This window comes from Streptomyces rubellomurinus, assembly GCF_000961885.1.
In the GTDB taxonomy this organism is placed as follows: Bacteria; Actinomycetota; Actinomycetes; order Streptomycetales; family Streptomycetaceae; genus Kitasatospora; species Kitasatospora rubellomurina.
The window spans coordinates 1-57671 of sequence record NZ_JZKH01000021.1 but is presented as its reverse complement, the minus strand read 5'-3'; the positions used below and the strand labels follow the sequence as shown (position 1 = coordinate 57671).

Genomic DNA, 57671 nt, shown 5'->3' with positions numbered 1-57671 from the left:
GGCCCGCCAAGGGGGAGTCGGCCACCTGTCCCCGACCGTAGCACACCGCCCCGAAATGAATTCACACAGCGCAATACGGAATTCACAGAGGGTCATTGACCCCGTTCCGGCGGTGCGCCATTCTTAATGCACTGGCCGTGTGCCCGAGTGGTTGAGGGGACCGCCTGCAAAGCGGTGCACGCGGGTTCGATTCCCGCCATGGCCTCGCAAAAGGAATTCGCCGGTCGGCTTCCCAGCCGACCGGCGAATTCCGTTTTCCCGCTCTTCCCGCTCTTCCCGTCAGGCCGTGACGGCGTCCTCCGGCCGGATCGGCAGCCGGCCGACCGGCAGCCCGGTGGCGGCCCGGACGGCGGCGGCGACGGCCGCCGGCGCGACCACCGCGGGCACCGCGCTGACCGCCTTGGCGCCGAAGGTGGCCACCACGTCCCGCTCCTCCAGCAGCGCGGCGATCCGCACCTCCGGGGTGTCCAGCGCGGTCGGCAGCCGGTACCCCGTCAGCGAGGGGTTCAGCAGCACGCCGCCCGCCGTCCGCAGGTCCTCCAGCAGCGCCAGGCCCACGCCCTGCGCCACGCCCGCCTCGATCCGGTCCTCGATCTGCCGGGGGTTCAGCGCCCGGCCGACGTCCTGGGCCACGGCCATCTCGACCACCCGGACGGCGCCCAGCTCGATGTCCACGTCCACCACCGCGCGCATCGCGCAGAACGAGATGGACACGAAGGCGTCGCCCTGCCCGGCGTCGTCCAGCGGCTCGGTCGGGTGCGGGCGGCACTGCGCGGTGGCCCACAGCTCCTTGCCCTCCAGCGCCTCGGCGACCGGCATGCCGAGCACCCCGTCGTAGGAGGTGATCTTGCCGTCGGCGATCTGCAGCAGCTCCACCGACATCCCGAAGTTGGCCGCGATCGGCTGCAGCAGCTGGTGGCGGACCATCAGCGCGGCCCGCTCGATCGCCCCGCCGGAGACCCAGGTGTGCCGGCCCCGGCCGGACGGGCCGGCGACCGACTGGTCGCTGTCGGCCGGTGCGATGTAGACCTCGCTGACGCCCAGCACGGTCTGCACGATCTGCCGGGCCAGCGTGGCGAAGCCCTGCCCCGCGTCGACCGCCGCGCAGATCACCGTGGCGTGGTCGCCGCTGACCCGCACCGTGGCGGTGGACACCTCGTCCTCGCCCTCGGCGCCGAGCATGTGCACCATGCCGACCGCGTAGCCGATGCCGCGCCGCACCGCCGCCGGGTCTCCGGCACCGCCGGGCCCGCCCGGCAGCAGCCACTCGGCGTCCGGATCGTCCACCGGCAGGGCCGGCAGCGGCTCGGCCGCCACCGCGTCCAGCAGCGCCTTCACCGGCGCCGGGCAGGTGACGGCCTGCCCGGTGGGCAGCGGGTCGCCGGTGGCCATCGCGTTGCGCCGGCGGATCTCCACCGGGTCCACGCCGACCCTGGCCGCCAGCTGGTCCAGCTGCGCCTCGTACGCGAAGCAGGCCTGCAGCGCGCCCTCGCCGCGCATCCGTCCGGCCGGCGGGTTGTTGGTGCGCACCGCCCAGGCGTCCACGAAGACGTTCGGGCAGTTGTACGGGCCGACCGAGAAGGCCGTCGCGGAGGCCAGCGCCTCGGCGGAGACGTCCGCGTAGGCGCCGCCGTCCAGCAGGATCTGCGCCTCGACCTTCACCAGCACGCCCTCGGCGTCGGCGTGGTGGCGGTAGCGCAGCAGCGCGGGGTGGCGCGAGGTGTGGGTGTGGAAGGACTCCTCGCGGGTGAGGGTCATCTTCACCGGGCGGCCGGTGCGCAGCGCCAGCAGCGCCAGGGTGACCTGGAAGGACAGGTCCTCGCGGTCGGTGGTGGCACCGGGCACGCCGGTGGCCACCAGCCGGACCCGGTCCGGCTCCAGGCCGAGGCAGGCGGCGGTGCGGTCGCGGTCGCCGTGCGGGTCGGTGGAGGACAGGTGCAGCTCGACGCCGCCGTCCGGGCGGGGCACGGCCAGCCCGGCCTCGGCGCCGAGCGGCGCCGGGTCCTGCCGGCCGACCTGGTACAGGCCCTCGACGACGACCTCGCCGACCGCGTCCGGGTCCCCGGTGCGCAGCGGCAGGTGGCGGAACAGGTTGCCGTCCGGGTGCAGCGCCGGGGCGGTGAAGGCCTGCTCCGGGTCGGTGACGGCCTCCAGCGGCTCGTAGTCGACCGTGATCAGGCCGACCGCCAGCCGGGCGGTGTCCGGGTGGTCGGCGGCCACCGCCGCGACCGGCTCGCCGTGGTGGCGCACCACGCCGACCGCCAGCACCGGCCGGTCGGCGACGATCGGGCCGGACGGCGCGCCGTCCGGGGTGCCGTCCGGGCCGGGCGGCAGGTCGGCGGCGGTGACCACGGCGTGCACGCCGGGCAGCGCCAGCGCGGCCGAGGTGTCGATGCCGCGGATCCGGGCGTGCGGGTGCGGCGAGCGCAGCACGGCGCCCCACAGCAGCCCCTCGGCCCACAGGTCGGCCGCGTACGGGTAGATGCCGAGCGCCTTGGGCAGCGCGTCGCTGCGCAGCGGGGAGCTGCCCAGGCCGACGGGCTCCGGCGTGCCGCCCGCGCCGCCGTCCTGCTGGAGTGCTGCGCCGATGTCGGTAGGCGACGTCATGATGCGTGGTCGTCCTCGGGGAGCCGGATGCCGTGGGCGGGGGTGGCGCCGTACGGGAGGCCGTCCGCGGTGGCGCCGGCGGCCGGGATGCCGTGCGGGTGCGGGTCCGGGTACGGGGTGCCGTGCGGGGGCGTGCCGTCGAAGGCGGCGTTCGGCAGCGGGGTGCCGTGCGCGGGGGTGGGCTCGTAGACCGGGGCGTCGTACCCGGCGTCGTAGCCGCCGGGCTGCGGGTAGCCGTCCGGGTAGCCGGCCGGCACGTAGGTGCCGTGGGCGGGGGTGGTCTGGTAGTGCTGCCCGGGGTAGCCCTGCGGCTGGTGGTAGACCTGGTCGTCGGCGGCCTGGGCGGGGATGCCGGGCTGGGCGCCCGTCAGGACGGAGGTGTCGTAGACGCCGGTGTCGTAGCCGCCCGAGGGGTCGGCGTACCCGGCGCCGGCGCCGTGCTCGACCGGCGGCTGTTCGACGGCCGGGTGGGGGACGTGTTCGATCCAGGCCTCGGCGTCGGCGTAGACCGGCGGCTCGACGGCGGCGGCCTCGGCGGCCGGCTCCGGTTCGACGGCCTGCGGTTCGACGGCCTGTCGTTCGACGGGCTGCGCACCGGAGGCGGCAGCGGCGGCGGCCTCCTCCTCGGCGAGGGCGGCGGCCTCCGCCTCCTCCGCCTCCAGGGCGCGGGCGTCCGCGACGGTCTGGACGGCGGCCAGCACGCCGCGGTAGCCGGTGCAGCGGCAGAGGTTGCCGCACAGCGCCTGCCGGGCCTCGACCTCGGTGGGCCGGTGGTTGCGCTGCAGCAGGTCGTGCACGGCCATCGCCATGCCGGGCGCGCAGTAGCCGCACTGGACGGCGCCGGAGGCGGCCAGCGCCTGCTGGACGTCGCTCGCGCTGCCGCCGGCCGACAGGCCCTCGACGGTGTTGATCTCGCAGTCGGCGGCGAGCGCGGCGGGCACCAGGCACCCGGCCACCAGCTGGCCGTCCACCTGCACCGAGCAGGCGCCGCACTCGCCCTGCTCGCAGCCGTCCTTGGCGCCGGCCAGGCCGAGCCGCTCGCGCAGCACGTAGAGCAGGCTCTCGCCGATCCAGGCGTCGGTGACGGGCCGTTCGAAGCCGTTGACCCGGAGCGTGTACGAGGTGCACGGGCGCAGCTCGCGGCTGACCTGCGGGGCGGCGAGGCCGAGCGGGTCGGCGTCGAGGCTCTCGATGGGGTCTGTGCTCACTTCAGCGCCCTTCCCAGTGCCCGGCGGGCCAGCACCGCTACGGTACGCCGCAGTCGAACGGCCGCCGCGGTCGGCCCCTCGGTGACGGCCTCCCAGGCACCCTCGGCGCCGTAGTCCTCGGGGACGCAGGCGGCGGCCACGTACTCGCCGAACGCGGCGGTGGCGGCCGGGTCGATCTCCCGGCTGCCGTCCCAGTCGATGCAGCCGGCCACCCAGGCCTCGGCCTCCAGCGGGCGCAGCGGCACCGGGGCGACGGCGCCGACCGCGCAGCGCACGGCGCGCCGGGCCGGGTCGAGGACCAGCGCGACGGAGGCGGCGGCGCGGGCCGGGCCGCTGCGGCCGGTGGCCTTGAGGAAGACCTGCGGCGCGTGGAGCAGCGGGACTCGCACCCAGGTGAGCAGTTCGCCGGGGCGCACCGGGTCGAGGCCGGTGAGCAGGTGGCCGACCGGCACCTCGCGGGTGGCGCCGGCCCGGGCGAGGGTGACGGTGGCCTCCAGCGCGGAGAGCACCGGGAGGGTGTCGCCGGAAGGGGCGGCGGTGACGATGTTGCCGCCGAGGGTGCCGACGTTGCGGACCTGCGGCGGTCCGGCGGTGCGGGCGGCGTCGGCGAGCGCGGGGATGAGCGCGGCGAAGTCGGGGCGGTCCATCCGGGCGTGGGTGAGTCCGGCGCCGAGGACGGCGGTGCCGCCGTCCTCGTAGCGCCAGCCGCGCAGTTCGGTGATCCGGCCGAGGCCGAGCAGGGCGGCGGGGCGCAGCCGTCCGGCGTTGACGGCCTCCATCAGGTCGGTGGCTCCGGCCACCGGTACCGCGGCCGGGGCGGCGGCCAGCGCGTCGACGGCCTCGTCGAGGGAGGCCGGCAGCATGATCGTCCGGTTCACCTGGGTCCCACCGTGCTCCACTTGCTCATCGATCGCCTGCCGCCCGCGGCCGGGGCCGCACTGTCCGCGTCAGCAGCCCGGCCTGGCCCGTAGGGTACGGGCGATCGGGCCGGGTTGGGCAACTCTGGCACACAATGCTCGATGATCATTTCGGGGCGGGTGAACGGGACTGCCCGATTGGGACGGATACCGGGCGGTATCTGCCCCGACCCGGACCGGGCCAGGGCAGATGTTCATCTGTTCTTGACGTCAGATGATCGCTCATTAGTTCCCGAACCGTGTGATCACCGCTGCGGCGGCAGCCCCTCGATCGGCCGGCCGGCCACTCCCGGCCACCGCTGCCAGGGGTGCGGGCCGTCCGCCGGGCGGTACTCGACGCCGAGCGCGTCCAGCACCTCCAGGTGCCCCCGCAGCCGCCGCTCGAAATCGGCGAAGTCGCGCTCGGCCGGCTCGGCGGGCAGGGCGGACCAGGCGACCTCGGCGAAGGCGACCAGCCGGGGGAAGGCCCGGTAGTCGACGTCCCGGGCGCTGTCCATGAACTCGCTCCACAGGTTCGCCTGGGTGCCGATGACGTGCCGGGCGGCGGCCTCGTCCAGCTCCCGCGGCACCGGCTCGAAGCGGTAGACGTCCTCCAGCGTGCGCACGAAGCCGACCGGGATCGGCTCGTCCGGCCCGTCCGCCTGCCGGTGGTCGAGGTAGACGTGCTGCTCGGGGCACATCACCACGTCGTGCCCGGCCCTCGCGGCCGCGATCCCGCCGCCGAACCCGCGCCAGGACGACACCGCCGCGCCGGGGGCCAGGCCGCCTTCCAGGATCTCGTCCCAGCCGATCAGCCGGCGGCCGCGCGCGGCCAGCCAGCGGTCGAAGTGCCGGATCAGGTAGCTCTGCAGCTCGTCCTCGTTGGCCAGACCGAGCTCGCGGATGCGCGCCTGGGCGGCGGGGCTGTCCTTCCACTGCTCCTTGGGGCACTCGTCGCCGCCCAGGTGGATGAACTCGGACGGGAACAGCTCCAGCACCTCCTCCAGCACCCCCTCGAAGAAGCGCAGGGTCTCCTCGGAGGCGTTGAGGACGTGGTGGCTCACCCCCCAGTCCGTCCAGACGCCGAGCGCCGCGGTGTCCACCACGTCGGTGTTGCCCAGCTCGGGGTAGGCGGCGACGGCGGCCTGGGTGTGGCCGGGCAGGTCGATCTCCGGGACGACGGTGATCCCGCGCGCGGCCGCGTAGGCGACGATCTCGCGCAGGTCGTCCTGGGTGTAGTAGCCGCCGTGCGGGCGGTCGTCGCGGCGCCCGCCGGCCCGGTAGCCGACCATCGAGCGCTCCCGCCAGGCGCCGCGCCCGGTCAGCCTCGGGTAGCGCTTGATCTCCACCCGCCAGCCCTGGTCGTCGGTCAGGTGCAGGTGCAGCACGTTGAGCTTGTGCGCGGCCAGCAGGTCGACGAAGCGCAGCACGTCGGACGTGGGCAGGAAGTGCCGGGCGACGTCGAGCAGCACGCCGCGCCAGCCGAACCGGGGGGCGTCCGCGAGGTCGACGCCGGGCAGCACCCAGCCCTCGCGGCGCAGCGGGGAGCGCCGGTGGGCGTCCGGGCCGAGCAGCCGCCGCAGGGTCTGCGCGCCCCACAGCGCGCCGGCCGGGCCGCCCGCGGCGAGCAGCGCGTGGCCGGGGCGCACCGTGATCCGGTACGCCTCGGCGGCCAGCGCGTCGTCCTCGACCAGCTCGATGCCCGTGCCCGGCCGGCCCGGGCCGAGCGGCAGCCCGGTGGCGGCGCCGAGCGTGCCGCGCAGCCACCGCTCGGCGTCGGCCAGCCCGGGCGGCGCGGTCAGCGTGGTGGCGGCGTCCAGCGGGAAGTCCTCGCCCGGACGGCGGACGGCACTCGACGGTGCGGGGATGAGGTCCATCCCGTCATCCTGCCCACGCCCGGCGCGAGTGGCATAGACCACCGCGGAAACGCGGTGCTATGCAAAACGCCGTTCCGGCGCGCGCGGACTACTTGCCGCCGCCCTCGCCGTCGCCGCCCTGCGGCTTGCCGATGCCGTCGTAGATCTCCTTGCACATCGGGCAGACCGGGTACTTCTTCGGGTCGCGCCCGGGCACCCACACCTTGCCGCAGAGCGCCACCACGGGCGATCCGGAGAGCGCGCTCTCCATGATCTTGTCCTTCTGGACGTAGTGCGCGAAGCGCTCGTGGTCGCCGTCCCCGTGGGACACCTGCGGGACGGGCTCGACCAGGGTGCCGGTGCCGAGGCCGCGCTCGGGCTCAAGAGTGCTCATAGGTGCCAAGTCTATGGGCGCCCCCGGAAACCCGGCCAGTGTCGCGCGACCGCGCCCCGCCCACTCGCCTCCGGGGCGTGGGTTCAGTTCAGCGTCGGGTCGTCCGGGTAGGTCGCGAACAGCGCCAGCGGGCCGCGCTGGCGGCGCAGCACCGCGCGCCACAGCCGCTCCGGCTCGGGGCTGGAGATGTCCCCGGGCTCGCAGTCCACCAGGTACCAGGCGCCGCTCTCCAGCTCCGCCTCCAGCTGGCCGGGCGACCAGCCGGCGTACCCGGCGAAGATCCGCAGCGCCCCCAGCTCCCCGGCCAGCACCTCGGGCGGCGCCTCCAGGTCGACCAGGCCGATCGCCCCGTGCACCCGCCGCCAGCCGAGCGGCTCGCCGGTGCCCGGCTCCCCCGGCGCCACCGCGAGGCCGAGGGCCGAGTCCAGCGCCACCGGCCCGCCCTGGAACACCACGGCGGGCCGGCCGACGAGTCTGCCCCAGCCGTCCAGCACACTGCCGACCTCGACCGGTGTCGGCCGGTTGAGGACCACACCGAGCGCCCCCTCGACGTCGTGGTCGAGGAGCAGCACCACCGACCGCGCGAAGTTCGGATCGGTGAGCACGGGCGTCGCGACGAGCAGACGGCCGGTGTGTGACCGGCCTGCGTGCGAATGGGCCGCCGTCATGCCACACATGATCCCGCAGAACGGCGCCGGTCGGACACCGAAACGGTCGAAACCGCGCCACGCCGAACGAACACCCGTACGGCCGTACCGGCGGGCGGGAGGAGCCCCGGAGAGAGCACCATCACGGGAGAGGCTCACGGGAACCGTCCAGACGCCTACTACCATCTACGGATGGTGGACGCCCTTCTACGGTGCCGACTCGGTTTCGCCGGGGGCCCGAACGCGCCCGTACGGCCGTACCACCGGTCCACCAGCGGCTCTGCTCCAGAGCCCGTCCCACTCCTCTGGCACCCCGGATTGCGAGAACGATGACCGACGACGTCCTGCTGGTCCACGGCGGAAACCCGCTCGAAGGCGAGATCCGCGTCCGCGGTGCGAAGAACCTGGTCCCCAAGGCCATGGTCGCCGCCCTCCTCGGGCAGGGCCCCAGCAGACTGCGCAACGTCCCGGACATCCGCGACGTCAAGGTGGTCCGCGGACTGCTCCAGCTGCACGGCGTGACCGTGCGCACCGGTGACGAGGACGGCGAGCTGATCCTCGACCCCTCGCACGTCGAGAGCGCCAACGTCGCCGACATCGACGCGCACGCCGGCTCCTCGCGGATCCCGATCCTGTTCTGCGGCCCGCTGCTGCACCGCCTCGGCCACGCCTTCATCCCGGGCCTGGGCGGCTGCGACATCGGCGGCCGCCCGGTCGACTTCCACTTCGAGGTGCTGCGCCAGTTCGGCGCCACCATCGAGAAGCACCCGCAGGGCACCTACCTGGTCGCCCCGCAGCGGCTGCGCGGCACCAAGATCGAGCTGCCCTACCCCTCGGTCGGCGCGACCGAGCAGGTGCTGCTCACCGCCGTCCTCGCGGAGGGCGTCACCGAGCTGCGCAACGCGGCCATCGAGCCGGAGATCGTCGACCTGATCTGCGTGCTGCAGAAGATGGGCGCGATCATCACCCTGGGCACCGACCGCACCATCCTGATCACCGGTGTGGACGAGCTGAACGGCTACACCCACCGGGCGCTGCCGGACCGCCTGGAGGCGGCCTCCTGGGCCTGCGCGGCGCTGGCGACCAAGGGCGACATCTACGTCCGCGGCGCCCGCCAGCTGGAGATGATGACCTTCCTCAACACCTTCCGGAAGGTCGGCGGCGCCTTCGAGGTCGACGACGAGGGCATCCGCTTCTGGCACCCGGGCGGCGAGCTCAAGGCGATCGCCCTGGAGACCGACGTGCACCCGGGCTTCCAGACCGACTGGCAGCAGCCGCTGGTGGTCGCGCTGACCCAGGCCACCGGCCTGTCCATCGTCCACGAGACGGTGTACGAGTCGCGGCTCGGCTTCACCGGCGCGCTGAACCAGATGGGCGCGCACATCCAGCTCTACCGCGAGTGCCTGGGCGCGACCCCGTGCCGCTTCGGCGCCCGCAACTTCCTGCACTCGGCGGTCGTCTCCGGCCCGTCCAAGCTGATGGGCGCCGAGCTGGTCATCCCGGACCTGCGCGGCGGCTTCTCGTACCTGATCGCGGCGCTGGCGGCCGAGGGCACCTCGACCGTGCACGGCATCGACCTGATCAACCGCGGCTACGAGAACTTCATGGACAAGCTGCGCGACCTGGGCGCGCACGTCGAGCTGCCCAGCGAGCAGCTGGTCGACGCCTGATCAGCGCCCGGTGACACGGCGAGAGGCCGGGCTCCCCGCGGGGAGCCCGGCCTCTCGGGCGTTCAAGGTGCGGTTCAGGCGCCCTTGGCGGCTTCCTTCAGCTTGGAGCCGGCGCTGACCTTGGCGCTGTAGCCCTCGGGGATCTGGATCGGCTCGCCGGTCTGCGGGTTGCGGGCGGTGCGGGCAGCGCGGTGGGTGCGCTCGAAGGTCAGGAAACCGGGGATGGTGACCTTCTCGTCGCCCTTGGCGACGACCTCGCCGACGATCTCGGCGAAGGCGGCCAGAACGGCGTCGGCGTCCTTGCGGGTCACCTCGGCGCGCTCGGACAGCGCGGCCACCAGCTCACTGCGGTTCATGTGTACTCCTGTGGTCTGTTCGCTTGCGGTGTGCGGGGGCCCATCGGTGCTCCCACCGGGGGGCACCCGGATGGGCCGCAGGTCCGCACACTGTGCTCATGCAGGCAATGCGTGGTCGCAGGCCGGGTCCGTACCCGTACGCCGCGCGCCGGTGCCGTCGAAAGGCCCGCCCGCCTGCCTGGGAACGAATCCTGCCCCGACCGGCCCCGAGAAAGCCAATCGGGCCCCGGCCGAGCCACCCGAACATCGCCCGCCCGTTGGAGGTGTGACGCTCCGTCGGCTCCGGCGGACCGGGAGCGGGCGGCGGTCGGGACGACACGCCGGAAGACCAGGGGGACGTTCCGTACTTGTCGGACACGCCTGCCCCGTGCAGGGCTACCGTACGCCCTAGGACTGACAAGCCCAAACACGCCCCTCGCCCTTGTGTCGCAAGGGTTCGGGGCGGGCTTGGGCGGGTATGGCGCCAATCGGACATTTGACCGATCCGCGACACGTCGCCGGGAGGGCGGGTCAGAGCTTGACGGCGGCCGTCACGGCTCGACGACGGCCCTCACAGCTTGACGACGGGAAAGGCCGACGTGTCGAGGGTGCCGACGATGCCCGGGGTCGGGCGGGAGGGCACCGGCGCCTCCTGGGCGCCGGCCAGGGCGGCCTCGCGGACGGCGGAGGCGACGGTCTTGGCGACGTCCTTGTGGAAGACGCTCGGGATGATGTAGTTCGCGTTCAGCTCGTCGTCGGCGACGGTGGTGGCCAGCGCCCGGGCGGCGGCGATCATCATCTCGGTGTTGACGGTGCGGCTCTGGGCGTCCAGCAGGCCGCGGAAGACACCCGGGAAGACCAGCACGTTGTTGATCTGGTTCGGGAAGTCGCTGCGGCCGGTGGCGACCACGGCGGCGGTCTGCCGGGCGACGGCCGGGTCGACCTCCGGGTCCGGGTTGGCCAGCGCGAAGACGATCGCGTTCTCGGCCATGGTGGCCAGGTCGTCGCCGTCCAGCACGTTCGGGGCGGAGACGCCGATGAAGACGTCGGCGCCCTCCACGGCCTCCTTGAGGCTGCCGGTGCGGCCGGAGCGGTTGGTGTGCTCGGCGATCCAGCGCAGGCTGTCGTTGAGGTCGTCCCGGCCCTGGTGGACCACGCCGCGCACGTCCGCCACGGTGGCGTGCTCGACGCCGGCGGCCAGCAGCAGCTTGAGGATCGCGGTACCGGCGGCGCCGGCGCCCGACATGACCACCCGGATGTCGCCGATCTCCTTGCCGACCACCTTCAGCGCGTTGGTGAGGGCGGCCAGTACCACGATCGCGGTGCCGTGCTGGTCGTCGTGGAAGACCGGGATGTCCAGGGCCTCGCGCAGCCGGGCCTCGATCTCGAAGCAGCGCGGCGCGGAGATGTCCTCCAGGTTGATGCCCGCGAAGCCGGGGGCGATCGCCTTGACGATGGCCACGATCTCGTCGGTGTCCTGGGTGTCCAGGCAGATCGGCCAGGCGTCGATCCCGGCGAAGCGCTTGAACAGGGCCGCCTTGCCCTCCATCACCGGCAGCGCGGCCGCCGGGCCGATGTTGCCCAGGCCCAGCACGGCCGAGCCGTCGGTGACCACGGCGACGCTGTTGCGCTTGATGGTGAGGCGGCGGGCGTCCTCGGGGTTCTCGGCGATCGCCATGCAGACCCGGGCGACGCCCGGGGTGTAGATCATGGACAGGTCGTCGCGGTTGCGGATCGGCAGCTTGGAGGACATCTCGATCTTGCCGCCGAGGTGCATCAGGAAGGTGCGGTCCGAGACCTTCCCGATGGCCACGCCGTCGATCGCGCGGAGCTTCTCGACGATCTCCTCGCCGTGCGCGACGGAGGAGGCCGCCACCGTGACGTCGATCCGCAGGGCCTCCAGGCCGGAGGCGGTGACGTCGAGGCCGGTCACCGAACCGCCGGAGGACTCCACGGCCGTGGTGATCGCACTGACGGCGTTGCCCCGGGCCGGGACCTCCAGCCGTACCGTGATCGAGTTCGAGACACTGGGCACCGTCGCCATCGACGCTTCCTTCTTCCGTCCGTCCCGCAGGCTCAACATCGTCGAGATTCAACATTTTGTTGAAGGCATCGCCTGCGCGCATGCTAGACCTCGATCGTCGCACCTTCCAAGGGGTAGCCAGAAATAACGTTCATTGAGTGTGCGGATCCCACAACGCACCCTCCGGCTCGGGGCGCGTCACGCGCCGGACTCCTTGCCTCTGCGGGCCGATGCGTTACATTGGACAGGCACCGGCTCGATCCAAGCCCCCGGGCCCAACCTTCGTCCCTTCGAGGGACCACTTGCCGCGAGGCGAGCATGGCGGGTCGGTGTTCAAACGTCTGAAGGCCCCTCACCATCGGTGAGGGGCCTTCGTGCTGCCGGGGCTCGTCGGCCCCGGCGCCGGTCAGCCGCGCAGCAGGGCGGGCACGCCGGCCGCGTCCGGCAGGTCGTCCGGGCCGGAGAGCACCGTCAGCCGCTGGGTCGCCCGGGTCAGCGCCACGTACAGCACCCGCAGGCCGGCCTCCGACTCGCCGGCGATGCCGGTCGGGTCGGCGACCACCGTCGCGTCGTACTCCAGGCCCTTGGCCTCCAGGCTGCCGAGCGCCACCACGCGCTCGCCCAGGCCCTCGGCCCACCCGGCCGCCTCCGCCCGGCGGTCCATCGGCACCACGATCGCCACGGTGCCGTCCACCTCGCCCAGCAGCCGCTCCAGCTCCGCCCGGGCGGCCCGGCCGAAGGCCGCCGGCGACGGGTCGGCGACGGCGGCGAAGCGCGGCTCCACGCCGACCTCGCGCACCGCGCTCGGCGACGGGGTGCCCGGCGCGGCCAGCGCCAGCACCTTGGCCGCGACCTCGGCGATCTCGGCCGGGTTGCGGTAGTTCACGGTCAGCGTGAAGCGGCGGCGCGGCTTGCCGGACAGCACCTCGTCCAGCGCGGCCTGGGCCTCCTGCGGGAACGGCCAGGAGGACTGCGCCGGGTCGCCGACGATGGTCCAGGTGGCCATCCGGGAGCGGCGGCCGATCATCCGCCACTGCATCGGGGTGAGGTCCTGGGCCTCGTCCACGATGACGTGCGCGTACTCCTTGCGCTCCACCGGCTGACGCTCGCGCTGGCGGGAGTTGCGGTCGGCGAAGGTGGTGACCTCGTCCAGGCCGGTCAGCAGGTCCATCGCGTCCACCTCGCGGACCTTCGGCCGGGCCGGCTCGCCGAGCAGCACCTGCAGCTCGTCCACCAGGGCGACGTCGTGCGCGGACAGCGCGCCCTCGCCCGCCGGGGACAGGTGCCGCCAGGACGCGGCCAGCCGCTTCGCCTCGTCCGGGGTGACGGCGCGGCGGGCGATCCGGTTGGTGTGGCGGTACTGCTTGAGGGTGCCCAGCACCCGGCGCGGGGTCAGGGCCGGCCACCAGGCGTCCAGGAAGTCCAGGAACGGCGCCTCGTCCGAGACGTACTCGTCGAAGGCCTCCTTCTCCTCCTGGCGCTGCTCGCGGGCGTAGTGGTCGGTGGGCTTGGGCAGGTGCCGGGTGGCCTCCTGCCACAGGGCGTCCAGCAGCAGCCGGCGGGCGCGCGGGCGCAGCAGGTTCAGCGGGGTGCCGCCGGAGCCCACCACGTTGCCCCGCACGGCCTTCAGCCGGGCCGCGTCCAGCTTCAGCACCTCGCCGCGGGCGACCACCTTCAGCTCCTGCGGGGCGCCCTGCTCCAGCGCCGCCCGGGCGGCCCGGCGCAGCAGCTGCACCATCCGGGCCGAGCCCTTGATCCGGGCCGCCTCCGGGCTGTCGTAGGTGCCGGCCTCGATGCCGTCCACCAGCGAGCCGACCGCGCGGATGGCGACCTGGCCCTCCTCGCCGAGCGAGGGCAGCACGCCCTCGGTGTAGGAGACCAGCAGCGGGGTCGGCGAGACCACCAGGATGCCGCCGGCGTAGCGGCGGCGGTCCTGGTAGAGCAGGTAGGCGGCGCGGTGCAGGGCGACGGCGGTCTTGCCGGTGCCGGGGCCGCCGGTGACGAGGGTGGCGCCGGCCGCGGCGGCGCGGATCACCTCGTCCTGTTCCTTCTGGATCGAGGAGACGATGTCGCGCATCGAGTGGCTGCGGGCGCGGCCGAGCGAGGCCATCAGCGCGCCGTCGCCGACCACGGCCAGCTCCTCGCCGTCCAGGGTGGGGGTCAGGTCGGGGCGCAGCAGGTCGTCCTCGACGCCGATCACCCGGCGGCCCTTGGAGCGGATGACCCGGCGGCGGATCACCCGGCCGGGCTCGACCGGGGTGGCGCGGTAGAAGGGCGCGGCGGCGGGGGCCCGCCAGTCGATCACCAGCGGGCCGTACTCGGCGTCCAGCACGCCGAGGCGGCCGATGTGGAGGGTCTCGGCGACGGCCGGGTCGGCCGGGTCGAGCGGGGTGTTCGACGGGATGCCGTGCTCCTCCGGGGCGTCCGCCCGCTGGAGGTCGATCCGGCCGAACAGGAAGTCCTCGAACTCGCTGTTGAGCCGGTGGAGGTGGGCGCCCGCCCGGTAGACCTGGGCGTCGCGCTCGGCGAGGGCGCCGGGGGTGCCGACGTGGACCCGCTTGGCGGCGTCCTCCAGGATGTACTCGGCCTCGGCGAGCTTCTCCTCCAGCCGGTGGTAGACGGTGTCGAGGTGTCGCTGCTCACCGGCGATCTCGCGCTCGCGGACGGTCTCGTGGTCGGGGGCGGAGGTGGTATCCGTGTTGCTCTGCATGGCCCTCGGTGGTCGCGGCTGAATCCGGCTCCGGAAAACGAGCGGACGGATGATCCTACGCCCGGCCGGGCGCGGGCGCCTCACCCGGGATCGTGCCCCGCCCGCTCGCCCGCCCACCTCCGGCCCGGGGCGGAGGAAATGCGAAGGCCGCCCCCCGCTGAGCGGTGGACGGCCTTCACTGTGAACATGGGGTGGTGGAGATGCCGGGAATCGAACCCGGGTCCAGTGGAGTTAATTCAGGGCTTCTCCGAGCGCAGTCCGCTGTGCTTTTCTCGGCCCTGGCGGTCACACGGACAAGCCGCCAACAGGCCCAGCTGCTGTTTGATTTCCCCTCCGCCCCCGCAGCCCGGGCGGACGGTTGAGTTCCCTAGATTATGCCAGGGTCCGGGTCGGGAACTCCCCGGGCTGACACCCAAGCGCTATCGGTGCTTATTAGGCAGCGAGAGCGAACTGCTGGGAATCGCGCTTAGAGTTGGCGATTATTTTTTTGCGACACGTGGTTAACGAGATCATTGCCGCGTTCCTCGGCTCGCTTCCCCTGTTTCAACATCCCCTGTCGAAACCGATCATCCCCATGTTTTGTTGAGAAACAGCTCGGACGGTGACCGTCCGTGTTGCTTGCGCCATAGTACGCGAGGCGACGGGCGGGGGTCCAGCGGATTAACCCCGCCGTCTTGACAGGCCGCCGCCGGTCAGCCCTGGCGCCGCCGGGCCGCCGCCACGGCGCGGGCCGTCTCGCGGGTGTCCTGCTTCTCGCGCAGCGTCTGGCGCTTGTCGTACAACTTCTTGCCGACCGCGAGCGCGAGTTCCAGCTTGACCCGGCCGTCCTTGAAGTACAGCGACAGCGGGACGAGCGTGTGGCCGGCGTCGCGGACCTTGGTCTCGATCTTGCGGATCTCCAGCTTGTGCAGCAGCAGCTTGCGCTTGCGCCGGGCCGCGTGGTTGGTCCACGTCCCCTGGGTGTACTCGGGGATGAAGACGTTGTCGATCCACGCCTCGTGGTTCTGGATGTAGGCGTAGCCGTCGACCAGGTTGGCCCGCCCCTCGCGCAGTGACTTCACCTCGGTGCCGGTGAGTACGAGGCCGCACTCGTAGGTGTCGAGGATCGTGTACTCGTGTCGCGCCTTCTTGTTCTGCGCGATCAGCTTCTGTCCGGTTTCCTTTGCCATAGCGCGGTCATTCTCGCACTTCCACGCCGTTCCGGGCAGCTCCTTTAGGCACGGGTGCCGATCCCGGCGAGCACCCGCAGGGCCAGCGCGTCGGCGTCCTCCCCGGCCGCGGCCGGGACGTCCGGGGCGAGGCCGGTGCCGTCCGGCGAGCGCCCGGCCGGGGTGTGGTAGCGGCCCACGGTCAGCTCCAGCACGGCGCCGTCGGCGAGCCGGCTGGGCTGCTGGACGGTGCCCTTGCCGAAGGTCCGGGCGCCGACCACCAGGGCGCGGCTGCGGTCCTGCAGCGCGCCGGCCAGGAGTTCGGCGGCGCTCATCGTGCCGCCGTCCACCAGCACCACCAGCGGGGTGCGCTGGTCGCCGCCGGGCGGGGCGGTCAACTCCCGCTTCTCGCCGCGCTCCTCGTACGAGCCGACCGGGCCGCCGTCCAGGAAGATCCCGGCGGTGCCGACCGCCTCGTCCAGCAACCCGCCGGAGTTGCCGCGCAGATCGAGCACCACGCCGGAGTGCGGGGCGCGCAACGCGGCGCGCACCTGGTCGGCCACCCCGGTGGTGAAGGCCCGGACGGTGATCCGCAGCGCGCCCCGGTCCAGCCGCTCGGCGGTGACCTGCTGGCTGTCCAGCAGCGCCCGCCGCAGCCGCAGTTCGCGCACCTCACCGCCGTGCTGGACGGCCAGGGTGACCTCCGAGCCGACCTTGCGCTCGTCGCCCTGCCCGCGCAGCCGGGCCACCACCTCGGTGACCGGCAGCCGGTCGGCCTGGTCCCGGTCGATCCGCAGCAGCCGGTCGCCGGGGGCGATCCCGGCCTCGGCGGCCGGCCCGGCCGGGGTGACCCGGGAGACGGCGGTGACGCCGTCCTCGCCGCGGCCGACCGAGAGGCCGACGCCCAGGTACCGGCCGTCCAGGCCCTGGCTGAACTCGGCGTACTCCTGGGCGTTGTAGTACGCCCCCCAGCGGTCGCCGCCGGCCGCGAGCAGGTGCTCGGCCTGCTGCTCGGACAGCGCGGCGCCGGCCGGGTCCGGGCCCGGACCGACCGCGACCGGGGCCGTGTCGGCGGACGGGCGGCTCGGCGGCCGGCTCGGGTCGCCCCAGGCGCCGGTGGCGGCCCCGGCCAGCAGCAGGGCGCCGAACACCAGGCTGAGGGTGGCCACCTGCCGTGCCCTGCGCGGAGTTTGCAGCATGGCATCGGAGTGTAGACACCGCGTCGCGCGCGCCGGGCCGGAACGGCGGACCGCGGAACGGCGACGGCCCCGGACGGCGCAGTGCCGTCCGGGGCCGAAGGAACCTCTCGGGATCAGACCTTGAGGTACTTGCGCAGCGTGATGAACGCCGCGATGCCGGCCATGCCCATACCCACCACGACCAGCAGCGGGATGACCGCGAGCACCGAGCTCAGGCCGATGAAGTGGATGAACTGCACCCGGTCGGCCAGCCAGTGCTGGACGAAGAAGTGGCCGCCGAGCAGCAGGCCGGAGGCCATCACCGCGCCGAGCAGCGCGGAGAACGCGGCCTCCGCGATGAACGGCATCTGCACGTAGAAGTTCGAGGCGCCGACCAGGCGCATGATGCCGGTCTCGCGCCGCCTGCTGAACGCGGACACCCGGACGGTGTTGACGATCAGCAGCAGGGCGACGAAGAGCATCAGCACCATGATCACCCAGGACGCCGTCTGCAGGCCGTTCAGCAGGCCGAACAGGTTCTCCAGGATCTTCCGCTGGTCCTCGACCGACTTGACGCCGGGCTTCCCGGCGAAGGCGCTCTGGATGACGTCGTACTTGGTCGGGTCGTTGAGCTTGACCCGCCAGGACTGCGGCATGGCGTCCGGGCCCAGGACGGAGATGAGCGGGTTGTCCGGGTTCATCTCCTTCCAGTGCTTGTACGCCTCGGCGGAGCTCTCGTAGGTGGAGGACTGGACCACCGAGTCCATCTTGTCCAGCTGGCCCTTGATGTCCTGGACCTGCTGGTCGGTGGCCGCGCCCTTGTCGCACTGGGGCGAGTTGCGGGCGTCCGCCTTGGTGCAGAAGTAGATGCTCACCTCGACCTTGTCGTACCAGTACCCCTTCATGGAGTTCACCTGGTCGCGGACCAGGAGCGAGGAACCGGCGAGGGCGAGGGAGAGCGCGACACTGACCACGACCGCGATGGTCATGGTCAGATTGCGGCGGAGACCCACACCGATCTCCGACAGGACGAACTGGGCACGCATGCGGGAAACAACTCCAGGGTCGGTACTGCGGGGTCGGGCGATCCGGGCCGGCGGCCCTGCGGGTCAGCGCTGGTCGGTCAGTGCTGGTACCCGTAGACGCCGCGAGCCTGGTCGCGGACGAGCAGCCCCTTGTCGAGCTCGATGACGCGCTTGCGCATCTGGTCGACGATCGCCTGGTCGTGGGTGGCCATCAGCACCGTGGTGCCGGTGCGGTTGATGCGGTCGAGCAGCTTCATGATGCCGACCGAGTTCTGCGGGTCGAGGTTGCCGGTGGGCTCGTCCGCGATCAGCAGCATCGGGCGGTTCACGAAGGCGCGGGCGATGGCCACGCGCTGCTGCTCACCACCGGACAGCTCGCCGGGCATGCGGTCCTCCTTGCCGCCGAGGCCGACCAGCTCCAGCACCTCGGGCACCACCTTGTTGATGGCGCTCTTGGGCTTGCCGATGACCTCCAGGGCGAAGGCGACGTTCTGCGCGACCGTCTTGTTGGGCAGCAGGCGGAAGTCCTGGAAGACGGTGCCCAGCTGGCGGCGCATGTGCGGCACCTTCCAGTTGGACAGCTTGCCGAGGTCCTTGCCCATCACGTGCACGGCCCCGGTGGAGGGGCGCTCCTCGCGCAGGCACAGGCGCAGGAAGGTGGACTTGCCCGAGCCGGACGAGCCGACCAGGAAGACGAACTCACCCTTCTCGATCTCCAGCGAGACGTTGTCCAGGGCGGGACGATTCTGCTTGGGATAGGTCTTGGAGACGTTGTCGAATCTGATCACGGCTGCATCACGGAGGCCATCCTATGGCGGCGCCAGTCCTCGGTCGGTCCACCCCGGAGGCCCGGTCCGGGGGCGGGCGAAAGGAGCGCAGGAGGCCGCTCCCGGTCTGGGACCATACGCGAATCGGCGGCCGGCCCGCAGGGACGGCCGGGGGTCCGGCCGGGAATCTGGGAGGCAATGTCCGGTTATGCACCGAAAATTCCGGGGCATCTCACAGCCCGGGAGCCGGAACGGTCAGAACCTGGCAGAGTTGGAGGTGGCGGCCTCATCCGGCCGATCCCCCGCACAGGGCACGACCAGGAACCAAAGCGCCGTCCGGTGCGTTGGCAGTAGCAGCGAGGAGGAGATCGCATGACCTGCGACCATCTGGTGTGCGCCAACTGCAACGGCCGCGTGAGCGACGGCCGTTGCCCGGTGTGCCGCGCCAACCGGGCCCGGCTGCAGGAGCAGCAGGGGCCGTTCGCCGCGCTCTCCCCCGCGATGCTGCTGGTCCTGCTGGCCGGGCTGCTCGCGGTGGCGCTGATCGCGCGGCAGGCGCTGGCCTGAGAACCCCGACGTACCGAAAGGGCCCCGACCACGGCTGGTGGTCGGGGCCCTTTCGGTACGTCGCCTACTGCTCGGCGGTCTCGCGCTGCTTGCGCCAGCGGATCCCGGCCTCGATGAAGCCGTCGATGTCGCCGTCCAGGACGGCCTGCGGGTTGCCCGCCTCGAACGCCGTGCGGACGTCCTTGACCATCTGGTACGGGTGCAGCACGTAGGAGCGCATCTGGTTGCCCCAGGAGCTGCCGCTGTCCTTGAGGGCGTCCATCGCCGCCTTCTCCTCCTGGCGGCGCCGCTCGAGCAGCTTCGCCTGGAGGACGTTCATCGCGGACGCCTTGTTCTGGATCTGCGAGCGCTCGTTCTGGCAGGAGACCACGATGCCGGTCGGGATGTGCGTGATGCGCACCGCCGAGTCGGTGGTGTTGACGCCCTGGCCGCCGGGGCCGGAGGCGCGGTACACGTCCACCCGCAGCTCGCCCTCGTCGATGTCGACGTGGTCGGACTGCTCGACGACCGGGAGCACCTCGACACCGGCGAAGGAGGTCTGCCGGCGGCCCTGGTTGTCGAACGGCGAGATGCGGACCAGGCGGTGGGTGCCCTGCTCGACGGAGAGGGTGCCGTAGGCGTACGGCGCCTTGACCGTGAAGGTCGCGGACTTGATGCCGGCCTCTTCGGCGTACGAGGTGTCGTACACCTCGGTGGGGTACCCGTGCCGCTCGGCCCAGCGCAGGTACATGCGCATCAGCTGCTCGGCGAAGTCGGCGGCGTCGACGCCACCGGCCTCGGCGCGGATGTTGATCAGCGCCTCGCGGGCGTCGTACTCGCCCGACAGGAGGGTGCGGACCTCCAGCTCCTCGACCGCCTTCTGGACGGCGCTGAGCTCGGCCTCGGCCTCGGCGCGGGTGTCCGCGTCGTCCTCGGCCTCGGCCAGCTCGAACAGCACGCCCAGGTCGTCGATGCGGCCGCGCAGGCCCTCGACGCGGCGCAGTTCGCCCTGGAGGAAGGAGAGCCGGCTGGTCACCTTCTGCGCGTTCGCGACGTCGTCCCACAGGGTGGGGGCGGCTGCCTCCTCCTCCAGGACCGCGATGTCGGCCCGGATCTTGTCCAGGTCGAGGACGGCCTCGATCGACCCCATGGTCGTATCGAGGTTCTTGAGCTCTTCGGAAGGATCGACGGCTGCCACGCCCCCAGGGTAATGGTTCCGAGGGTGCTCATGACGACACCCCCGGCACCACCGGTCCCGCGGCCCGGCTACGGCGCCCGCGGGGCCGTGCCGTGCACCGCCGGGCGGGCCGGGTGGCCGACGTCCGGGGCGGTGGCCGCGAAGGCCGTCCAGGCCGCGGCGGCGCCCGCCAGCAGCAGCACGGTGGCCAGCAGGACGGCCAGCAGCCGGCGGCGGCGCAGCAGGGCCTGGCGGTCCCGGCGCTGGCCGGGGGCGGCGCGCTGGGCCCGGGACTCGGCGGCGTACGCGGCCAGCTCCTCGGCGGACGGGCGGCGCAGGCTGGTGTGGGTGTCCCGGGTGGAGTCCGGGGCGACCCCGGGCACCAGCGGGACGGCCGGGCCGCGGCGGCGCTTGTGGACGCCCGGGCCGGCGTCCACCTCGGCGTAGACGGCCTCGCCGGGGGTCAGCTGCTCCTCGGCCGGGGCGCGGCCCTGGCCGGGCACGGCCAGCACCGGCAGGCCGGCCAGCGAGGGCAGCTGCTCGCGCAGCCGGGCGGCCAGCTCGGCGGCCCGCAGCCGGGAGGCGGGGGCCTTGGCCAGGCACTCGGAGATGATCCGCCACAGCCCGTCCGGCAGGCCGGGGATCGGCGGCACCTGCTCGGTGACGTGCCGGCGCAGCACCGCGCCGGTGTGGCCGCCGCCGAACGGGGTGAAGCCGGCCAGCAGCTCGTAGAGCACGGTGGCGAGGGCGTAGATGTCGACGGCGGCGCGCGGCTCCAGGCCCTCGATGATCTCGGGGGCGAGGTAGTCGGGGGTGCCGATGATCCGGGTGGCCCGGGTGCGGCGCGGGGCGTCGACCAGGCGGGCGACGCCGAAGTCGGTGAGCTTGGCGCGCGGGGCGCCGCCGGGGCCGGGGGCGGCGGCCAGGTCGAGCAGGACGTTCTCCGGCTTGACGTCGCGGTGGACGATCCCGGCGGCGTGCGCGGCCGCCAGGCCGTCCGCGACGTCGGCGATCACCGAGGCGGCGGTCTGCGGGGGCAGTGCGCCGTCGCGCTCCAGCCGGGAGCGCAGGTCGGTGCCCTGCACCAGCTCCATCACCAGGGCGAGGTCGCTGCCGTCCACCACCATGTCGCGCACGCCGACCACCCGGGGGTGGTCGAGGCTGGTCAGCGCGGCGCGCTCCTGGACGAAGCGGCCGACCAGCACCTGGTCGGCGGCGAGGTCCTCGCGCAGCAGCTTGACCGCCACCGGGCCGTCCGGCCCCTCACCGAGCCAGACCGTCCCGGCGGAACCCCGGCCGATCACCTGGTGGACGGTGTACCGGCTGCCGATCTTGCGTGCCAATGCTGCTCCGTGGGCGGCGCGGGAGCGCTCCGGCGGGCCGGAACGCTCGGTGGGGCGGGACAACAGCGACCAACCTACGCGCCCCGAGCCCCTGTGCGGGGCGCCTGAGGGGGCTCGGGCGGCACTCTCGGGCGGGAAATCTCGTGAATTGTCGACAAAGCGTCAATCTCATTGCCAGGCCGGGACACGGGGCTCCGGGACGGAACCCCGCGGCGGGGCGTCAGCGCACCGAGGTCGGCAGCGTCCACCGCTGCCCGGGCGAGCCGTCGCAGCCGGCCAGGTCGGCGCTGCCGCCCGGCGCGGTGCCACCGGACGGGTCCCGCAGGCACCCCTGGGCGCCCTGGTTCCACAGCGCGCCGACCAGGCCCACCAGCCACACGTGGTACGGCGAACCGTTGCAGGGGTTGAGCGAGGCCCGGTTGCCGTCGGTGCCCAGGCACTTGCCGTTCTGCCGGACCGTGCCGTCGATCTCCACGCTCCACTGCTGGGCCGGCGAGCCGTCGCAGTCCAGGAGCGCCACCGGCTCCGGGCCGTCCGCCGGGCTGCCGTCCGGCGCGTAGGCCAGGCAGCGGCCGCCGGGGGCGCCGATCGGGCCCACCGGGCGGCCGGGGCGCACGTCGGTGGCGAAGGACTCGGTGCGCAGGCCGGTGCCCCCGCTCCAGACCTCGAAGCCGGCCTCCACCGAGATCAGGTACCAGTCCGGCTTCACCACCCCGCGCGCCACCGCGTCCCGGACGAAGGCCCGCAGGTCGAGGTCGGTGACCGAGGTGACCGGGGTCTGCGCCTGGTAGGCGACCATCGGCCACTGCTTGCCGTTGGCGGGGATGGTGAGCTGCCAGCTGGTGTAGCCGACCCCGCCGATGTTGGCGGTGCTGCCGGCGGGGCTCGCCGAGGCCGGGGTCCGGTTCAGCCAGATCATCAGCTCGGCGCCGTCCGGCTGGCCGTTGGCGGCGGGGGTCGCCGGGGTCGTGTTGAACCAGAGGTCGTACGCCACGTTGAAGTCGCCCCGGGCGGGCAGCGTGGTGGACCAGCTGCTGGTGGCCCGGCCCAGCTCGGAGGCCTTGACCGGCAGCGCGCTGCCCGGGGTGCAGGTGCCCCAGTGGCAGCCGTCGAAGATCTCCGGGTACGCGGCCGGGCCGGCCGGCGGGCTCGCGTTCGCCCGGGAGTCCAGGACGGTGAACCCGGCCCGGCCGTCCGTACCGAGGCACTGCGCGGCCCCGCCGTAGTTGTTGTTGTCCACCACGTACCGGCCGCCCGCGACCGGGACGGTCTCGTACTGCAGGCAGTGCGCGACCTCCGCCGCCGCGGCCGGGCCGGCCGGCAGCAGCAGCCCGGCCGCCGCGAGCACCGCGCCCATCAGCGCGGCGCCGGCGCGCCTCCCCAGCGCGCCCACGTCCAGCGCTCCCTTGTCCCGTGCACCCATGCCCCGTACCCCCCTGGTCCGATCGCTATTTGTTCGAACTGCCGAAGATGTCGCCGACCCAGGCCCGCGCGGTGTCGAACCAGCTCACCACGTTGTCCCAGTAGTGCGGCAGCGGCGTGAAGTTCCACAGCGCCAGCGCGGCCACGGCGAGCACCAGCAGCACCATCAGGCAGCCCTTGAGGCAGCCCAGCCCCGGGATGTACATCCGGTTGCGGCTGCGCGGGCGCCGCTCGCGCGGCGGGGCGCTCTCCCGGCGGGGCGGCTCGTACGGCTCCTCCCGGCGCGGCGGCGCCGGCGGCTCGGCCCGGCGCGGCACCGGGGTGGGCGCGGGCGGCGGCGGGTAGCCGCCCTGCGGCTGCCCGTGCCCGGCCGGGGCCTGCCGGTAGCCGCCGGGCGGCTGCGGCCGGCCGGCCCCCTGCGGGCCCTGGCCGCCCTGGTTGACCTGGTAGGGCGGCGGGGCGACGGGCGGGCGCTGGGCGTAGCCGGGCGGCGGCGGGCCCTGGCGGCGCTGGTCGGGGTGGTAGCCGCCCGGGGCGCCCGGGGGCTGCGGCCGGCCCGCGCCCGGGTACGGCTGGCCGCCCTGCGGCGCCTGGTAGGGCGCCGGCGCGACCTGCGGCTCGTCGAAGTCCTCCGGGCCGAAGTAGCCGACCTGGGTCTGCTGGTTGCGGTCGCGGGCCGCGCGCAGCTGGGTCTGCCACGGGTGCGGCGCCTCCTCCTGCGGCCCGGGCGGCCCGGCGGGCGGGGGCGGCGGGACGGCGGTGGGCGGCATCACCTGGGTGCGGTCCTGGGCGCCGTACGGGGGCGCGGGCGGCGGCTGGGTGCCCATCACCCGGGTCGCCGCGGCCGGGTCGTAGTGGGAGGCCGGCGGGGCGGAGGGCAGCACCTGGGTGCGGTCGTCGGCGCCGGGCACGCCCAGCGGGACGGCCGGCATGCTGCCGGGGACGGCGGTCGGCTGCGGGTCCGGCAGCAGCAGGGCACCGACCGCCAGCGCCTCGTCCACCGCCGCCGGGGAGGCGTGCACGCCGACGCCGGCCGCGACCACGCGCAGCGCCCGGGCCAGCGAGGTGGCACCCGGCCGCTGGGCCGGGTCCTTGCGCAGGCAGCGCTCGATCACCGTCCACAGCGGCTCGGGCATGGTGCTGGGCCGCTGCGGCTCCTGCGCCAGGTGGGCCTGGAGGACGGCCAGGGCGCCGTCGCCCTGGAACGGCTGCCGGCCGGTGACCAGCTCGTACAGCATGATCCCGGCGCCGTACACATCCACCGCGGAGGTCTGCGGGCGGCCCTCGGCGGACTCCGGCGCGACGTACGCGGGGGTGCCGACGAACTCGTGGGTGCGGGTGATGCCCGGGGAGTCGGCGAGCCGGGCGATGCCGAAGTCGGTCAGCATCGGGTGCATCTGCTCGGTGCCGTCCACCAGGACGGAGGCGAGCAGCACGTTGGCCGGCTTGAGGTCGCGGTGGACGATCCCGTCCGCGTGGCTGGCCGCCAGCGCGTCCGCCACCTGGGCCATCAGCAGGGCGGCCGCGATCGGGCTGAAGGGGCCGTTGGCGCGCAGGTAGCGGGCCAGGTCGGGGCCCTCGACGAGGTCCATGACCAGGGCCAGCAGCTCGCCCTCCACCACCAGGTCGCGGACCCGGACGATGTTGGGGTGGGTCAGCCGCAGCAGCAGCGAGCGCTCGCGCAGGAAGCGCATCACGACGTCCGGGTCGGCCGCCAGCTCCTCGCGCAGCACCTTGATCGCCACCCGCTGCCCGGGCTCGCTGCCCGGCACCTGGACGTCCGCGCGCACCACGCCGCGCCAGACGGTGCCGGTGGCACCCCGTCCGAGGGTCTCATCGAGCAGATACTTGCTGCCGACTGGCCGCACCTTGTCGCACTCCTCGCCGTGCCGCCCGCGCGGGGCGCTCCTCCGCCCGTGCGGTGAGCGTGCCGGGCCGTGTCTGCGGCCACTCTAACGGTGCCCGTTCGGGTTTTCGGGGTGTCCTGCGGGCCATCCGAGCGGGGTTGGGGGAGATCCCCTAGGGGAGCCCCCGAGGCGGGCCGGGAGGGCCGGTCCGGAGGCGGTTGACCTGACCCTCCGTCGCCTCCACCATGGCGATGATCGCAAGATCGTCAAATCCGGTACCGTGCGCGGACCGTCCGTGACGGATGGCAGGATGGACACTCGCCACTCGTGTGGCCCAACGGGTCGCCGCAGCCGCCCGGCGCGGCCGCGACCACACCCGGCAGCGGTACCAGGCTTCACCCCAGCAGAAGGGACCCGCGGGCGAGATGCAGATCCGGCTGACCGTCCTCCGACCGCGCAGCGGCCCGGCCGCCGCCGGCTCCGCCATCCCCTACGTGGACGTGCTGGTCACCGCCCCCGTCGGCACCGCGCTCGGCGCCCTCGCGGGGGCGCTCGCGGGCGCCGTGGGCGTGCGCGGGCCGCGGGCCGCCACCCACGTGCACCTGTACGCCGGGGCGCACCGGGTGGACGAGCACACCCTGCTCGGCCACCCCCCGCTGCTCGACGGCGCCGTCCTCAGCCTCAACGAGCCCGACCCGACCGCCGACGACCCCGACGACACCCCCGCCACCGCCGAACTGCGCGTCGTCGGCGGGCCCGACGCCGGCGGCGTGCACCGGCTGCACGGCCGGGAGATCCGGATCGGCCGCTCCGGCGAGGCCGACGTCCCGCTCGACGACCCCGACGTCTCCCGGCTGCACCTCGCCCTCCACCTCGCCGAGGACGGCCGGGTCACCGTCCGGGACCTCGGCTCCACCAACGGCACCACCCTCGACGGCCGGATCGTCCCACCCGGCCCCACCGAGGAGGCCGTCCCGCTGGAACCCGGCGCGCTGCTGCGGATCGGCGAGTCCACCCTGCAGCTGGTCGTGCCCGACCCGGCCGAGACCGGCCCCGCCCGCGCCGCCCTGCCGGACGGCCACGGCCACCTCCAGCTCGCCGCCCCCGGCCCGACCCGGCCCGCGCCCCCGGTCGTCGAACCGCCCGCCGCCCCGGAACCGGCCCCCGGCCGGGGCCGCGGCCTGTTCTCGCTGCTGCCCGGCCGCGCCGCCGAACCGCCCGGCCAGGAGAGCGCCGAGCGCCACCACGCGGCCGTCCGGCTGCGCCAGACCGCCGCCCAGCGCGAACGCTTCCCCGACCCCGCGACCCTGCTGCTCAATGCCGTCGGCCCCGGCCCGCGGCTGTGGGAGCGCGGCCCCGGCCACCCCGACGCGCTCACCCTGCGCCTGGGCACCGCCGACCGGCCCGGCGGCCCCGGCACCACGCCCGGCACCCTGCTGCCCGCCGTCCCCGTCACCCTCGACCTGCAGACCGCCGGCAGCCTCGGCCTCAGCGGCCCGCGCGAGCGGCTCGACGCGCTCACCCGCGCCGTCGTCGCCCAGCTCGCCGCCCTGCACCCGCCCACCGGCCTCAGCCTCGTCGTGGTCGACGCCGACCCGGCCCGCACCCCCGAGGACCGCGCCGACACCTGGGCCTGGGCCCTGTGGCTGCCGCACCTGCGCCCGGTCGACGGCCAGGACTGCCGGCTGCTGCTCGGCCTCGACGACGAGCAAGCCACCGCGCGGCTCACCGAGCTCACCGCCCGGCTCAGCGGCCCGACCGGCCTCGGCGGCCACCCCGCCACCGTCGTCGTGGTCGACGGCCGCCCGGCCACCGAGGCCGCCCGGCAGGCCCTCGACCTGCTGCTGCGCCAGGGCCCGGCGGTCGGCATCTTCCCGATCTGCCTCGCCGAGCAGCCCGAGCTGCTCCCCCGCGGCCTCGGCGCCACCGCCCTCGTCACCGGCGAGGTCGGCACCCACCTCTCGCTCGACCGCCCGGTCGCACGCGGCCGCGAGACCCTGCACGAGATCTCGCTCGACGCCGTCTCCGACGCCTGGGCCGAGCGCCTCGCCCGGGTCCTCGCCCCGCTGCGCGAGGCCACCCCCTCCGCCCGGGGACCGCTGCCCGACGCGCTGCGCCTGCTCGACCTGCTGCAGCTCGACACCGTCACCCCGGCCAAGCTCTCCGCCCGCTGGGCCGCGCACGCCAGCGGCATCGGCGCCGCCACCGCGCTGCTCGGCACCACCCGGGACGAGCTCTGCACCCTGGACCTCGCCGACCCCGACCTCGCCCTCCCCTCCCCCGACCCGGGCGGCCCGCACCTGCTCATCGGCGGCGCCAGAGGCTCCGGCAAGACGGAGCTGCTGCGCACCCTGATCGCCTCGCTCGCCGTCTCCGAACGGCCCGAGCGCCTCGCCGTCACCCTCGTCGAGGGCCGCAGCGTCGCGGACGGCCAGGACGGACTGGACGGCTGCACCGAGCTTCCGCACGTCACCGGGCGGGTCAACGCCGCCGACGACCCGCGCGCCGCACTGCTCGCCGCGGAGGCCCTGGAGGACGAACTCACCCTGCGGGAGCGGCTGTTCGACGGACTGGACTTCGCCTCCTGGCACGCCGCGCGCATCCTGGACGGGCACGGGCTGGACGGGCACGGCCTGGACACGAGCGCGGGCCTGGACGGGCAGGGCGCCGCCGCCCCGCAGGTCCCGGTGCCCGCCGCGGTCGGCGCCCGGACCGCGCCGGCGCCCCGGATCGTCCCGCCGCGCGGCCCCGACTCGCCCCTGCCGGCCGCGCCCGTCCCACCCCCCGGCCCCGCCCCGGCCCGGCTGGTCGTCGTCGTCGACGACTACGACGCGCTGCTCTCCCCCACCTCCCCGGTCGGCCGGCCGCTCGCCCGCGCCCTCGCCGCCGTCGCCCGCCGCGGCGGCCCGCTCGGCGTCCACCTGGCCGTCGCCACCGGCCGCCCGGAGGAGAGCGCCGGCACCGAGGTCGACGAGGCCGCCCTGCTGCGCATCGCGCTGCGCACCGAGGACCCGGCCGACTCCGACCTGCTGATCCACCTCGGCGACGCCGCCGCCCTCCCCGAGGACACCCCCGGCCGCGGCTACCTCCGCCTGCCGGACGGCGGCGTCACGGCCTTCCAGACCGCCCGGATCAGCGGCCGCATCCCCCGCACCGCGACGCTGCGCCCGACCGTCGTCGCCATCGACCCGCTCCAGCTCGGCGCCCCGCCCGCCCGCCGGCCCGTCCGCGAGCTCGGCAACGGCCCGACCGACCTGGCCCTGCTGGCCAGCGCCCTCCAGCGCGCCGCCTCGCGCTGAGCCGAGGTCGGCCGCACCGGCTTCCCGCGCGGAACGCGTGAGGGCGGGGCCGGAGTCCGAGGGCTCCGGCCCCGCCCCCACGGCGGCGGATCAGCGCGTCAGGCGGTGCACTTGACGGTGCGGTTGACCAGGGCCATGCCGGTGACCTTGGCGCCGTCCACGGTGAACTCGTACTGCCAGCCCTGCTGGCCGTCCACCGGCAGCTCGTACGCGCCGGCCTTGTTCTTCTGCAGGCCCTTGGCGCCGTAGGCCTGCTGGAGGGCGTCCAGGGTGGAGCCGGCGCCGATGCCCTCGGCGGTCCTCGCCTCGGCCGGGGCGACGAGTTCGCGCAGGCCGGAGGCGGCGAAGGAGGCGCGGCCGGCGGTGAGGAAGGCCTTGTCCCGGGCCTCGCGGGCGAGCAGCATGTCGACGCTGGACTGGGCCGCGTCGGCCATCAGCTTGGCACTGGCGGCGGACTGCTGGGCCGCGTCGGCCGAGTTCGCGGCCGCGGCCGCGGCGTCCTTGGCGGAGGCGCCGGGCGGCAGCGTCCCGGCCGGGGCCGGGGCCTTGCCGGCGGCCGCGTCGGCCTTGGCGTTGAGGTCCTTGTAGCGGGCCTCGGTGGCCGCCTCGGCGTCCATCCGGGTCTTGTCGGGCGCCGGGCCGCCCTTGTACGCGAAGTCGGTGCAGCCGTCGAGCAGCGACACCGGGGCGGCCTCCAGGGCGCCGCCGGCCAGGGCCGCGTCCTTGGTGACCCCCGGCTTCAGACCGCGGTAGCCGGCCGCCGAGAAGGCCTCCGGCCCCTTGCTGCTGGGCGCCGCCGAGGCGGTGGCGGCGGAGTCGGCCTTCGCCCCGTCCTTCTTGTCGTCGGAACACGCCGCCGCCCCGGCGACGAGCAGCGCCACCGAGATCCCCGCGCCCACCGCGCGGATCGGCCCGCGATGCGTCCTCATGTCATGACCCCCCTGATCGATTGTGGATCACTCTATCGAGGGCGCGAGGGCGCTCCTCAACCGGATTCCCAGGCACTCCGTACCCGGTCGCCCCGGAAACGGCGGTGGGGCCCGCGTCCGAGGACGCGGGCCCCACGAGGGCCGTCAGCCGACCGTCAGCGCATCGTGCCGGTGCGCAGGAGCGTGCGGATGACCCGCATCGCGACGGAGAGGCTGGACAGCTCGTAGTTGTCCGAACCCCTTATGTCGTCGAGGGTGCTCTTGGCCCGGTTCAGCAGGGTCCCGTTGAGCTCCGCCCAGGCGGTGTAGCGCTCCTCCGGGGTGGCGCCCTCGGGGCCGCAGGCCAGGATGTCGGCGGTCAGCGCCGCGTGCGCCGCGAAGAGGTCCTCGCGGATCGCGGCCCGGGCCATCGACGACCAGCGGTCGGTGCGGGGCAGGTCGATGATGCGGTCCAGCAGGTGCGAGATCTGCAGGCGGTCGCCCAGGTCGTAGTACAGCTCGGCGACCTCGGCGACGTCCTTGCCGGAGCGGTCCGCGACCTCGGTGATGTCCAGGGTCGGGAAGACCGAGGACAGCCCGGCGATCCGGGTGGCCAGGTCCTCCGGCACGCCGGCCCCGGCGAGCTCGTTGTAGATCGACTCGAACCAGGCCAGGTCCTCGCCGCGCAGCGGCTTGGGCAGCGAACCCCAGACCTGGTTGACCCGGTCGTGGAAGAACTCGATGGTGCCGGCGATGTCGAGCGGCTGGCGGCGGTTGTTGAGCATCCACCGGGTGGCGCGCTCGACCAGGCGGCGCGAGTGCAACCGCATCTTGGTCTGGACGCGGGCCGCGACCTGGTTGTCCAGGCCCTCGATCTCGGCCCAGGCCTCCTCCAGGCCGAAGACGGCCCGCGCGGCGGTGTGGGTCCGGGCGATCTCCTCGTAGGTCGCGCCGGTCTCCTCCTTCAGCCGGAAGGCGAAGGTGCAACCGCCGCGGTTGATCGTGTCGTTCACGATCAGGGTGGTGATGATCTCGCGGCGCAGCGCGTGGCTGTCGATCGCGTCGGCGAACCTCGCCCGCAGCGCGCTCGGGAAGTACTCGTGCAGCGCGGTGCGGAAGTACGGGTCGTCCGGCAGGTCGGTGGCCAGCAGCTCCTCGGCCAGGATGATCTTGGTGTAGGCGAGCAGGACGGACATCTCGGGCTGGGAGAGCCCGCGGCCGTTCTGCTGGCGCTCACGGATCTGGCGCTCGGTGGGCAGGAACTCCAGGCCCCGGTCGAGCTGGCCGGCCGCCTCGAAGCGGTTGATCATCCGGGCGTGGACGTTGACCATGCTGTGCGCCTGGGAGACGGCGTTGGCCAGCACCACGTTCTGCGCGTAGTTGTTGCGCAGCACCAGGTGGCCGACCTCGTCGGTCATCTCGGCGAGCAGGGCGTTGCGCTGCTTGACGGTCATGTCGCCCTCGGCGACGACCTGGTTGAGCAGGATCTTGATGTTGACCTCGTGGTCCGAGGTGTCCACACCGGCCGAGTTGTCGATCGCGTCGGTGTTGATCCAGCCGCCGGCGCCCTCGGGGCCGCCGGAGGCCGCGTACTCGATGCGGCCGAGCTGGGTGCAACCGAGGTTGCCGCCCTCGCCGATGACCCGGGCCCGGACCTGCTCGCCGTTGACGCGGATGGCGTCGTTGGCCTTGTCGCCGACCTCGGCGTTGGTCTCGCTGGAGGCCTTGACGTAGGTGCCGATGCCGCCGTTCCAGAACAGGTCGACGGGCGCCTGCAGGACGGCCTTCATCAGCTCGGCCGGGGTGAGGCGGGTCTCCTGGACGCCGAGCGCGGCCCGGACCTGCGCGCTGAGCTGGATCGACTTGGCGCTGCGGGGGAAGACCCCGCCGCCGGCCGAGATCAGCGACTTGTCGTAGTCGTCCCAGGAGCTGCGCGGCAGGTCGAACAGGCGGCGGCGCTCGGCGTACGAGGCGGCCGCGTCCGGGTTCGGGTCGAGGAAGATGTGGCGGTGGTCGAAGGCGGCGACCAGGCGGATGTGCTCGCTGAGCAGCATGCCGTTGCCGAAGACGTCGCCGGACATGTCGCCGATGCCGATGACGGTGAAGTCCTCGGTCTGGGTGTCGACGCCGAGCTCGCGGAAGTTGCGCTTGACCGACTCCCAGGCGCCGCGGGCGGTGATGCCCATGCCCTTGTGGTCGTAGCCGGCCGAGCCGCCGGAGGCGAAGGCGTCGCCCAGCCAGAAGCCGTACGACTCCGCGACGCCGTTGGCGATGTCGGAGAAGGTCGCGGTGCCCTTGTCGGCGGCGACGACCAGGTAGGTGTCGTCCTCGTCGTGGCGGACCACGTCGGCCGGGTGGACGACCTCGCCGGCCACCAGGTTGTCGGTGATGTCCAGCAGCGCCGAGATGAAGGTCTTGTACGAGGAGATGCCCTCGGCCAGCCAGGCGTCGCGGTCCACCGACGGGTCCGGCAGCTGCTTGGCGACGAAGCCGCCCTTCGCGCCGACCGGCACGATGACGGTGTTCTTGACCATCTGGGCCTTGACCAGGCCGAGGATCTCGGTGCGGAAGTCCTCGCGCCGGTCGGACCAGCGCAGACCGCCGCGGGCGACCTTGCCGAAGCGCAGGTGCACGCCCTCGACCTGCGGCGAGTACACCCAGATCTCGAACGCCGGGCGCGGGGCCGGCAGGTCCGGGATGGCCTTCGGGTCGAACTTCATCGACACGTAGGAGTGCCACGCGCCGGAGCCGTCGTGCTGGAAGAAGTTGGTCCGCAGGGTGGCCTTGATGAGGTGCAGGAAGGAGCGCAGGATGCGGTCCTCGTCCAGCGACACGACCTCGTCGAGCGCGCCGGACAGCTCCTCCAGGATGCCCTCGGTCAGCTCGGCGGCGCCCTGCTGGTGGCCCGGGCTCAGCCGCGCCTCGAACAGGTTGACCAGCAGCCGGGTGGTGTGGGTGTTGTTGCGGAGCGCGTCCTCCATGTAGTCCTGGGAGAACGTGGAACCCGCCTGGCGCAGGTACTTGGCGTACGCGCGCAGCACCGTCGCCTGGCGCCAGGTGAGCCCGGCGGTCAGGACCAGCTCGTTGAAGCCGTCGTTCTCGGCCTTGCCGGTCCAGGTGGCGGCGAAGGTCTCCTGGAAGCGCTCGCGGGCCTCGTCGGTCAGCTCGGTGGCCTCGCGCAGCTTCAGGCCGAAGTCGTACACCCACGCGGTGGTGCCGTCCGAGCGGCGCAGCGCGTACGGGTGCTCGTCCAGCACCTCGACGCCCAGGCGCTGGAGCACCGGCAGGACCTCGGTGAGCGAGATCGGGCCGCCGACCCGGTAGATCTTGAAGCGGCGCTCGTCGTCGCCCGCGCCGACCGGCTGGTACAGGTTCAGGCGGAAGTCGCCCGCGCCGTGCAGCGACTCGATCTGCTTGATGTCGGAGACGGCGGTGCGCGGCGGGAAGTCGGCGCGGTAGCCGTCCGGGAAGGCGTTGGCGTACTTGTGGCCGAGCTCGGCGGCCTTCTCCTCGCCCAGTTCGGTGTGCAGCTGGTCGTGGAAGCCGTCCATCCAGAAGCGGGCGGCGTCGGCGAGCCGGTTCTCGATCCGCTCGATGTCGGTGTCGGTCAGCTGCGGCAGCTCGGTGCCGGGGGCGACCCGGACGACGAAGTGCAGACGGGTCAGCACCGACTCGGTGGCGTACACCGTGTAGTCGATGGTGGCGCCGTTCAGCTCCTCCTTGAGGATGTCGGTGAGCAGCAGCCGGATGCGCGTGGTGTAGCGGTCGCGCGGCAGGTAGACGAAGGCCGAGAAGTAGCGCCCGTACTCGTCCTGGCGCAGGAAGAGGCGCAGCTTACGGCGCTCCTGCAGGTAGAGCACGCTGGTGGCGATGGAGAGCAGCTCGGAGGCCGGGGTCTGGAAGATCTCGTCCCGGGGGAAGGTCTCCATGATCTGCAGCAGGTCGCGGCCGTCGTGGCTCTCGCTGGAGAAGCCGGAGCCGTCCAGCACGGCCTGGACCTTGCGGCGCACGACCGGGATGCGGGTGACCGACTCGGTGTACGCGGCGGAGGAGAACAGGCCGAGGAAGCGGCGCTCGCCGATCGGCTCGCCGGCGGCGTTGAACTTCTTCACGCCGACGTAGTCGAGGTAGGCCGGGCGGTGCACGGTGGCGCGGCTGTTGGCCTTGGTGAGGACGAGCAGCTTCTTCTCGTGGGCCTTGGCGCGCACCGGCGCGGAGAGCCGGCCGAAGGCCTCGCTGACGGAGTGGTGGCGGTCGTCGTGGCTGTGCGGGTCGGAGCGCAGGATGCCCAGGCCCGTCCCGGCGACGGCCTTGAGGACCTCCTCGCCCTCGTGCTCGACCAGGTCGTACTCGCGGTAGCCGAGGAAGGTGAAGTGGTCGTCGGCGAGCCAGCGCATCAGCTCCCAGGCCTCGCCGACCTCCTGCTCGGGCAGGCCGGCCGGGGGCTCCTCGGCCAGCTCGTCGGCCAGGCGCAGCGCGCTGTCGCGCATCTTGCCCCAGTCCTCGACGACCTCGCGGACGTCGCCGAGCACGCGGCGCAGGTTGGTCTCGATGGTGCGCAGGTCGTCGCGGTCGGTCTCGCGGTCGATCTCGATGTGCATCCACGACTCGACGGTCGCGTCGGCGGGCCACTCGGTGCCGGCGGCCTGGCTGCGGGCGCAGGCGTCGACGTCCAGGATCTCCAGCAGCTTGCCGGTGATGTCACGGCGGACGACCAGCTGGGGGTGGATCACGAGGTGGATCGCGCGGTCCTGGCGGGACAGCTCGTTGGTGACGGAGTCGACCAGGAACGGCATGTCGTCGGTGACGACCTCGACCACGGTGTGGCCGCAGGACCAGCCGTTCTCCTCGACCGAGGGGGTGTGCACCCGCACCTCGGCGGTGCCCTGCGGGCGCTTGAGGCCCAGGCGGTAGTGGGAGGCGGCCGCGCCGTAGACGTCGACCGGGTCGTGGTCGACCAGGTCCTCGGGCGCGGTGTGGAGGTAGTAGTGGTGCAGGTACGCGGTCAGAGCGCCGTTGCTCAGACCCTCTCCCGGCGCCGCTCCCCCTACCTGGCTGTTCTCAGCGGCTGCGGCTGCCTTCTTGAGCAGTTCGGCCTTGGCTGCGTCCAGCTTGGTCTGCATGACTTCTTGGCTCCTGTCGCGCGCCGTTGCGTGACTCGGTGGTGTGTGGATGTACACCGCCGGGTCTCCCGCAATCCTGCCGCACCGTCCGACTGAAAGGGGCTCATGGCACGCATGAAACGCCCTGCCAGCGGGTAGGACGACTCGTTCGTCCTGCGAAGCCACCCGACGACGCCAGTCAGCCTAACCGGATCAATCGAAGGTGCACAGGGACAGGTAGGCGCAATCCCGTAGGAAGTCCGGGCCGTCCTGGACAGCATGTCCAATCCGGAGCCGGATGTTCGCTTTCAGCCCATATGCGGGTAACCGTGCTGGGTGGGCGGGACGAAGGTCTCCTTGATCGACCGGGCCGAGGTCCAGCGCAGCAGGTTCTGGGCGGCACCGGCCTTGTCGTTGGTCCCGGAGGCCCGGGAGCCGCCGAAGGGCTGCTGTCCGACGACCGCTCCGGTGGGTTTGTCGTTGATGTAGAAGTTTCCGGCGGCGAAGCGCAGTTCCTCCACGGCCTGGGCGATGGCGTAACGGTCCTGTGCGATCACCGCGCCGGTCAGGCCGTACGGCGCGCCGGCGTCGACCCGGCCGAGCACGTCGTCCCAGCGGGAGTCCTCGTAGACGTGGATCGCGAGGATCGGGCCGAAGTACTCGGTGCGGAAGATCTCGCCCCGGTGGTCGGAGGAGACCAGGACGGTCGGGCGGACGAACCAGCCGATCGCGTCGTCGTACTGCCCGCCGGCGGCCAGCTCGATCGTCGGGTCGGCCTTCGCCCGGTCGATCGCGTCGCGGTTCCGCTCGAAGGCGCGCCGGTCGATCAGGGCGCCCATGAAGTTGGAGAGGTCGGTGACGTCGCCCACGGCGAGCGCGTCCACCTCGGCCAGGAAGTCGTCCTTGATCCTCTGCCAGAGGCTGCGCGGCAGGTAGGCGCGGGAGAGCGCCGAGCACTTCTGGCCCTGGTACTCGAAGGCGCCGCGGATCAGCGCCGTCCTCAGGATGTCCGGATCGGCCGAGCGGTGGGCCAGCAGGAAGTCCTTACCGCCGGTCTCGCCGACGATCCTCGGGTACGTGCGGTAGCCGCCGATGTTCGCGCCGATGGTCTGCCAGAGCGACTGGAAGGTGGCGGTGGAGCCGGTGAAGTGCAGCCCGGCGAGCGCCGGGTCGGCCAGCGCCACCGGGGAGACCTGCAGGCCGTCGCCGGTGACCAGGTTGATCACCCCGGGCGGCAGGCCGGCCGCCTCCAGCAGCCGCATCAGGTGGTACGCGGCCAGGGTCTGGGTCGGCGCGGGCTTCCAGACCACGGTGTTGCCCATCAGCGCGGGGGCGGTGGGCAGGTTCCCGGCGATCGCGGTGAAGTTGAACGGAGTGATCGCGTAGACGAAACCTTCCAGCGGGCGGTGGTCGACCCGGTTCCACACCCCCGGCGAGGAGATCGGCTGGTCGGCCAGGACCTGCCGGGCGAAACCGACGTTGAACCGCCAGAAGTCGATCAGCTCGCAGGCGGAGTCGATCTCGGCCTGCTGCACGGTCTTCGACTGGCCGAGCATGGTGGCCGCGTTGAGGGTGTCCCGCCAGGGCCCGGCCAGCAGGTCGGCGGCGCGCAGGAAGACCGCCGCGCGGTCGTCGAAGGACAGCGAGCGCCACTGACGCCCGGCCGCCAGCGCCGCGTCCACCGCCGCCCGGGCGTCCTCCCGCGTCGCGTTGCCGAGCACGCCCAGCTTGGCCGCGTGGTGGTGCGGCTGGACGACGTCGATCCGCTCGCCGCCGCCGAAGCGCTGCTCGCCGCCGATGGTCATCGGCAGCGGGACCTGCTCGGCCGCGAGCTCGTCCAGCCGCCGGACCAGCCGCGCCCGCTCCGGGCTGCCGGGCGGGTAGCTCCGCACCGGCTCGTTGACCGGGGTCGGCACCTCGGTGACTGCGTCGATGGGCATGGCGGCTCCGTCCTGGCGGCGGGTGGGGACGCAGTCCAGCCTGACCAGCCGCGGCGGGTTCCGCCCGTTCAGACACGCGGACGGCGGACGTGGCGCCCGCCACTCCGGCCGGCGCGCGGGCCGTCCCGGGCCGGCCGGCCGCGCGGCCGCCCGCCCGCCCGTCCGGCCGCTCGCTCAGCCCGTGAGCCGCCCGGCCAGCTCGACGGCCTCGGCCAGGGTGTCCACCACCGGGACGCCGACCGGCTCCAGCTTCTCCCGGGTGTGCGAGCCGCCGGTGTACAGCACCGCGCGGGCACCCGCGTGCAGCGCCGCCAGGGCGTCGTCCGCGGCGTCGCCGATCAGCACCGTCCGGGCCGGGTCGACCCGCTCGCCGAGCTCGGCGAGGTGCCGGGTCAGCTGCTCCGCCTTCTTCCCGCCGGACGGGCCGCTGCGGCCGTCCACCCGCAGGAAGCGGTCGGCCAGCCCGAAGGCTTCGACCAGCGGCACCAGCTTGTCGTGCTCGTACATCGACAGCAGCGACTGGCTGTGCCCGGCCGCCTGCCAGTCCGCCAGCAGCTCGCGCACGCCCTCGGTGAGCCCGCAGGCGGGGCTGAGCTCCAGGTAGCGGTCGTGGAAGGCGTCGTCGAGCCGCAGCCACTCCTCCTGGGAGGGCACCCGGCCGAGCAGCCGCTGGTAGAACCGCGGGATCGGGACCTCGTACTGCTCCCGGTACTCCTGCAGCGTCATCGGGTCGATGCCGATGGTCGCGAACGCGGCGTTGCTGGCGCCGAGGACGGCGTCCATGTCGTGGAAGAGGGTGCCGTTCCAGTCCCAAACGATGTGAGTGCGCACGGGGGCCAACGGTAACGCCGGCCACCGACCCGCCGGTAGGACGGGAGTCACGCCAGCAGCGCGGGGATCTCCTGGGTCGCGAACCAGAGCAGGTCGTGGTCCTCGGCGCCGTCCACGGCGAACTGGGCGTCCTGGTCGCCGCCGTCCGCCGCGGCCACCGCCGCGACCGCCGCCGCGACGTCCTCGACCACCTCGGCGTCGGCGACGTCCGCGTGCACCGAGGCCGCCTTCGCCAGCTTCACCGGGCCGGCCAGCACCACCCGGCCGAGCGAGGCCTGGTCCTGGTACTCGTCGCCGGGGAACGGCCGCACCGCCGAGTCGGCCACGTCCAGCGCCACCACGACCCGGCGGCGCGGGGCCCCCGGGTCGGCGGCCAGCAGCCGCAGCGAGGACTGCGCGGCCCGGTTCAGCGCCGCGTACTCCAGCTCCTCCAGGTCGTCGCTGACGTACCACTCGCGCAGCGCGGGGGTCACGGCGTAGGCCGCGGACTGCTCCAGGGCGCCGCCCTCGTGCGCCGCCGCCAGGCCGGTCAGGGTGGTGGGCACGTACACGCGCATCGGTGGCACTCTCCGGTTTCGTCCAGCGGCACAGCTACAGGGCCCAAGAATAAGCTCCGCCGGGCCGCCCGTGATCACCTGCCGGGCGAGCGCCGGCGCAGCGGGGGCGACCGGCGCGCGGGGCGCCCGTCCGGGACGCCCGGGCGTCCCCTTTCCGGGTCGGACGGCCCGTGCGCGCGCGTCAACCGGGCGCCTGCGGGCCGGGCTCCGGGCCAGCCGCCGCAGGTGTCAATTCGCCCGGATAGGTGAACCTGCCCCGGGTTCCCGAGGGCTCGAAAACGCGTTGCCGCCCCGCACGCGGGCCCGCCAGCCTGATCCCGTCCGTACCCGCACCACCCGACCGGGGAGCCGCCGTGACCGCCCGCCTCAACCGCCTCGCCGCCGCACCGCACCGCCGTCCGCGCGTCGCCGACTGCGACCCGGCCGGGCGCCGGCCCCGCCACCCCCGCACCGCCTGCGCCACCGCCGCCTCGGCCACCGCCACCGCCACCGCCGTCGGCACCGCCGCTGGCGCCGTCCCGGGCCGCGACGGCGGCCACGATCCGCGGGCGCTGGCCGCCCGCTTCGCCCACCAGCTGGTCGAGGTGCTCACCGGCGCCCGCCCGTCCGGCCAGCTGATGCGGCACACCAGCCTGCACGGCTACGGGCAGCTCGCCTCGCTCGTCCGGATCGGGGCGCTGCGCCGCGGCGGCCCCGCCGACCGGCCCCGGCTCGGCCCGGTGCACGACCGCTCGCCCTCGGCCGACGCGGTCGAGGCCTGCGTGCGGGTCGACCTCGGCCGGCGGCACCACATGGTGGCCTTCCGGCTGGAACAGCGCGGCCCCGCCGGGCAGTGGCAGTGCACCGCCGTGGAGGCCCGATGAGCCCGATCAACGTCGTACCGCGGCAGCACCCGCGGCACGACGGGCCCGGGACGGCGCAGGGCGCCGCTCCCCGGTGGGAACGGCGCCCTGCGTGGCGTCCTGCGTGGCGTCCTGGTGGCCGGCCGGCCTCGGCCGCCCGGGCGGGCTCAGGCCTTGCGGCGGCGGCCCTTGGCCGACTTGGCGGCCTTGCGGCGCTCGGCGCGGGTCAGCCCGTCGCCCTCGTCCTCCGGCGCCAGGTCGTCGAAGTCGCCCTCGATCACCCCGCCGCCGACCTCCTCCGAGGGGGCCGTGTAGTGCAGCCGCTTCGGCTTCGGGGCCTCCAGGCCCTTGGCCTTGATCTCCGGGCGGGCGGCCGCCGCGTCCTTCTCCAGCTTGTCGAGGACCACCTCGGCGTCCTCGACCGGGACCTCCTCCGTCTGCTGCTCGACCTGGAACTCCAGGTTGAACAGGTACGCGACGGACTCCTCCTTGATGCCCTCCATCATCGCGGTGAACATGTCGAAGCCCTCGCGCTGGTACTCGACCAGCGGGTCGCGCTGCGCCATGGCCCGCAGGCCGATGCCCTCCTGGAGGTAGTCCATCTCGTACAGGTGCTCGCGCCAGCGGCGGTCCAGCACGGTCAGCACGACCCGGCGCTCGACCTCGCGCATGACCTCCTCGCCGAGCTGGTCCTCGCGGGCGCCGTACTGCGCCTGGATGTCCTCCTGGATGGCCTTGATCAGGAACTCGGGGGTCAGGCCGGACGGGCCGCCGACCTCCTCCTCCAGCTCGGCCAGGTCCAGGGTGATCGGGTAGAGCAGCTTGAGCGCGGTCCAGAGCTTGTCGAGGTCCCAGTCGTCCTCGAAGCCCTCGCCGGTGGCCACCTTGACGTAGGCCTCGACGGTGTCGTCCATGAAGTGGCCGACCTGCTCCTGCAGGTCCTCGCCCTCCAGGACGCGGCGGCGCTCGCCGTAGATGACCTCGCGCTGGCGGTTCAGCACCTCGTCGTACTTCAGGACGTTCTTGCGGATCTCGAAGTTCTGCTGCTCGACCTGGGTCTGCGCGGAGGCGATCGCGCGGGTGACCATCTTGGACTCGATCGGCACGTCCTCGGGCACGTTCGCCATCGAGAGCACGCGCTCGACCATGCCGGCCTTGAACAGGCGCATCAGGTCGTCGCCGAGCGACAGGTAGAAGCGGGACTCGCCCGGATCGCCCTGACGGCCGGAGCGGCCGCGCAGCTGGTTGTCGATCCGGCGGGACTCGTGCCGCTCGGTGCCGAGGACGTAGAGGCCGCCGGCCTCGCGGACCTCCTCCTGCTCGGCCTTGACCGCGGCCTTGGCCTTCTCCAGCGCCTCGGGGAAGGCCGCCTCGAACTCCTCCGGGTTCTCCGCCTGGGTCAGCCCGCGCTGCGCCAGCTCGGCGGTGGCCAGGTGGTCCGGGTTGCCGCCGAGCATGATGTCGGTGCCGCGGCCGGCCATGTTGGTGGCGACGGTGACGGCGCCCTTGCGGCCGGCCTGCGCGACGATCTGCGCCTCGCGCTCGTGGTGCTTGGCGTTCAGCACCTCGTGCGGGATGCCGCGCTTGCGCAGCTCCTGCGACAGGTACTCGGACTTCTCGACCGACACGGTGCCGACCAGCACCGGCTGGCCCTTCTCGTGCTTCTCGGCGATGTCCTCGACCACGGCGGCGAACTTGGCCGGCTCCGACTTGTAGATCAGGTCGGGCTGGTCGATGCGCAGCGGCGTCTTGTTGGTCGGGATCGGCACCACGCCGAGCTTGTAGATCTGGTGGAACTCGGCGGCCTCGGTGGTGCCGGTACCGGTCATGCCGGAGAGCTTGTCGTACAGACGGAAGAAGTTCTGCAGGGTGATGGTGGCCAGCGTCTGGTTCTCGTTCTGGACCTCCACCCCCTCCTTCGCCTCGATCGCCTGGTGCATGCCCTCGTTGTAGCGGCGGCCGGCCAGGATGCGGCCGGTGTGCTCGTCGACGATCATGACCTCGCCGTTCATCACGACGTAGTCCTTGTCCCGCTTGTACAGCTCCTTCGCCTTGATGGCGTTGTTCAGGAAGCCGACCAGCGGGGTGTTCACCGACTCGTAGAGGTTGTCGATGCCGAGGTAGTCCTCGACCCGGGTGACGCCCTCCTCCAGGATGCCGACGGTGCGCTTCTTCTCGTCGACCTCGTAGTCGCGGTCGATCTTCAGGCGCAGCACCAGCTTGGCGAAGTCGGCGTACCACTTGGTCGCCTGGTCGGCCGGGCCGGAGATGATCAGCGGGGTGCGGGCCTCGTCGATGAGGATCGAGTCGACCTCGTCGACGATCGCGAAGTTGTGGCCACGCTGGACGAGTTCGTCCTTCGACCAGGCCATGTTGTCGCGCAGGTAGTCGAAGCCGAACTCGTTGTTGGTGCCGTACGTGATGTCCATCGCGTACTGGCGCTTGCGCTCGGCGGGCGTCATGTTGGCGAGGATCACGCCGACTTCGAGGCCGAGGAAGCGGTGCACCCGGCCCATCCACTCCGAGTCGCGCTCGGCGAGGTAGTCGTTGACGGTGATCAGGTGGACGCCCTTGCCGGTGAGCGCGTTCAGGTACGCGGGCAGGGTGCCGACCAGGGTCTTGCCCTCGCCGGTGCGCATCTCGGCGACGTAGCCGTGGTGCAGGGCGGCGCCGCCCATGAGCTGGACGTCGTAGTGGCGCTGGCCGAGCACGCGCTTGGCGGCCTCGCGGACGGTGGCGAAGGCCTCGGGGAGGATGTCGTCCAGCGTCTCGCCGTCCTCGAGCCGCTGCTTGTATTCGTCGGTCAGCGCGCGCAGCTCGGCGTCGGTGAGGTTGACGAAGTCCTCTTCGATGGAGTTGACCTGGGCAGCAATCCGCTGCAGCTTGCGAAGGATCTTGCCTTCGCCGGCGCGCAGGATCTTGTCGAAGACGGACACTTGGGCGGGCTCCTTGCCTGTATTGGCACTGGACGACTGCACGGCGGGTCCACCCCACCGCACGGGCCATCGTATGCGAGGAGTCCAATGCCCCGGGAGGTGCGTCAGCACGCTATTCCCGTGTCACCCGCGCGGGCACATGGATCGATAGCGCCGTCGAACGTGACAAACCGGTCAGCGGGTCGAGGAGTTGGCCCCATATCCGGATGCTCCCGTTCGCCCTCCCACGGAATAATCCCGACATGGAAGAACAGCACAGCGAACCCGTCACCCTCACCACCGAGCGCCTCGTCCTGCGCGCCCCGCGGGAATCCGACATCGACGCCGTCTTCGCCGCCTGCCAGGACCCGGAGATCCAGCGCTGGACGATCGTCCCCTCCCCGTACCGGCGCGAGGACGCGGAGTTCTTCGTGCGCGACCTCGCCATCGAGGGCTGGCGCACCGGCGCGAACCGGATCTGGTGCGTGTTCGAGCGCGAGTCCGGCGCCCTGGTCGGCAGCCAGGGGCTCGTCCTGCGCGACAACGACCCGGGCTGCGCCGAGATCGGCTGGTGGGCCGTGAAGGAGTTCCGCGGCCGCGGCTACACCACCGAGGCCGCCCGCGCGGTCTCCCACTACGGCCTGCGCGAACTCGGCCTGCGCCGGCTGGAGTGGGTGGCCTACGTCGGCAACGGGGGCTCGCGCGCGGTCGCGGAGAAGTCCGGCTACCGCATGGAGGGCACGCTGCGCTCCTTCGCCGAGCAGCGCGGCGTCTTCCACGACGCCTGGCTCGGCTCGCTGCTCGCGTCTGACCTGGACTGACCGCGGCCGCGGCGGCACCCGCCGTCACCGCCACGGCCGCGGCCGCTCCGGCCCCGGCCGCCGGCCGGCCCGGGTGTCAGTGGCCCCGGCTACGCTCGCCGGCATGACCGCCGCCGCTGCCGATCGCGCCCCCGGCCACCGCGCCACCGCCGTCCTGTCCGCCGACGAGGCCCGCCGGATCGCCCTGCGCGCCCAGGGCCTGCTCGGCGCGCCCGACCGCCGGGCCGGGGTGCGCGGAGTGCTGCGACACCTGGGCGCCGTGCAGCTGGACACCATCTCGGTGCTGGCCCGCTCGCACGAGCTCGTCCCCTACGCCCGCCTCGGCGCGGTCGGCCGCCCGGCCGTCGAGGCGGCGTACTGGGGCGCGGGCACCAGCTTCGAGTACTGGTCGCACGCGGCGTGCGTACTGCCGATCGAGGAGTGGCCGCTGTTCGCCTTCCGGCGCCGCCGCTACCGCGACCGCGGCCACCTCTGGGGCCACCAGGTCGCGCCCGAGACCTACCGGCACGTGCTGGACCAGCTGCGCGCCGAAGGGCCGCTCACCTCGACCGAGTTGGGCGGCGCCAAGAAGACCGCGCAGTGGTGGGACTGGTCCGACACCAAGATCGCGGTCGAACGCGCGCTGGCCTTCGGCGACGTGGTGTGCACCGAGCGCCGCAGCTGGAAGCGCGTCTACGCCCTGGCCGAACAGGCCGTCCCGGCCGCCCTGTTCGGGCAGGAGCCCGAGGACGAAACGTGCGTGCGCACCCTGGTCGCGCAGGCCGGCGCCGCGCTCGGCGTCGCCACCCGGGCCGATCTGCTGGACTACCACCGGCTGCGCGCCGAGGAGTTGGACCCGGTGCTGGCCGACTGCGGACTCGTCCCGGTCGAGGTGGCCGGCTGGGGCCCGGACGGCGCCCCGGCCCCGGCCTGGGCCGACCCGGCGGCACTGGCCTCGGCCCCGCGCGGGCGCCACCGCACCACACTGCTCTCGCCGTTCGACTCGCTGGTCTGGGACCGCGCCCGCACCGAACGGATCTTCGGCATGACGCACCGGCTGGAGGCCTACACGCCCAAGCACAAGCGGGTGCACGGCTACTTCGCGATGCCCCTGCTGGCCGGCGGCCGGCTGGTCGGCCGGGTCGACCCGGCCCGGGAGGGGCGCACCCTGGTCGCCCGTCAGATCTCGCTGACCGACGCCCCGGGGCCCCGGGGAACCGGCGCCCGGCACGTCGAGGCGCTGGCCGCGGCCCTGCGCGAGGCGGCCGCCTGGGTCGGCTGCGAGGCGGTGCGGGTGGAGGCGCTGCACGACGAACGGCTGCGCCCGCCCCTGGAGAAGCTGCTCACGGCGTAGCCGGGAGCAGCCCGGCTCACCCTATTTCGAGGATCTTCTCCCGCATCGCGTACACCACGGCCTCCATCCGGGAGTGCAGCTGGAGCTTCTCCAGGATGTTGCGCACGTGGTTCTTCACGGTGTTCTCGCTGATGAACAGCTCCTTGGCGATCTCCCGGTTGTTCATCCCGGTCGCCACCAGCTTCAGCACCTCCAGCTCCCGGTCGGTGAGCCGGGGCGCGGGCACCAGGTCCCGGTCGTCGGAGCGGCGCTGGATCATCGACTTGAACTCGGTGAGCAGCTTGGACGCCATCGAGGGGCTGATCTGCGACTGCCCGTCCGCGACCGCGCGGATCGCGGTGGCGACCTCGTCGGTGGAGATCTCCTTGAGCAGGTAGCCGGTGGCGCCCGCCTTGATCGCCTCGTAGAGGTCGGCCTCCTCGTCGCTTATCGTCAACATGATGATCTTGGTGCTGGGCGCCACGTCCTTGATCGCCGTGCAGGCCTCGATCCCGCTGCGGCGCGGCATCCGGACGTCCATCAGGATGATGTCGGGCAGCAGGTCGGCCGCCTTCAGCACGGCCTCGGCGCCGTCCCCCGCCTCGCCGACGACCTTGATGTCCGGCTCCTCCGCGAGGACGATCTCCAGCCCCCGGCGGAACAGCGCGTGGTCGTCCACGACCAGCACGCGGATCGGCTCACCCCGGTGCGGCGCGTACGCGGGCTCCTCCTCCGGCCTCGGCGGCAGCCCGGCGACCGGCCCCCCTGCGGGCCCCAGCCCGAAGTGATCCCCCATCCGCTCCTCCCCCTTCGCGGGTCGTCGTGCGCCAATCATTCCACGCCCGCCCGTGGCCCCGGTCACCCTCCGGCGCCGATTCCCCCGCATCGGGTGACCCCCCGGCCGGCGGGCGCCCGGAACCGTTCGAACCCGCCCGGTCCGGTCCCCGCGCGAACCGGCCCCGGCCGCCGGGCTCCGCGGCCCGGAACGCCGGTGACCCCGGCGGCCGCGGCCACCGGGGTCACCCCTTCATCGAGACTGCTCGGACGGTCAGTCCTCGTCGTCGGACCGACCGATCGCACCACCCGCACCGCTGGCCACTCCGGCCGCCATGTCGGGCTGGACGTGGATGACGCCGTAGTCGTAACCGCGCCGGCGGTAGACGACGCTCGGCAGGCCGCTGTCCTTCTCCACGAACAGGTAGAAGTCGTGGCCGACCAGCTCCATCTCGTACAGCGCCTGGTCCAGCGCCATCGGAGCGGCCGAGTGGGTCTTCTCGCGGACCACCAGCGGGCCCTCGCCCTCCACTTCCAGCGATCCCATCATGGTCTTGCGGACGGCCCCGTTGGTCGCGCTCTCCGTCGTCGTCTCCGGCAGCGCGGCCAGGGCCGCGGTCGCCTCGGCGACGCTGATGGGGGTGCGGCCGTTCGCGCCGCCCTTGTGGACCCGGCGCCGGTCGGCGGACTTGCGCAGCTGCGCGTCGAGCTTCGCGGAGGCCAGGTCGAGCGCCGCGTACGGGTCGGCGGCGGCGGCTTCGGCCCGGATCACCGGGCCACGGGTACGGAGAGTGATCTCCACCCGGTCGGACCGGTCGGCCTGCCGCGGGTTGTGCTCCTTGGACACCTCGACGTCGAGGCTGATCACCTTGCCGTCGAACTTCTGGACCTTCTCCAGCTTCTCGGCCACGTGCTCGCGGAACCTCTTGGGCACCTCGGTCTTGCGGCCCTTGACGACGATGTCCACGCAGAACTCCGATCCCTCGTGCTGACGCCGATCCGGGTGCTACCGGATCGGGCTGAGACCCAGCTGGACCAGCCCATCCACTGCCGGCCCCCCGTTCCACCGCGGACGGTGGAAACGACTGGCCCTCACCTCACTTCCTCCCCACCAGGGCCGGTTGAAACCCCCTGGAGCCTTATCGAACACCTCACACGGGGTTTTCGCCTCCCCAGCCGGGGCATCGACGGGTGACGCGGGCACGACCCGACACCGCGGACGGCCGGTCAAGCTGTCGCACCCTGTCTACCCTCTTGCGAGTGAAGCATGGGTGAATACCTGGACAACACCCCCCGTACGGCGCATCCTTTGCTCACTCTCCGTGCCGCCGCCAGGAGCAGCCGTGCCCTCCACCCCCGCCCCTCCCCCGTCCGACCGGGGACCGCTCGGCCACGCCCTGGCCGGGCTGCTGGACGTCCTGCTCCCCGCCGACTGCGCGGGCTGCGGCGCCGTCCGCACCCCGCTCTGCCCCGACTGCCGGCACGCGCTGGCCGCCGCCCGGCCCGGTCCCACCCTGCTGCCCTGGGCGCACGCCGCCGCGCCGTACACCGACCCGGTCCGGCAGCTGCTGCTGGCGCACAAGGAGCGGGGCGCGCTGCGGCTGGCCGGCCCGCTCGGCGAGGCGCTCGGCCGGGCGGTGCGCTCGGCGCTGGGCCCGCGCGCCGAACGGGCGCCCCTGCTGCTGGTCCCGATGCCCTCGGCCCGGGCGGCCGTGCGGGCCCGGGGCCACGACCCGACGCTGCGGCTGGCCGGCGCCGCCGCCCGTTCGCTGCGCCGGGCCGGCCTGGACGCCCGGACGGCACCGCTGCTGCGGCACACCCGCCCGGTCGCCGACCAGGCCGGGCTGGGCGCGGCCGAGCGGCGGCGCAACCTGCACGGCGCGCTCACCGTGCTGCCGCGCGCGAACCGCGCGCTGGTGGGGCGTCAGCCGGTGCTGGTGGACGACCTGGTGACCACCGGGGCCAGCCTCGCCGAGGCCGCCCGGGCGCTGGCCGCCTCCGGCCTGCCGGCCCGGGCCGCCGCCACCGTCGCGGCCACCGACCACCGGACGGGCCGGACGGGCCGACGGACGGCACCGACCCGGCGGGCCGGAGCGGGGGTCAGCCGGCGTAGAAGTAGGCGCCGGCCTTGTCCTGCATCTGCAGCTCCCGCCACTGGGCGTTGATCAGCCGGTACACCTTGCCCTCGGCCACCGCGAGCACCGGCGGCGCCGCGGCCAGCACGTTGCTGCGGGACTCGGAGGCCGAGATGGTCAGCCAGCCCGGGCCGCTCTGCAGCGGGCTGTCGCTGCTCTGCGAGCCGTCCGTGCTGATGTAGTACAGCTGCTGGATCCGGTCGCCCTCCTTGCCGAGCACCAGCAGTTGGTCGGCCTCCGCCCAGGCGACCGAGGCGACGTCGGTGAGCAGCGGCGCCACCCGGCGCAGTCCGACGATCTTCGCGGTCGGCTCCTGCGGCGTCCCGCCGTGCACCACCAGGCCGAACAGCAGCGACCGGGTGCCCGAGCCCTGGTTCTTGACCACGAGGGCGATCCGCGCGCCGTCCGAGGAGATCTTGAGCGCCTGCACGGTCTGCCCGTCCAGCCCCTCGACCGGCACCGGGTAGGTCTTGTTGCCGCGGACCATCACCACCCGGGGGCCCTGCGGGTTGCGGTCCGCCACCCAGAGGTCGCCGCGGCCGTCCCAGCTGGGCGAGGCCAGTCCGTCGCTCCGGTCGGCGGCCTTGACCGGTGAGGTGAGCACCGGCTCGGGCATCGACACGGAGTTGGCGGAGAGCGGCACCGAGAACAGCTGGTGGCCGTCGCCGCTGATCGCGGCGGCCCGGGAGCCGTCCCGGGCGACGGCGATGGTGCCGAGCGGCGCGGTGCCGTTCGGCTGCGGCTTGCCGAGGGCGCCGTTCACGGCCTGGCCGCCGTGCTGGTCGTCGGCGGTCATCAGCACGCCGTTGTCGGCGCGCTGGTAGTACTGGATCGCGGGCGGGGGCCCGGCCAGGGCGCCGGGGCCGGTGTTCGGCGCGTCGGTGCGGCTGGCCGTGCAGGTGCCGCGCTGGCCCTTCAGTTCGAGCCGCTCGACCTGGCCCTTGACCTGGTCGGCGAGGGTGTAGAAGAGCTGGTTCGCCATCCGTCGGCAGGTGGCCGGGTCGCTCACGTCCACGCCGAGGAGCTGCACGTGGGCGGCGCGGTTGTCGTCCACCGTCACCCGGTCGACGCCGGCCCCGGGCGGGAAGGCCGTCCGGGCGACGGGGTTCAGCCAGTCCGAGGGCCCGGCGACCACCGCCTTGGCGGCCGCCATCAGCGGGTCCATCCGGCGGCGCAGGTAGATCGGGTCGGCGATCAGCACCTCCTGGGGGGAGCTGCCGGCGATGAACGCGGACGGGTCGGGGGCGGTGTAGAAGTACCGGTCGACCTGGCGGTAGGTGTTGCGGAAGTTCGTCTCGTTCATGATCACGCCGGGCGGCAGCTTGTCGATCCGCCACTCGCCGCCCTTCTCCCGGACGAACGTGAAGTCGGAGGCGCTCGGGCCGTCCGCGAGCAGGTACGAGTGCTTGGTGTCGACGGAGGCGACCATCGACCCGCTCACGGTGAACTGCGCCGTGGTGTCCGCCTCGGTGGTGGCGGCCTGGACGGTCCGCTTGACCATGTTGTCGGAGAGCACCTGGATCCCGGCGTCCGGGTTCCAGTGCGCTGCGGCGTTCTCGGTGAGGTACTGCCGGGCGACGTCGAAGCCCTCGTCGGCGGTGACGGCGTCGAGGAAGCCGGTCAGCAGCTCGCGCGGCCCGGCGCCCTTGGCGGGGCCCAGCGGGTACACCCGGGCCTGCAGGTTCTTGTCGGCCGCGCCCTGGGACAGCTCCACCCTGGAGATGCCGCCGGAGTCCGGCATGGCGGCGCAGCCGCTCGCCACCAGGGCGAGCAGCGCCGCGCCGGCCACCGCCGCGACCCGCGACTCAGTCCCGCTCGTCCTTCGCACGCTGCGACCCCTCCAGGTCCGTCCCGCCCGTCACGCCCGGCTCCGCCGTCCGCGCTGCCACCGACGGCCGCCCGGGCGTCGGGTCCACCATGACCTGGGCGCCGGTGGCACCGTACCCGGCCCCCGCCGTCCGCACGTCCGAGGGGTCCGAGCGCGGGCCCTCGGGCAGCCGCTGCCGGCCCAGGTCGATGTTGAGCACCCCGCCCAGCCCGCTGCCGAGCCCGCTGCCGACGCCCTCCGGCGTCTCGGCCGGCTCCTCGGCGGCGCTCAGCGCCGTCGCGCCCGCCGGGGCGATCGCCCGCCGGTACGGCATCCCGTAGGTGCCGAGGCCACGGTTGTTGCGGGAGTCCTCCGGCTCCAGCCGGAACGGCGCCCGGCTGATCTCCCCGCCGCGGGTGCGCGGCAGGGTGAGCCGGAAGTGCGAGCCGCCGCCGGGCTCGCCCCAGGCCTGCAGCCAGCCACCGTGCAGGTGGGCGTCCTCGACCGCGATGGACAGGCCGAGGCCGGTGCCGCCGGTGGTCCGCACCCGGGACGGGTCGGCCCGCCAGAAGCGGTGGAAGACCCGGGAGGCCTCGCCCGGCTTGAGTCCGATGCCGTAGTCGCGCACGCCGACCGCGACGGCGCCGTCCGCCGAGCCCAGCCGGACCACCACGTCGCGGCCCTCGCCGTGCTCCAGCGCGTTGACCACCAGGTTGCGCAGGATGCGCTCGATCCGGCGGGAGTCCACCTCGGCCAGCACCGGCTCGCCGTCGCCGCGGATCACCACGGCGCTGCCCTTGGCCTCGGCGAGCGGTTCGGCGGCCTCGACGACCCGGGTGACGATCTCGCGCAGGTCGACGGGCTCGGCGTCCAGGATCGCCGCGCCGGCGTCGAAGCGGCTGATCTCCAGCAGGTCGGCGAGCAGCGACTCGAAGCGGTCCAGCTGGCCCTGCAGCAGCTCCGCCGAGCGGGCCGCCATCGGGTCCAGGTCCTCGCGGCTGTCGTAGATCAGGTCGGCGGCCATCCGGACGGTGGTCAGCGGGGTGCGCAGCTCGTGCGACACGTCCGAGACGAACCGGCGCTGCACCCGGGACAGCTCCTCCAGCTGGCGGATCTGCGCCTGCAGGGCGTTGGCCATCCGGTTGAAGGACTCGCCGAGGCGGGCGATGTCGTCCGTCCCGGTCACCTTCATCCGCTCCTCCAGGTGCCCGTCCGCAAGGCGCTCGGAGATGCCGGCGGCCATCCGGACCGGGGTGACCACCTGGCGCACCACGACCCAGGCGATGGCGCCCATGAGGATCACCACGAACACGCCGGCGGTCGCCAGGGTGCCGGTGATCAGGTTGAGGGTGTCGGTCTCCTGGCCGAAGGAGAACACGTAGAACAGCTGGTAGCTGGTGCCGGACGGGCCGACGAACTGCATGCCCAGGGCCAGCCCGGGCTCGGAGCGGCCGTCCGCCCGGTGGATCCGGGTCGGCTGGTCGAACATCTGGCCGGGCTCGACGTGCACCTTGTCGCGCAGGCTGTCCGGGACGCTGGTGGGCAGGATGTCGCCGGTGTAGCGCGGCGCGAAGCCGGTGTCGGGGACGACGGCCCCGGTGCCCGGCGCCATCGCGATCACCGAGTACACCGTCTGCCCGCTCGCCGCCAGGTCGTTGACCCGGCGCAGCAGCCAGGTGCCGGTGTCCTCGCTGGTCGAGTCGGCGGTGCCCCGCAGCCGCTGGTCCTTGGCCTCGTCGATCTTCTTCAGCTCGGCCTGGAACCCGATCCTGGCCTGCTCGCGCGCGGCGCCCATCTTGGTGTCCAGCAGACCGGTGCGCACCTGCGCCACCACGACCACGCCGAGCACCAGGACGACCGCGATCGACAGCAGCAGGGACACCGCGACCACGCGCACCTGGATCGACCGGCGGTACAGCACCGCCGCCCGGCCCACCGGTCGGCGCAGCTGACGGGTGAACAGCCCGAACACCCCGCGCGGGCCGCGCCGGCGGCGGGCGGTCGAGGTGGTCGAACTGAGCACGTCCCCGCGCACGGCACCGGCCCCGTCGGTCGCGGAACCCGACGGGGTGTCGCCAGCCTGGTCCGTCACGTCAGCTGGGCCCGGCCTTGTAACCCACGCCGCGGACCGTCACCACGATCTCCGGACGCTCCGGGTCCTTCTCGATCTTCGAACGCAGGCGCTGGACGTGGACGTTGACCAGCCGGGTGTCCGCCGCGTGCCGGTAGCCCCAGACCTGCTCCAGCAGCACCTCGCGGGTGAACACCTGCCAGGGCTTGCGGGCCAGCGCGACCAGCAGGTCGAACTCCAGCGGAGTCAGCGGGATGCCCCGGCCGTCCCGCTTCACCGAGTGGCCGGCCACGTCGATCACCAGGTCGCCGATGGTCAGCTGCTCGGGCGTCGGCTCCTCGGCACGGCGCAGCCGCGCACGCACCCGGGCCACCAGCTCCTTGGGCTTGAACGGCTTGGTGACGTAGTCGTCGGCACCCGACTCCAGGCCCACCACGACGTCGACCGTGTCGGTCTTCGCGGTCAGCATGACGATCGGGATCCCCGACTCCGCCCTGATCTGCCGGCAGACGTCGATGCCGTCCCGGCCGGGCAGCATCAGGTCGAGCAGGACCAGGTCGGGCTTGGTCTCCCGGAACGCGGCTAGCGCCCTGTCCCCATCCGCGACGAAAAACGGCTCGAAACCCTCACCACGCAGCACAATGCCGAGCATCTCGGCCAGTGCGGAGTCGTCATCAACGACGAGGACGCGTCCCTTCATGGGTCCATCTTCTCATTACCGGATTGTGACCTGCCGCACAGCAGTGCCAATGCTCCACAACGGCCAACTCCGACACCGGCGAATTCCGGTCAAAACGGGCGAACAGCCCTGGTCGGGGCACCTGCGGACGGCCCCCGGACCCGCCCGCGGCGCCCCGCGGACCCCCGTTTCCGATCCGCGGCCGGATCCCCCTGGGGCCGGTCCTGGCCCCATGGCACGATGGGCGCTGCGCGCGGGCGAAAGATCGCCCGGAGCCGCGCCCGTGACGCCCCTCCGAGGAGCAGTGATGACCGACACTCCGGGCTGGGCCTCGCCCGGCTCGTCCGAGCCGTCCCGCGACGGCGCCCGGCCCCCGGCCGACGCGCCCGCCGCCGTGCCCGGCCCGTCGGCACCACCGCAGACCACCCCGCAGGCACCCGTCCGGGGCAGCCAGTACGGCCAGGCCCGGCCCGGCGGCCGCGGCCCGTCCGCCTGGAGCGCCCCGCGCGGCCCCCGGCCCGGCGTCATCCCGCTGCGCCCGCTCGGCATCGGCGAACTGCTCGACGGCGCCGTCACCACCGTCCGCCGCTACTGGCGGACCGTCCTGACCCTCTCGCTCGGCTTCGCCGTCCTCCAACAGGCCGGCGTGGTCGCCGTCGAACTGGCCCTGGCCAAGGGCAAGACCGGCGACAACACCCAGTTCACGACCACCTTCGCCACCCTGCCGCTGACCCTGCTGCTCGGCGCGCTCGCCGCGGCGCTGCTCACCGTGGTCGTCAGCCGCGCCGTCCTCGGCCGCCCGGTGACCGCCGGCGAGGCCTGGCGCGAAGCCCGCCCCCGGCTGCTGCAGCTGCTCGGGCTGACCACGCTCACCGCCCTGCTCTCCGCCGGGGTGATGCTGCTCGGGTTCACCCCCTGGTACCTCTACGACCGCGGCGGCAGCGTCTCCTTCGGCACCGCCGCCCTGCTGTTCCTGGTCGGCCTGATGACCCTCCCGGTCGGCTTCTGGCTGTGGATCCGGTTCAGCCTGGCCGCCCCCGCCCTGATGCTGGAGAAGCAGGGCGTGCTGACCGCGCTCTCCCGCTCCCGCCGCCTGGTGGGCGGCGCCTGGTGGCGCGTCCTCGGCATCTCCCTGGTCGCCCGGCTGTTCGCGCTGGTCGCCACCATGGTCATCGCCATGCCGTTCCGCATCCTCGGCTTCCTCCTCGGCTTCGCCGACCTGAACCGCCAGGCCTCGTTCGACGGCACCCTCAACGAGTCCACCGCGATGCTGATCACCGACGCGGTCGCCGGGCTGCTCGCCTCCACCCTCACCATCCCGTTCCTGGCCGTCGTCGGCGTCCTGGTCTACATCGACCAGCGCATCCGCCGCGAGGCCCTGGACATCGAACTCGCCCGCGCCGCCGCCCTGCCCGAGCAGGACGCCGCCCCGGCCGACCGGCCCGCCCCCGCGGGGCGCTGAACCGGATGCCGAACTGGGGGGACATGCCGCTGCCGGCCGACGGCGCACCGGTCACCGTTCCGCGGGACCCGGCGCGCGAGGCCGCCCGCGACGAACTGCTCAAGGCCGGGTACCACAAGCACGATCCGTCCGTCCTGGAACGGGCCATGGACTGGATCAACGACCACATCACCAGCTCGCTCAACGGCATCTCCGGTGACGGCACCAGCGGCACCACCGGCCTGCTGTTCTTCATCGTCGTCGCCCTGCTGATCGCCGCCGCGCTCTGGTGGCGCCTCGGCGCGCCCAAGCGCGCCGCCCGCACCGTCCTCGACGTGTACGGCGTCGAGGGCCCGCGCAGCGCCGACCGGTACCGCGCCGACGCCGCCGCACACGCCGCCGCCGGACGCTGGGAGGAGGCCGTCCGCGAGCAGATGCGCGCCCTGGTCAGGGCCCTGGAGGAGCGCACCCTGCTCGACACCCGCCCCGGCCGCACCGCCGACGAGGCCGCCGCCGAAGCCGGCCGCGCCCTGCCCGAGCACGCCGCCGCGCTGGCCGCCGCCGCCCGCACCTTCGACGACATCGCCTTCGGCGAGCGCACCGCCGACCAGGCCGCCTACCAGCTGCTGCACGACCTCGACCGGACGCTGGAACGCACCCGACCGGTCCACGCCGCCACCCCGGCCACCACCGCGACCGCAGGAGGGGCGGCATGACCAGCACCGTTCCCGCCCCCGCCCCGCCCGCGGCCGAACAGCCGACCCGCACCGCCCCGACCAGCCTCGCCCCCACCGGGCGCGGACTGCTCCGCCGGGCCCGCTGGTACCTGGCGTTCCTCGCCGTCCTGCTGATCGGCGCCGTCACCGTCGTCGCCCTCGGCCGCGACCGCGAGTACCCGACGATCGACCCGCGCTCGTACGACCGCGACGGCGCCCACGCCGCGTACGCGCTGCTCGAACAGCAGGGCCTGGCCACCCGGCTCACCACCGACCCCACCGCCCACCCGGCCGGCCCCGACACCCTCGTGCTGCCCGAACCGGACCTGCTCACCCCCGACCAGCTGCGCGCGATCGCCGCGGCCCGGCACACCCGGCTGGTGCTCATCGCCCCCGGCCCCACCGCCCTCAGCGCGCTCGCCCCCGGCATCCGCAGCTCCGAGGAGGACGGCGGCCTCCCCTACGCCCCCGTCCGCCCCGCGAACGCCGGCTGCTCCCTGCCCGAGGCCGTCCGGGCCGGCGACGCCGAGACCGGCGGCATGCTGTACACCAGCGGCAGCCGCGGCGAGGGCTGCTACCCGCGCGGCCACGGCTACGCACTCGTCCGCACCCCGCTCGACGACGGCACCCGCGACGTCGTCGTGCTCGGCAGCGGCGTCTTCCTGCAGAACGGCGAACTCACCGTCGCCGGCAACGCCTCGCTCGCCCTCGGCCTGCTCGGCTCGCAGCCCGCCCTCACCTGGCACCTGCCCGACTACAGCGTCCCGCTGCCCAAGGCCGCCCACCCCAAGACCTTCGGCGACTTCGTCCCGGACGGCTGGCACTGGGCCCTGCGCCAACTCGCCGTCGCCGCCGTGCTCGCCGCCCTCTGGCGCGGCCGCCGGCTCGGCCCGGTGGTCAGCGAGAACCTGCCCGTCGTGGTCCGCGCCAGCGAGACCACCGAAGGCCGCGCCCGGCTCTACCGGCGCGCCAAGGCCCACGGCCGCGCCGCCCAGGCGCTGCGCCGCGCCGCCGCCCACCGCCTCGCCCCCGCCCTGGGCGTCCCGCTCCGGGCCGGCGCACCCGACCCCGACGCCCTCTGCGCGGCCCTGGCCGACCGCCACCCCGAGCAGTCCGCCGGGGACGTACGGGCCCTGCTGTACGGCCCGCCCCCGACCGACGACGCCGCACTGCTCCGGCTCGCCGACGACCTCGACGCCCTCGAAAGGCAGGTACGGAACCCGTGACCGACCAGGCAACCGCCCAGCTCCGCTCCGTCCCCGGCACGGACTCCGACACCACCGGCACCCCCGGCACCCCCGCCGCTGCCGCCACCGCCCCCGCCGCCATCGACCCGCGTGCCGCGCTCACCGCGCTGCGCGCCGAGATCGGCAAGGCCGTGGTCGGCCAGGACGCCGCCGTCACCGGCCTCGTCGTGGCGCTGCTCTGCGGCGGCCACGTGCTGCTCGAAGGCGTCCCCGGCGTGGCGAAGACGCTGCTGATCCGCACCCTCTCCACCGCGCTCAGCCTGGAGACCAAGCGCGTCCAGTTCACCCCCGACCTGATGCCCGGCGACGTCACCGGCTCGCTCGTCTACGACGCCCGCACCGCCGAGTTCTCCTTCCAGCCCGGCCCGGTCTTCACCAACCTGCTGCTCGCCGACGAGATCAACCGCACCCCGCCGAAGACCCAGGCCGCCCTGCTGGAGGCCATGGAGGAGCGCCAGGTCACCGTCGACGGCGAACCGCGCCCGCTGCCCGTCCCCTTCATGGTCGCCGCCACCCAGAACCCGGTCGAGTACGAGGGCACCTACCCGCTGCCCGAGGCCCAGCTGGACCGCTTCCTGCTCAAGCTGGTCCTGCCGCTGCCCGACCGCGACCAGGAGTTCCAGGTCCTCGCCCGGCACGCCTCCGGCTTCGACCCCCGCGACCTCGCCGCCGCCGGCGTGCGCCCGGTCGCCGGGCCCGAGCACCTCGCCGCCGCCCGCGCACAGGTCGCCGAGCTGACCGTCTCCCCCGAGGTCCTCGCCTACATCGTCGACCTCTGCCGGGCCACCCGGCAGTCCTCGTCGCTGTCCATCGGCGTCTCCCCGCGCGGCGCCACCGCCCTGCTCGCCGCCGCCCGCGCCTGGGCCTGGCTCGCCGGCCGCGACTACGTCACCCCGGACGACGTCAAGGCGCTCGCCCTGCCCACCCTGCGGCACCGGGTCGCGCTGCGCGCCGAGGCCGAGATGGAGGGCGTCACCGCCGACTCCGTCATCCAGGCCGTGCTCGCCCAGACGCCCGCGCCCCGCTGACCAGCCGTCCGACCCCTTCCCGGCCCCACCGGCTCACCACCCCTCGAAGGAGTGCCACCGCATGGCCCTCACCGGGCGAACCGCCCTGCTCGCCGCGCTCGGCGCGCTCGTCGTGGGCCTGCTGCTGCCGTCCTGGACCGGGATCGCCCTCGTCACCGGCACGGTGCTGCTCGCCGTCGTGGTCGACCTCGTGCTCGCCGCACCCGTCCGCAGCCTGCGGCTGGGGCGGGGCGGCGACACCCGCGTCCGGCTCGGCGAGCCCGCCTCCGTCGAACTGACCGTCACCAACCCGTCCGGGCGGCCGCTGCGGGCGCTGATCCGCGACGCCTGGGCCCCCTCCGCCTGGCGGCCCGGCACCGCCCACGCCGCCTCCCGGCACACCCTCGCCGTCCCCGGCGGCGAACGGCGCCGCGCGGTCACCGTCCTCACCCCGACCCGCCGCGGCGACCACCACGCCCACAAGGTGACGATCCGCTCGCTCGGCCCGCTCGGCATGGCCGCCCGCCAGGGCTCCCACCTGCTGCCCTGGACGGTCCGCGCGCTGCCCCCGTTCACCAGCCGCAAGCACCTGCCCTCCCGGCTCGCCCGACTGCGCGAACTCGACGGCCGCACCTCGCTGTTGACCCGCGGGCAGGGCACCGAGTTCGACTCCCTGCGCGAGTACCTGCCCGGCGACGACGTCCGCTCCATCGACTGGCGCGCCAGCGCCCGCCGGCACACTGTCGCCGTCCGCACCTGGCGCCCCGAGCGCGACCGGCACATCCTGATCGTCCTCGACACCGGCCGCACCTCCGCCGGCCGGGTCGGCGACGCCCCCCGCCTGGACGCCGCCCTCGACGCCGCCCTGCTGCTCACCGCCCTGGCCACCCGGGCCGGCGACCGCGTCGACCTGCTCGCCCACGACACCCGCAAGCGCGGCGCGGTCGTCGGCAGTTCGCCCCGCGAGATCCTGCCCGCCTTCACCGACGCCATGGCCGGGCTCGAACCCGCCCTCAACGAGACCGACATGCGCTCGCTGGTCTCCACCGCCCTGAAGATGGCCCCGCACCGCTCGCTGATCGTCCTGCTCACCGGCCTCGACGCGGCGCCCGTCGAGGACGGCCTGCGGCCGCTGCTGCCGCTGCTCACCAAGCGCCACGAGGTCGTGCTGGCGTCCGTCGCCGATCCCCGGCTGGACGAACTCGCCGCCGGGCGCGGCACCCTGGAGGCCGTCTACGGCGCCGCCGCCGCCGAACAGACCCGCGCCGACCGCCGCGCCACCGCCGACCGCCTCAGCCGGAACAACGTCACCGTCCTCGACGCCCCGCCCGCGCAGATCGCACCGGCCCTCGCCGACACCTACCTCGCGCTGAAGGCCGCCGGCCGCCTCTGACAAGCCCCCGCGGGGGCGCCGCTACAGCTGTAGGGTGCCCGGATGATCGGGATTCCGGAGGCGTTCGCGCGGGCCACGGTCGCGCGCGAGGGAGAACCGGGGGCGGCATGGCTTGCCGAACTGCCCCGGATCGTCGACGAGTTGCTGGAGCGCTGGGGCTACTCACCGGACGGCGAGGTGACCCACGGGGGCGTCGGGCTCATCGTCCCGGTCCGGCGGCCCGCGACCGGCCCCGCCGTCCTGAAGGTGTCGTTCCCGCACCCCGGCAACGTCCACGAGCCGGACGCCTTCGCGGCCTGGTGCGGCCGCGGCGCCGTCCGCCTGCACGAGCGCGACGACCCCCGCTTCGCGATGCTGCTGGAACGCGCCCACCACGCGACGCTGGCCGAACTGCCCGACGCCGACCAGCTGGTGACGGTCGCCGGCCGACTCAACCACCGGCTCGCCGTCCCCGCACCGCCCGAGCTGCCCCGGCTGAGCGAGCGGACCGACACCTGGGAACGCGAGCTGCGCCGGGACGCGGCCGAGCTGGCGCACACCATGCCCGCCAGCGTGGTGGCGGCCGCCGTCGCCACCGTCCGCGAGCTCGGCCCCGGCCAACCGGACACCCTCGTCCACGGGGACCTGCACGCCCGCAACATCCTGCGCGCCGACCGCGAGCCCTGGCTCGCCGTCGACCCGAAGGGCTACGTCGGCGACCCGGCCTACGACGCCGGCACCCTGCTCAAGTCCCGCGCACTGACGCTCATCGGGGCGGACGATCCGCGCAGGGCCGTCCGACGCGTCCTCGACGTCTTCGCCGAGGCGGCGGAACTCGACCGCGAGCGGGTACGGCGCTGGTCCCAGTTCCACGCGGTGCAGGCCGCCTTCTGGGGCCGCCGCCACGGCTTCCGGGTCGCCCGGAACGGACCGCAGCTGGACCTGCTGACGGTGTTCGCCGACCGCCTGGCCGAATTCCTGACGGAAGGGTCCTGACCCGCCGGAAACGCGAAAAGGCCCACCCGGGAACCCGGGTGGGCCTTTTCTGAAGAATTGTTCGGCGGCGTCCTACTCTCCCACAGGGTCCCCCCTGCAG

General features: G+C 73.8%; 41 protein-coding genes, 1 tRNA gene, 1 other RNA gene and 1 riboswitch (1 of these 44 running past the window's edge). Of the genes, 14 read left to right on the top strand and 29 right to left on the bottom strand.

The window, feature by feature from the left end:
- A riboswitch (guanidine-III (ykkC-III) riboswitch) is annotated at nt 1–13 on the bottom strand; it reaches 50 nt to the left of the window's first position.
- A 120-nt stretch (nt 14–133) separates the two neighbouring features.
- Nucleotides 134–205: transfer RNA gene (locus VM95_RS13025), tRNA-Cys, on the top strand.
- 74 nt (nt 206–279) lie between these two features.
- On the opposite strand, the gene VM95_RS13020 is transcribed toward VM95_RS13025, so the two are convergent.
- The 6 genes from VM95_RS13020 to VM95_RS12995 all read right to left on the bottom strand — a co-directional run bounded on the left by VM95_RS13020 (nt 280) and on the right by VM95_RS12995 (nt 7638).
- Nucleotides 280–2607, bottom strand: a complete 2328-nt coding sequence (locus tag VM95_RS13020; RefSeq protein ID WP_045695788.1) for a xanthine dehydrogenase family protein molybdopterin-binding subunit — start codon at nt 2605–2607, stop codon at nt 280–282.
- Nucleotides 2604–3815: a (2Fe-2S)-binding protein gene (locus VM95_RS45610; RefSeq protein ID WP_425265300.1), complete on the bottom strand. Its 1212-nt coding sequence runs from the start codon at nt 3813–3815 to the stop codon at nt 2604–2606. The genes VM95_RS13020 and VM95_RS45610 overlap by 4 nt, the downstream gene beginning before the upstream one ends.
- Entirely contained in the window at nt 3812–4678 is an 867-nt protein-coding gene (locus VM95_RS44300; protein ID WP_045695892.1) for an FAD binding domain-containing protein, read from the bottom strand. The genes VM95_RS45610 and VM95_RS44300 overlap by 4 nt, the downstream gene beginning before the upstream one ends.
- A 299-nt stretch (nt 4679–4977) precedes the next feature.
- Nucleotides 4978–6588 (bottom strand): beta-N-acetylhexosaminidase, encoded by a 1611-nt coding sequence (locus VM95_RS13005; RefSeq protein WP_045695786.1) that lies wholly within the window; start codon nt 6586–6588, stop codon nt 4978–4980.
- 88 nt (nt 6589–6676) lie between these two features.
- Nucleotides 6677–6961 (bottom strand): DUF3039 domain-containing protein, encoded by a 285-nt coding sequence (locus tag VM95_RS13000; RefSeq protein WP_045695785.1) that lies wholly within the window; start codon nt 6959–6961, stop codon nt 6677–6679.
- An 83-nt stretch (nt 6962–7044) separates the two neighbouring features.
- A complete protein-coding gene (locus VM95_RS12995) occupies nt 7045–7638 on the bottom strand; it encodes a YqgE/AlgH family protein (protein WP_045695784.1) in 594 nt (197 codons plus the stop codon).
- Nucleotides 7639–7937: 299 nt separating this feature from the next.
- Between VM95_RS12995 and murA the strand changes: the two genes are divergently transcribed.
- The gene (gene murA, locus VM95_RS12990; RefSeq protein WP_045695783.1) at nt 7938–9278 is read left to right on the top strand and encodes a UDP-N-acetylglucosamine 1-carboxyvinyltransferase; all 1341 of its coding nucleotides are present in this window, start codon (nt 7938–7940) and stop codon (nt 9276–9278) included.
- A gap of 74 nt (nt 9279–9352) precedes the next feature.
- Here the strand turns inward: murA and VM95_RS12985 are convergent, their stop codons facing one another.
- From VM95_RS12985 to ftsE, 8 genes are all read right to left on the bottom strand, one after another.
- Nucleotides 9353–9634 (bottom strand): HU family DNA-binding protein, encoded by a 282-nt coding sequence (locus VM95_RS12985; RefSeq protein ID WP_030308200.1) that lies wholly within the window; start codon nt 9632–9634, stop codon nt 9353–9355.
- A gap of 550 nt (nt 9635–10184) precedes the next feature.
- Entirely contained in the window at nt 10185–11657 is a 1473-nt protein-coding gene (locus VM95_RS12980; RefSeq protein ID WP_045695781.1) for an NAD-dependent malic enzyme, read from the bottom strand.
- Between the two features lie 385 nt (nt 11658–12042).
- Entirely contained in the window at nt 12043–14346 is a 2304-nt protein-coding gene (locus VM95_RS12975) for a HelD family protein (protein ID WP_045695778.1), read from the bottom strand.
- Between the two features lie 192 nt (nt 14347–14538).
- Nucleotides 14539–14920, bottom strand: a transfer-messenger RNA (tmRNA) gene (gene ssrA / locus VM95_RS39650).
- Between the two features lie 118 nt (nt 14921–15038).
- Nucleotides 15039–15515 (bottom strand): SsrA-binding protein SmpB, encoded by a 477-nt coding sequence (gene smpB / locus VM95_RS12970; RefSeq protein WP_045695776.1) that lies wholly within the window; start codon nt 15513–15515, stop codon nt 15039–15041.
- Between the two features lie 44 nt (nt 15516–15559).
- A complete protein-coding gene (locus tag VM95_RS12965; protein WP_045695774.1) occupies nt 15560–16693 on the bottom strand; it encodes a S41 family peptidase in 1134 nt (377 codons plus the stop codon).
- Nucleotides 16694–16806: 113 nt separating this feature from the next.
- Nucleotides 16807–17718 (bottom strand): permease-like cell division protein FtsX, encoded by a 912-nt coding sequence (ftsX, locus tag VM95_RS12960; protein ID WP_045695772.1) that lies wholly within the window; start codon nt 17716–17718, stop codon nt 16807–16809.
- Nucleotides 17719–17795: 77 nt separating this feature from the next.
- Nucleotides 17796–18485, bottom strand: a complete 690-nt coding sequence (gene ftsE / locus VM95_RS12955) for a cell division ATP-binding protein FtsE (protein ID WP_045695770.1) — start codon at nt 18483–18485, stop codon at nt 17796–17798.
- Between the two features lie 351 nt (nt 18486–18836).
- Here ftsE and VM95_RS12950 point away from each other — a divergent pair, with 351 nt between their 5' ends.
- Entirely contained in the window at nt 18837–19031 is a 195-nt protein-coding gene (locus VM95_RS12950; RefSeq protein ID WP_045695767.1) for a hypothetical protein, read from the top strand.
- A gap of 64 nt (nt 19032–19095) precedes the next feature.
- Here VM95_RS12950 and prfB read toward each other — a convergent pair whose 3' ends face one another.
- The 4 genes from prfB to VM95_RS12930 form a co-directional block, all read right to left on the bottom strand.
- On the bottom strand, nt 19096–20208 hold the full coding sequence (prfB, locus tag VM95_RS12945; RefSeq protein WP_045695764.1) for a peptide chain release factor 2: 1113 nt from the start codon (nt 20206–20208) through the stop codon (nt 19096–19098).
- Between the two features lie 68 nt (nt 20209–20276).
- Nucleotides 20277–21530 (bottom strand): serine/threonine-protein kinase, encoded by a 1254-nt coding sequence (locus VM95_RS12940; RefSeq protein ID WP_045695761.1) that lies wholly within the window; start codon nt 21528–21530, stop codon nt 20277–20279.
- 220 nt (nt 21531–21750) lie between these two features.
- The gene (locus tag VM95_RS44295) at nt 21751–22953 is read right to left on the bottom strand and encodes a GH12 family glycosyl hydrolase domain-containing protein (protein ID WP_078859832.1); all 1203 of its coding nucleotides are present in this window, start codon (nt 22951–22953) and stop codon (nt 21751–21753) included.
- Between the two features lie 25 nt (nt 22954–22978).
- Nucleotides 22979–24820, bottom strand: coding sequence for a serine/threonine-protein kinase (locus VM95_RS12930; RefSeq protein ID WP_045695758.1), 1842 nt, complete (start codon nt 24818–24820; stop codon nt 22979–22981).
- A 404-nt stretch (nt 24821–25224) separates the two neighbouring features.
- Here VM95_RS12930 and VM95_RS12925 point away from each other — a divergent pair, with 404 nt between their 5' ends.
- Nucleotides 25225–28098 carry an FHA domain-containing protein gene (locus tag VM95_RS12925; RefSeq protein ID WP_045695886.1) on the top strand — a complete coding sequence of 958 codons (2874 nt, stop codon included), beginning with the start codon at nt 25225–25227 and terminating at the stop codon, nt 28096–28098.
- A gap of 98 nt (nt 28099–28196) precedes the next feature.
- Here VM95_RS12925 and VM95_RS12920 read toward each other — a convergent pair whose 3' ends face one another.
- The 5 genes from VM95_RS12920 to VM95_RS12900 all read right to left on the bottom strand — a co-directional run bounded on the left by VM95_RS12920 (nt 28197) and on the right by VM95_RS12900 (nt 37436).
- On the bottom strand, nt 28197–29027 hold the full coding sequence (locus VM95_RS12920; RefSeq protein ID WP_157882086.1) for a hypothetical protein: 831 nt from the start codon (nt 29025–29027) through the stop codon (nt 28197–28199).
- Nucleotides 29028–29182: 155 nt separating this feature from the next.
- Nucleotides 29183–34129, bottom strand: a complete 4947-nt coding sequence (locus VM95_RS12915; protein ID WP_045695756.1) for an NAD-glutamate dehydrogenase — start codon at nt 34127–34129, stop codon at nt 29183–29185.
- Nucleotides 34130–34416: 287 nt separating this feature from the next.
- Nucleotides 34417–36042, bottom strand: a complete 1626-nt coding sequence (gene pruA / locus VM95_RS12910) for an L-glutamate gamma-semialdehyde dehydrogenase (protein WP_045695880.1) — start codon at nt 36040–36042, stop codon at nt 34417–34419.
- Between the two features lie 180 nt (nt 36043–36222).
- Nucleotides 36223–36879 carry an HAD family hydrolase gene (locus tag VM95_RS12905; protein ID WP_078859831.1) on the bottom strand — a complete coding sequence of 219 codons (657 nt, stop codon included), beginning with the start codon at nt 36877–36879 and terminating at the stop codon, nt 36223–36225.
- 47 nt (nt 36880–36926) lie between these two features.
- Nucleotides 36927–37436, bottom strand: coding sequence for a DUF6912 family protein (locus VM95_RS12900; protein WP_045695751.1), 510 nt, complete (start codon nt 37434–37436; stop codon nt 36927–36929).
- Nucleotides 37437–37789: 353 nt separating this feature from the next.
- Between VM95_RS12900 and VM95_RS42490 the strand changes: the two genes are divergently transcribed.
- Nucleotides 37790–38299, top strand: coding sequence for an Rv3235 family protein (locus VM95_RS42490; protein WP_052707336.1), 510 nt, complete (start codon nt 37790–37792; stop codon nt 38297–38299).
- Between the two features lie 146 nt (nt 38300–38445).
- Here VM95_RS42490 and secA read toward each other — a convergent pair whose 3' ends face one another.
- Nucleotides 38446–41214, bottom strand: a complete 2769-nt coding sequence (gene secA, locus VM95_RS12890; protein ID WP_045695750.1) for a preprotein translocase subunit SecA — start codon at nt 41212–41214, stop codon at nt 38446–38448.
- A 242-nt stretch (nt 41215–41456) separates the two neighbouring features.
- Here secA and VM95_RS12885 point away from each other — a divergent pair, with 242 nt between their 5' ends.
- Both VM95_RS12885 and VM95_RS12880 read left to right on the top strand, forming a co-directional pair.
- A complete protein-coding gene (locus VM95_RS12885) occupies nt 41457–42014 on the top strand; it encodes a GNAT family N-acetyltransferase (protein WP_045695748.1) in 558 nt (185 codons plus the stop codon).
- A 103-nt stretch (nt 42015–42117) separates the two neighbouring features.
- The gene (locus VM95_RS12880) at nt 42118–43347 is read left to right on the top strand and encodes a winged helix-turn-helix domain-containing protein (protein WP_045695744.1); all 1230 of its coding nucleotides are present in this window, start codon (nt 42118–42120) and stop codon (nt 43345–43347) included.
- A gap of 16 nt (nt 43348–43363) precedes the next feature.
- Here the strand turns inward: VM95_RS12880 and VM95_RS12875 are convergent, their stop codons facing one another.
- A complete protein-coding gene (locus tag VM95_RS12875) occupies nt 43364–44122 on the bottom strand; it encodes a response regulator (protein ID WP_244178747.1) in 759 nt (252 codons plus the stop codon).
- 252 nt (nt 44123–44374) lie between these two features.
- The gene (gene hpf / locus VM95_RS12870; RefSeq protein WP_045695740.1) at nt 44375–45067 is read right to left on the bottom strand and encodes a ribosome hibernation-promoting factor, HPF/YfiA family; all 693 of its coding nucleotides are present in this window, start codon (nt 45065–45067) and stop codon (nt 44375–44377) included.
- 376 nt (nt 45068–45443) lie between these two features.
- On the opposite strand from hpf, the gene VM95_RS12865 reads away from it, so the two are divergent.
- The gene (locus VM95_RS12865; protein WP_063773493.1) at nt 45444–46265 is read left to right on the top strand and encodes a ComF family protein; all 822 of its coding nucleotides are present in this window, start codon (nt 45444–45446) and stop codon (nt 46263–46265) included.
- Here the strand turns inward: VM95_RS12865 and VM95_RS12860 are convergent.
- From VM95_RS12860 to mtrA, 3 genes are all read right to left on the bottom strand, one after another.
- Entirely contained in the window at nt 46201–48063 is a 1863-nt protein-coding gene (locus VM95_RS12860) for an LpqB family beta-propeller domain-containing protein (protein ID WP_157882085.1), read from the bottom strand. The genes VM95_RS12865 and VM95_RS12860 overlap by 65 nt on opposite strands.
- Nucleotides 48041–50065, bottom strand: a complete 2025-nt coding sequence (gene mtrB / locus VM95_RS12855; RefSeq protein WP_208615446.1) for an MtrAB system histidine kinase MtrB — start codon at nt 50063–50065, stop codon at nt 48041–48043. Before mtrB ends, VM95_RS12860 begins: the two co-directional genes overlap by 23 nt.
- 70 nt (nt 50066–50135) lie before the next feature.
- Nucleotides 50136–50813, bottom strand: a complete 678-nt coding sequence (mtrA, locus tag VM95_RS12850; protein WP_030247322.1) for an MtrAB system response regulator MtrA — start codon at nt 50811–50813, stop codon at nt 50136–50138.
- Nucleotides 50814–51099: 286 nt separating this feature from the next.
- Here mtrA and VM95_RS12845 point away from each other — a divergent pair, with 286 nt between their 5' ends.
- The 6 genes from VM95_RS12845 (at nt 51100) to VM95_RS12820 (ending at nt 57571) form a co-directional block, all read left to right on the top strand.
- Complete coding sequence (locus VM95_RS12845; RefSeq protein ID WP_045695728.1) at nt 51100–52254, top strand: hypothetical protein; 1155 nt, start codon at nt 51100–51102, stop codon at nt 52252–52254.
- A gap of 5 nt (nt 52255–52259) precedes the next feature.
- On the top strand, nt 52260–52949 hold the full coding sequence (locus VM95_RS12840; protein WP_045695725.1) for a DUF4129 domain-containing protein: 690 nt from the start codon (nt 52260–52262) through the stop codon (nt 52947–52949).
- Nucleotides 52946–54175 carry a DUF4350 domain-containing protein gene (locus tag VM95_RS12835; protein ID WP_045695722.1) on the top strand — a complete coding sequence of 410 codons (1230 nt, stop codon included), beginning with the start codon at nt 52946–52948 and terminating at the stop codon, nt 54173–54175. Before VM95_RS12840 ends, VM95_RS12835 begins: the two co-directional genes overlap by 4 nt.
- A gap of 101 nt (nt 54176–54276) precedes the next feature.
- Nucleotides 54277–55224 (top strand): AAA family ATPase, encoded by a 948-nt coding sequence (locus VM95_RS12830; protein ID WP_045695869.1) that lies wholly within the window; start codon nt 54277–54279, stop codon nt 55222–55224.
- Between the two features lie 61 nt (nt 55225–55285).
- Nucleotides 55286–56596 carry a DUF58 domain-containing protein gene (locus VM95_RS12825; RefSeq protein ID WP_045695718.1) on the top strand — a complete coding sequence of 437 codons (1311 nt, stop codon included), beginning with the start codon at nt 55286–55288 and terminating at the stop codon, nt 56594–56596.
- A 42-nt stretch (nt 56597–56638) separates the two neighbouring features.
- Nucleotides 56639–57571: an aminoglycoside phosphotransferase family protein gene (locus VM95_RS12820; protein WP_045695716.1), complete on the top strand. Its 933-nt coding sequence runs from the start codon at nt 56639–56641 to the stop codon at nt 57569–57571.
- Nucleotides 57572–57671: the final 100 nt, after the last annotated feature.

Coding starts and splice junctions, on each gene's coding strand:
- VM95_RS13020 (WP_045695788.1), bottom strand. CDS start 2,607: ATGACGTCGCCTACCGACATCGGCGCAGCACTCCAGCAGGACGGCGGC.
- VM95_RS44300 (WP_045695892.1), bottom strand. CDS start 4,678: ATGCTGCCGGCCTCCCTCGACGAGGCCGTCGACGCGCTGGCCGCCGCC.
- VM95_RS13005 (WP_045695786.1), bottom strand. CDS start 6,588: ATGGACCTCATCCCCGCACCGTCGAGTGCCGTCCGCCGTCCGGGCGAG.
- VM95_RS13000 (WP_045695785.1), bottom strand. CDS start 6,961: ATGAGCACTCTTGAGCCCGAGCGCGGCCTCGGCACCGGCACCCTGGTC.
- VM95_RS12995 (WP_045695784.1), bottom strand. CDS start 7,638: ATGTGTGGCATGACGGCGGCCCATTCGCACGCAGGCCGGTCACACACC.
- murA (WP_045695783.1), top strand. CDS start 7,938: ATGACCGACGACGTCCTGCTGGTCCACGGCGGAAACCCGCTCGAAGGC.
- VM95_RS12985 (WP_030308200.1), bottom strand. CDS start 9,634: ATGAACCGCAGTGAGCTGGTGGCCGCGCTGTCCGAGCGCGCCGAGGTG.
- VM95_RS12980 (WP_045695781.1), bottom strand. CDS start 11,657: ATGGCGACGGTGCCCAGTGTCTCGAACTCGATCACGGTACGGCTGGAG.
- VM95_RS12975 (WP_045695778.1), bottom strand. CDS start 14,346: ATGCAGAGCAACACGGATACCACCTCCGCCCCCGACCACGAGACCGTC.
- smpB (WP_045695776.1), bottom strand. CDS start 15,515: ATGGCAAAGGAAACCGGACAGAAGCTGATCGCGCAGAACAAGAAGGCG.
- VM95_RS12965 (WP_045695774.1), bottom strand. CDS start 16,693: ATGCTGCAAACTCCGCGCAGGGCACGGCAGGTGGCCACCCTCAGCCTG.
- ftsX (WP_045695772.1), bottom strand. CDS start 17,718: ATGCGTGCCCAGTTCGTCCTGTCGGAGATCGGTGTGGGTCTCCGCCGC.
- VM95_RS12950 (WP_045695767.1), top strand. CDS start 18,837: ATGACCTGCGACCATCTGGTGTGCGCCAACTGCAACGGCCGCGTGAGC.
- VM95_RS44295 (WP_078859832.1), bottom strand. CDS start 22,953: ATGGGTGCACGGGACAAGGGAGCGCTGGACGTGGGCGCGCTGGGGAGG.
- VM95_RS12925 (WP_045695886.1), top strand. CDS start 25,225: ATGCAGATCCGGCTGACCGTCCTCCGACCGCGCAGCGGCCCGGCCGCC.
- VM95_RS12920 (WP_157882086.1), bottom strand. CDS start 29,027: ATGAGGACGCATCGCGGGCCGATCCGCGCGGTGGGCGCGGGGATCTCG.
- VM95_RS12915 (WP_045695756.1), bottom strand. CDS start 34,129: ATGCAGACCAAGCTGGACGCAGCCAAGGCCGAACTGCTCAAGAAGGCA.
- VM95_RS12900 (WP_045695751.1), bottom strand. CDS start 37,436: ATGCGCGTGTACGTGCCCACCACCCTGACCGGCCTGGCGGCGGCGCAC.
- VM95_RS12885 (WP_045695748.1), top strand. CDS start 41,457: ATGGAAGAACAGCACAGCGAACCCGTCACCCTCACCACCGAGCGCCTC.
- VM95_RS12880 (WP_045695744.1), top strand. CDS start 42,118: ATGACCGCCGCCGCTGCCGATCGCGCCCCCGGCCACCGCGCCACCGCC.
- VM95_RS12875 (WP_244178747.1), bottom strand. CDS start 44,122: ATGGGGGATCACTTCGGGCTGGGGCCCGCAGGGGGGCCGGTCGCCGGG.
- mtrA (WP_030247322.1), bottom strand. CDS start 50,813: ATGAAGGGACGCGTCCTCGTCGTTGATGACGACTCCGCACTGGCCGAG.
- VM95_RS12845 (WP_045695728.1), top strand. CDS start 51,100: ATGACCGACACTCCGGGCTGGGCCTCGCCCGGCTCGTCCGAGCCGTCC.
- VM95_RS12840 (WP_045695725.1), top strand. CDS start 52,260: ATGCCGAACTGGGGGGACATGCCGCTGCCGGCCGACGGCGCACCGGTC.
- VM95_RS12835 (WP_045695722.1), top strand. CDS start 52,946: ATGACCAGCACCGTTCCCGCCCCCGCCCCGCCCGCGGCCGAACAGCCG.
- VM95_RS12825 (WP_045695718.1), top strand. CDS start 55,286: ATGGCCCTCACCGGGCGAACCGCCCTGCTCGCCGCGCTCGGCGCGCTC.
- VM95_RS12820 (WP_045695716.1), top strand. CDS start 56,639: ATGATCGGGATTCCGGAGGCGTTCGCGCGGGCCACGGTCGCGCGCGAG.